The organism is Pseudofrankia coriaricola (assembly GCF_032027725.1).
Classification (GTDB): domain Bacteria; phylum Actinomycetota; class Actinomycetes; order Frankiales; family Frankiaceae; genus Pseudofrankia.
Genome location: NZ_JASNFO010000104.1, coordinates 1 through 50,625, shown reverse-complemented (window position 1 = coordinate 50,625; position 50,625 = coordinate 1). Strand labels below are relative to the sequence as shown.

The window sequence follows — 50,625 nt, the reverse complement described above, 5'->3', positions numbered from 1 at the left end:
GGGGGGTGGCGCAGGTAGTCGGACAGCTTGCGCAGGCTCCAGTGGGTGAACGGCAGCCCCAGCGCCCTTGGCCTGGTGCGGGCGACCTCGAGGATGCGGGCCTCGCCGTCTGCGGTGATCCGCCGCGGACGGCCACCTGCCCACCGCGGGTCCAGGCAGTCCAGCCCGCGGTCGTTGAACGCGTGGATGACGTCCCGGACCGTGTCGGGATCGGCGGCGACCAGGGCGGCGATCGCCTCGTTGGTGTTTCCTGACGCCGACGCCAGGATCATCATCGCCCGGCGGATCCTCACCGCGTCGTGCCGACCCCGCCGCACGATCCGCAGCAGGGCTTGTCCCTCCTCGTCCGTCAACCGACGGACATGCACCGGCTTCGCCATCGCAGACCCCTCCCACGAGCAGGAGCAGATACCTGCGCATCACCGCAAACCGAGATCGCCACACCTCGCCCGGCAGACGTTCACGGACAGCGCACTAGCCGGATCGTGACGCGCTGGCTGATCCGGCGGCCCTCGGCTGATGGGCACTCTCATGGGTGGGTTGCCGCAGTTGCTCACCGTGTGCAAGGTTCGGCCTTGGCGGCTGGCGCGCTCGGGTCGATCCTGTCGACGGTCGCGGCGCCACCCGGCCGCCGAATATCCGCGGGCCTACAGCCGGTGGGCGATCGTCGAGATGATCTCCTCGATGTAGACGTCGTCGAGGCCATGCCCGGCCCGGGATCGAGCGTGCAGGGTGTTGTCCCAGGTCTCGGAGATGCCGGTCCAGGGGGTCTGGTCGGGCGCGAACAGCACCAGATGCTTCGCCGAGGGGTCCATGTGCGCGGAAGTGCTGTTCTCATGGCCCCACTGGTCGAACAGCGTGTCGAAGTCCTTGGCGATGTTCTTGGGGTAGTAGGTGCGAGCCTTGGAGCGGTGCTTGCCGAGCGGGTGCGCCGCCGCGTCGGTGAACATGACGATGACGTGGTGGGCGCGGGGTAGCTCGCGCTCCCAGGGCGCCTGGATCGCCAGTGCCAGCGCCTCCAGCGCCGACTCCGGCGCGTCGCCACCGCCGGTGGCCCGCAGTCCCCGCACGAACTTCTCGAACTGTCTCGCCTCCGCTGGGAGCTGGAAGAACTCCGACTCCTGAATGGCGTCATCTGCCCGGTCCCCGAAGTCCCGAAAGGCTATGACCTTCAGCCGTAGCTGGCCCAAGGACTTGCCTTTTCCCGCGACCTTGTCCGCGAGGCGGTTGTGGAAGGTCAGGGCGTCTTTCTTCACCGTCTCGATGATCGAGGACATGCTGCCGGTCACGTCGATGCACAACACGATGTCGACGGCGTGCGGTGGGTTTTCCTTGGGGTGGCTCATGTTCCGGGCTTCCTCCTCGTCGGACGGTGGTCCGGGGAAAGGGAGATGGATGGCGGACGACGCCGGATGTGAGCGCGTAAGCGGCCAGCCAGTTCTCTGTGGCGGGCGACGCCTCGCCCGGCCGGGGCGGGGGAGGAGAGTTCGCGATGACCAGCCGACTCCGCGCTGGGTGGAACCGTCGAGATCCGCCCGCAGACCATGTTGACCATGCGGGGACATCGCCCCGCGCCGAGTGTCGCGAAGTTGATGCGCCGCGCCGCGCCGCGTTGGGCCGGGGCGGTGCTGGGCGGGGAGAACCGCGACGTGTCCGGGTCGTTCCCACGGCGGCGATGGACGGTGACTGGACGCCAGTTCGCATACTCGGCTGGCGATCACCGGCGCTCGGCTGTGCGGAAGATCGCCAGGACTGTATCCGGATCCGAACGCCGGGCCTTCGCCCATTCGGATCCGGATACAGAACCGGTGATCAAGCTCACGGCGCGGCGATGTTATCGGGGCAACCTTGGCTGAAGCCGCACTGGCGGGCCGTCGTCGGGCAGGATGGCCTGGCCGGTGCGATTCAAGAGGCGGGTGAGTGGTGGACAAGGTGGTGGCGGCCGCGGCTGATGCGGTGGCGGACGTCGGCGACGGCGCGTCGCTGGCGGTCGGCGGCTTCGGGCTGTGCGGCATCCCGAGCGCGCTGATCGAGGCCCTTCTGGACGCCGGTGTGTCCGGGCTGCGGACGGTCAGCAACAACTGCGGCGTGGACGGCTGGGGCCTGGGCATGCTGCTGCGCGCCGGTCGGATAGCGCGGACCACCGGCTCCTATGTCGGGGAGAACAAGGAGTTCGAGCGGCAGTTCCTCGCCGGTGAGCTCGAGGTCGAGCTCGTCCCGCAGGGGACGCTCGCCGAGCGGCTGCGCGCCGGCGGCGCTGGCATCCCTGCCTTCTACACCCCGGCCGGTGTTGGCACCCAGGTCGCCGAAGGCGGCCTTCCGCTGCGTTACGACGGCAAGGGCGGTGTCGCGCTCGCCTCCGAGCCCAAGGAGACCCGCGTCTTCGACGGCGAGGAGTACGTGCTGGAGCGGGCGATCGCCTGCGACTTCGCGCTGGTCCACGCCTGGAAGGGCGACCGGCACGGCAACCTGGTCTACCGGGAGAGCGCGGCGAACTTCAACCCGCTGTGCGCCGCCGCCGGCAGGATCACCATCGCCGAGGTCGAGGAGCTCTACGAGCCGGGCGAGCTCGACCCGGCCGAGGTGCACACCCCCGGCATCTTCGTGCAGCGCGTCCTGCACACGCCCGGCGTCGAGAAGCGCATCGAGAAGAGGACGGTGACGGCATGAGCCGCACGCGCGCGGAGCTTGCCGCCCGGGTCGCCCAGGAGCTGGCCGACGGCCAGTATGTGAACCTCGGGATCGGCCTGCCGACGCTCGTGCCGAACTACCTTCCGCCGGGCGTCACCGTCGTCCTGCACAGCGAGAACGGCGTGCTCGGCGTCGGCCCGTACCCGACGGAGGACGCCGTCGACCCGGATCTCATCAATGCCGGCAAGGAGACGGTCACCGTCCTGCCCGGCGCGGCGTACTTCGACTCGGCGGCCTCGTTCTCGATGATCCGCGGTGGCCACGTCGACGTGGCCGTGCTCGGCGCGATGCAGGTCGCGGCCAGCGGCGACCTGGCCAACTGGATGATCCCCGGCAAGATGGTCAAGGGCATGGGCGGCGCGATGGACCTCGTCCACGGCGCCCGCCGGGTCATCGTCATGATGGAACACACGGCCAAGGACGGCAGTCACAAACTGGTCGAGGCCTGCACACTTCCGCTCACCGGCAAGGCCTGCGTCCACCGCGTCATCACCGACCTCGCCGTCCTCGACGTCGTCCCCGGCACCGGTTTCGTCCTGCGCGAGCTCGCCCCCGACGTGACGGTCGACGAGGTCCGCAAGGCCACTGGCCCGGACCTCACCGTCGCCCTGGACTGACCGACTGACTGACTGACCCGTGCGCCGACCGGCCCGAGTCCAGCGGTGGCCGGCCGACATCTTTCACGGGCAGGCTTTGGCCGCGTATTCGATGTGACCTGGGCTATGTGGACGGGGCCTGGTTCGGGCGATGCCTCGCGATCCAGTCCTCCACCCGGTCGGCGCGCCAGAAGCGGATGTGCTTGGCGGCGCCGACGGGTTCGGGGAACTCGGCGCGGTGGGTGAGCTGGCGGGCCCGCTCGGTGCTGATTCCCAGCCGTGCGGCGATGTCTCCGGTTGTCCACAACTCGACATCAGCCATGGCCGCCATCGTAGTGGGCAACCCCAAATCTGGGTACGATGATCGGTGGGGTTGCCCAACCCCACGAGATGGGCCGAACGGTTCGGGGCGGTGTCCTACCACCGCCCCGAACCTTGGCCACTCGCTGTGACCTAGACAGGAGTGACCCAATGGGCAGTATCCCCGCTCCCCACGACCAACCCGGCTGGCCGCGGCGCCGCGAGCCCGCGCGGCTCGTCGCGCTGGGCGGAGGCCGGCTCGGGCTGGCGCTGCACACCGGCGCGCGGGGCCGTGACCTGACGGAGCTGGCCCGGCTGATCGATGACGCGCTCTACGTCGACCACGCCCGGCCGGAACACGGCGGCACCTCGGTCGTCCTGATCTTCCAGGACCAGGCTCCCGAAGTCTCGCCGCCATCGCCGGTGCACAGCCGGTCGGGCGTGGCTCCGACGGCGAGCGCGGAGGCGGCGACCATTCCCGGTGGCTGGGTACCGGACGTCGGCACGGCAGTCGGTCCCGACCGCGGCATCTCCCCGCACCAGCTCGCGGTCTGGGAACTGCTGACGGCCGCGCCGGACGGCGCCAGCGGCGCGCGGCTGGTCGACGCGGTGACACGCCTCCTCCCGCCGGAGACGGTCGTCGTCCTGGCGGACCTGCTCCGCGACCGGCGCGACGGGCGCGACGGGCGCGACGGGCGCGGCGAGTGCTGCGACCGCCGAGCCTGACCTCGACCTTGGCCTTCACCCTCCGGTCCCGCGGCGGCCGGTGGCCCTTTCGCGGGGCCACCGGCAAGCCCGGGAGCCGGGGTCAGTAGCTGGGGACCTCGACCCTGGGGCCGAGGCCCATCGAGTTGCGGGCCTGGATGGCGGTCACGTGCTCCGGGCAGCGGCCCGCCGGCATGCAGTGGGTGTGGGTCGTACCGGCGCTCGTCGTCGTGTACTGCGGGTACTCCGGGTAGGACGGCGTGATGGTGAGGACGTAGTCGACGCTGCTCGCGCCGCCGAAGTCGGCGGGAGCGGACCAGCGCACTGTCACCAGGCCCGAGCCGTCGTTCGCGAGCTGGTCGACACTGGCCACCACTCCGGTCACCGGGCCGGGCGCCACACAGCCGACGGCGTTGACGACGGCGGAGTCGGCGCTGCCGCCGGGGCCGACGGCGGTGACGGTGAACGCATGGGTGTCGCAGTCGGGCACCGGGACCGTGACCTGGCCGGCGGAGGACGCGTTCCGCGTGGAGATCCCGGAGCCTCTGATCCGGTAGCCGGTGACCTGGCCACCGCCGGAAGGCCGGGAGATCGTGAGCACGACGGCGCCGGAGCGCGGGGCGGCCGTCACCGACGGCCGGCCCGGCGCGGGCACCGGCGCCGCGGTGGCCGTCGCCGTCGGCGTGGTCGTACTTCCGGAGCTGGCACCGGAGCCGATGGATGTCCGCGGCGAGGTGGGCGTCGCGCTCGCGCCCAGCAGGGGCGTCGCCGCCGACGGCGCGGCCAGGCCCCCGGTGCCCGTGGCGCCGGCGGGCGCGGTGGCGGTGAGCTCGGCGGTGTCGCCGGCGAGGTCGGCATGCCGGCTGTGGCGCAGCAGCACCGTCAGGCCGGTGCCGGCGAGCGCGAGGACGAGAACCACAGCGACGGGGATGAGCACTGCCGCGCGGCGCGGGAACCCGCGGCCCGGCCGGCCGGGCGCGTCCGGGTCCGGCCGGTTCGGGCCGCCCGGGGACCCGGCGCCGGGTCGGGGCGCGCTGGTGTGGGTGGCGAAGGCGTCGAACCCGTCGGTCCCCGGGCCGGCGGCCCCTGGCCCGGAGCTCGGCCCGGAGTCTGGTCCGGAGCCCGGCGGGAAGGCGAAGGCGCCGAAGTACGACGGGTCCGGCGCGGCCGGGCCGGTTGGCGCGTACGGATGGCGGGGGCCGCTGGTACGGGTCGCGGTGAGATCCGGCGTGGGATCCTGGCCGGAATCCGGGGACGGGCTGGCCGTCGTCGCCGACGAGGACGACCCTGCGGAGCCAGGCCCGGGCTCCGTGTTCAGCCGGGGCGTTGTGCCTGTCGGCCCGGTGGGCGCGGGCGGCGTCCTGGGGCGGGCGGGCAGCCCGGCCAGCGCGGGCGCGAGGGCGGCGAGTGCCGCGGCCGCGTCGCCGGCGGTCGGGCGAAGGTGCGGCTGCTTGGCGAGCATCGCCGCGAGCGCGGCCCACAGCGGATCGGGCAGCCCGTCCGGCCGGGCGGGCGGCTCATTCAGGTGGCGCAGCAGCACGGTCACGGCGGGGCCGCCGACGAACGGCGGGGCCCCGGTCAGCAGCTCGTAGCACAGGCAGCCGGTGGAGTAGACGTCGACGGCGGGCGTCGCCGGCTCATGGGAGGCCAGCTCGGGGGCGAGGTAGGCGGGGGTGCCGAGGAGCCCGGTGCTGCGGGTGAGCGCCGGGCCCTCCAGCTGGCGGGCGATGCCGAAGTCCGTCAGCACGACGTCACGACCGCGCAGCAGCACGTTCTCGGGCTTGACGTCGCGGTGGACCACGCCGGCCTCGTGCGCGCGGCGCAGCCCAAGCAGGACCTGCGCGGCCAGCCGGGCGGCGTCCGCCGGCGGGAGGGTGCCCTCGCGGCGCAGCAGGGCGCGCAGGTCACCGTCGGGCAGGTAGTCCATGACGATCCCGACCCGGTCGCCCTCGGCGACAAGGCGGCGGATCCGCACGACGTGCGGGTCGGCGATCCGGGCGACCACCTTGCACTCCTGCAGCAGCCGCGCCACCACCTGCGGCTCGTCGGCCAGCTCCGGGCGCAGCAGCTTGACCGCGACCGTCTCGCCGTCCGGCCCGACCGCCCGGCGCACCTCCCCGGTCGAGCCCCGGCCTAGCAGCTCCCCGACCTGAAGGTCTCCCAGCGTGAACCCCACCGGAGCAGCCGCCGGCCTCGGCACGGGTACCGCCGGCGCCGGGGTCCCGTCGACCGGCGCCGGGGCCGGTGGCTTGGTCTCGTCCGCATCCGTCCTACCCGGATCGATGCTCACCGTGGCCCCCCTGTCCCACGGCGTGATTCTTCCACATGTCGCATCCGCGGGGATCTGTGTCGCGACGCCTGTGCCCGAGCGTCGGGGGTGGCGGGGCCGTAGTGTCGCCTCGGGAGCTGGGATCTTTCAGGAGGGCGCATGCGGACGCGACCACTGGGCACGACGGGCCCCGCCGTGTCCGTCGTCGGGCTGGGCTGCAACAACTTCGGGATGCGCATCGACGCCGAGGCGAGCGCGGTCGTCGTGCGCGCCGCGCTCGACGCCGGGATCACCCACTTCGACACCGCCGAGATGTACGGCGGGGGCCATTCCGAGGAGTTCCTGGGTGCCGCGCTCGGCGCGCGCCGCGACGAGGTCGTCATCGCGACCAAGGCGATGCGGCGCCCGAAGGACGAGCCCTACACGCCGGGCATCCTGCGCACGCGGATCCTGGAAGGCTGCGAGATCAGCCTGCGCCGGCTCGGCACCGACCGGATCGACGTCTACTACCAGCACTTCGTCGACGCCGAGGGCTCGAACGCCGAGGCGATGGAGGCCCTCGACGACCTGGTCCGCGCCGGCAAGGTGCTCCACGTGGCGTGCTCGAACGTGACCGCCGCCGAGATCGAGGAGCGGGCGGCGTTCGCCGAGGAGCGCAAGGTCGCGGCGTTCACCGCGGCGCAGGTCGAGTGGAGCCTGCTGAACCGCGCTGTCGAGGCGGAGATCGTGCCGGCGGCGGTCAAGGCGGGCATGGGGATCATCCCCTACTTCCCGCTCGCCTCCGGCCTGCTGTCCGGCAAGTACGCGGCCGGCCAGCCGTTCCCGGTCGGTAGCCGCCTGGCGGCGGCGCCGTACTTCGCCCAGGCGGCAACCCCCGAGAACTTCGCCTACATCGACGAGCTGACCACGTTCGCCCGCGAGCGCGGCCACACGATCCTGGAGCTCGCGATCGCCTGGCTCGCGGCCCAGACCGGCGTCGCGTCCGTCATCGCCGGCGCGACCAGGCCGGAGCAGGTCGCCGCCAACGCCGAGGCCGTCGGCTGGGAGCTCACCTCCGACGACCTGGCAACCCTGCCTCGCCCGGCGGCAGCGGCGTAGCCGGCGCGGGCAGGCAGGTCGCGTCGTCCACCCGGCGTGGTCTCGGGCGTTCAGCCCGGAGGTACAGGAAGGGCGGCGAGCAGCGCGGGCACGAGACCGTCCCGGTGGGCGACCTCGGTGAACCCGGCCGGCCGCGTCGGGTGCGGTGCCTGGACCGCCCAGGTGCGCAGGCCGAGGACGGGCTTGCCGGCGCGCAGCGCGAGGGCGATCTCGGAGAGCGTGCCCCAGCCGCCGCCGATGGCGACCAGGGCGTCGCTCGCGCGGACCACCAGGCCGTTGCGCAGCTCGCCCAGGCCGGTCGGGATGCTCACCGTCAGGTTGGCGTTGCCCTCGGCCCGGTCCAGGCCGGGCAGCAGCCCGATGGTCACGCCGCCGGCACCCGCGGCGCCCCGGCAGACCGAGGCCATTACGCCGCCGAGGCCGCCGCACACCACGTACCAGCCCTGTTCCGCGAGCCGCGCGCCGACGTGCTCGGCGTCCGCCAGCTCCTGGCCCGACGCGTCACCTGGGCCGACGACACCGATGTAGATCGGCACCCGGCGTCCCTTCCTCGGCTTCTGTCCGTTCTTTCCACACGTGTGTGGCGGAACGCCGGGCGAGCCTAGGATCTCAACGAGAGCGCATCGCACCCCACTTGTGGGTAGTTGCGCCCGGCCGCGGCGGTCCACTGCCCACCATCGGGCGGCGCCCGGTGGCCCTTCCGCCGGGAGAAGAGAATAGGTCGTTCGGACACGTGTCTGCGTCAGGTCGGCGAGAAGCTCTTCCTAGGCCACCGCACGATCAGCGCCCACCTGTACCGGATCTTCCCAAGCTCGGGATCACCTCCCGGGCCGCCCTGCGCGACGCCCTCGACGCCTACGCCGCCGACCTCGCGGACTCCGCGGAGTAGGTGGGCGAGCCGCGGGGCAGCCGCGGGCGCGGTGCGGAACCGAGCCCTCCGCCGGAGTGGCGCGGTTCCGCACGCGTGGCCACACGCTTTGCGCGTCTAGTCCTGGTGGGTCTGGGCTCCTTCCGTCGCGCAGACGAAGCCCTTGTCGCCGGTGCCAGTGCCGGTGCCACCGCCCACGCGCGTCAGGAGCGGCCCCTTGGCGTCACCCGGCTTCGGCAGCGCCTCGGCGTCCGCACCGGTGTAGACCTTGCCGTCCTTCACCACCATCGGGACGCCGGGCTTGGCCTCGCCGACCAGCTTCCCGTTGAGGTAGACCTTGCCGTCCTTCATCTGGAGGTCCTGGGCGCCCGGCGGCTTCGGCAGCGCCTCGGCGTCCGCGCCGACGTAGACCTTGCCGTCCTTCACCGCCACCGGCTCGCCGGGCTTGGCCGTGCCGACCAGCTTCCCGTTGTGGTAGATCTTGCCGTCCTTCACCTGGACGTTGTCGACGCCCGCGCCGCCCGGGGGAGCGGGGCAGGTCGACGGCTGGCCCGAGGGGCCCTCGGAGCCGGGCAGGGCCCCGGCGGCGTTGGCGGCCGCGGCGCCCGTGCCGGCGAGCCCCAGGGTGATCGCGCTGACGAGGACGATCCGACGGATGCGCATGGTGCACCTCCTCTTTCTCGATGGCCCCCTCGTTGGGGCCGGGGCCAGACTCCCGTGCGCAGGCTGAGGCGCTCCTGAAGCCGGCTGAAGCGATCTTCAGGTCGCCTATAGGTCGGATCCGTCAGGCTGTAGTCATGCGAGTGCTGCTGGTGGAGGATGAGGAGCGGCTGGCCGGACTGCTGCGTGGTGGGCTGGCGGAGGAGGGTTTCGCGGTCGACGTCGCGCACAACGGCCGCGAGGGCCTGTGGATGGCGACCGAGCACCGGTACGACGCGATCGTGCTCGACGTGATGCTGCCCCTGCTCAACGGATATGCCGTGTGCCGCCGCCTGCGGGAGGCCGGCAACTGGACGCCGATCATGATGCTGACGGCGAAGGACGGCGAGTACGACGAGGCCGAGGCGCTGGACACCGGCGCGGACGACTTCCTGTCCAAGCCGTTCTCGTACGTGGTGCTGCTGGCCCGGCTGCGCGCGCTGGTCCGGCGCGGTGGGCGGGAGCGGCCGGTCGTCCTGACCGCGGGCGACCTGTCGGTGGATCCGGCAGGCCTGCGCTGCCGGCGCGGCGAGACGGAGATCGCGCTCACCGCGAAGGAGTTCGCCGTGCTGCACGCGCTCGCCCGGCGCCCGGGCGAGGTGGTCTCCAAGGCGGAGCTGCTCGAGCAGGCCTGGGACTTCGCCTACGACGGCGATCCGAGCATCGTCGAGGTCTACATCAGCGCACTGCGCCGCAAGATCGACGCACCGTTCGGCCGGGCGAGCCTGGTGACGGTGCGGGGCGCGGGATACCGGCTGGACGGGGGCTCCTGATGCGCTGGTCCGTGCGGCTGCGCGCGACCGTGGTGGCGACGGTGACGGTCGCGCTGGCTCTCGGAGCGGCGGGCCTCGTCCTGGTCCTGACGCTGAAGGGGAGCCTCGAGTCGGGCGCCGACCAGGAGGCGGGGCGGCGAGCGGACGAGGCCGCCGCCAGTCTCACGCAGGTCAGCGCGGGCGGGAACCCCGGCGAGCCCGGACAGGTCGTCACCAACTTCGTCGCGCCCGACCCTGACGTACGGGTCGAGGGCCGCGCCGGCGGTCCGGCCCTGTCGGGGAGCTTCGGAAGTGGCGAAGGGGCCGGGGTGTCCTGGGGGTCCGGCTACGCCACCGCCCAGCGCCTGGTCACCACCTCGGCCGGGCCGGTGACCGTGTCCGCGCGCGTCTCGCTCGGCCCGGCCCGCGCGGCCCTGACGATGCTGCGCAACCTGCTTCTCGTGGGCCTGCCCGTCCTGCTGCTGCTCGTCGCCGGGCTGACCTGGCTGCTGACCGGGCGGGCGCTCGCCCCGGTGTCGGCGATCCGCGCGACGTTCGCCGACATCACGGCCACCGACCTGCACCGGCGCGTGCCGGTGCCCCGGTCGGGCGACGAGATCGCCCGGCTGGCGCGGGCGATGAACACGACCCTCGACCGGCTGGAACGGGCGGTCGAGCGGCACAAGCGGTTCGTCGCGGACGCGGCGCACGAGTTGCGCAGCCCGCTGGCGATCCTGCGCACGCGCCTGGAGCTGGGCCGGCATGAGGCGCCCGGCCTGGTGGGGGAGTCGCTCACGGACGTGGGCCGGCTCCAGGCGCTGGCCGCGGACCTGCTCCTGCTCGCCAGGCTGGACGCCGGCGAGCCGCTGCGGGCGGACGAGGTGGACCTGGGCGAGGTGGCCGCCGAGGAGGCGTCGCGGCCCCGGCGGGAGGACGTCCGGATAGCGCTGGACATCTCCCCCGACGTGGTCGTGGCCGGGTCAGCGTCGCACCTGCGCCGGATGGTCGGGAACCTCGTCGACAACGCCGTGCGGCACGCCGAGTCGACGGTGACCGTGCGCGTGGCGGCGCCAGCGACCGTGCAGGTGTCCGACGACGGCGCGGGCATTCCCGCGGAGCACCGCGAGTCGGTGTTCGGCCGGTTCACCCGGCTCGACGAGACGCGGGGGCGCGACGGCGGTGGCAGCGGGCTCGGCCTGGCCATCGCCCGGGACATCGCGCGTGCCCATGGCGGCACGCTGACGGCGGTCGAGCCGGACGGCCAGCCGGGCGGGGGCGCGACGGGAGCGTGCCTGCGGGCCGAGCTCCCGAGCGCGGCGGGCGTTGCGGGTGTCGCGGGCGGCGGGGCGCGTGCGCTGGCCGCGGCGGGCGCCGCCATGCCCGGCGGGGTTCCGCCGCCGACCGCCGGAAGGTCCGTGTTTCCCGGGCGACGGCGCCGGTCGGGGACGTGACGACGGGAAGCCCGCGGGCAGGAGTCAGGCCGCGAGGGCCCGGCGGAGGAAGAAGGCCGAGGAGCGTGCCGCCCGACGGGGGAGCGGCCCGGCGAGGGACACACAAGTCCGACGGGACTCCGGCGTGCATGGGACAGTCGACTGACTGAAGGCAGGCCGTTGCCCCAGGGCCCATCGTTGTGCGCACAATCCTGTTCCGGCCTGGACACCCAGCCTTGGCGACAAGGCACAGGGAGTGGCCGCGGCGGCCGAAGCTAAGGGGCACAGCAATGACCGATCCCACCCACATCCCCGTCGTGTTCGTGCACGGGCTGTGGATGCACTCGTCGAGCTGGGACAGCTGGATCGACCTGGTCGACGAGCTTGGCTACAGCGGTGTCGCGCCGGGCTGGCCGGGCGACGCGGCGACCACCGAGGCGAGCCGCGAGAACCCGGGACCGCTCGCGAACCGCGGCATCGCCGAGATCACCGACCACTACGCCGCCGCGATCCGCGAGCTGCCGCAGGTCCCGATCGTCATCGGGCACTCGTTCGGCGGGCTGATCGCCCAGCGCCTGCTGGGGATGAACCTCGCCCGCGGCGGCGTCGTCATCTCGCCGGCGCAGTTCAGGGGCAACCGCAAACTGCCGCTCGCGCAGCTCCAGTCCGGCTTCCCGGTGCTCGGCAACCCGGCGAACAAGAAGAAGACGGTCCTGCTGACCCAGGCGCAGTTCCACAAGGGGTTCGCGAACGCGGTCTCCCGCGAGGAGTCCGACGACCTGTGGAACCGCTACGCCATCCCGGGGCCCGGGCTGCCGCTGTTCCAGGCCGCCACCGCCAACTTCTCGAGCAAGACCGAGGCGACCGTCGACGTGGCCAGTGAGCGCGGCCCGTTGCTGATCATCGCCGGTGGCAAGGACCGGACCGTGCCGGCGGTGACGTCGAAGGCCGCCTACGGCCAGTACGCGAAGAACCCGTCCGTCACCGAGTACCACCTGTTCGAGGACCGGGCCCACTCGATGGCGATCGACCAGGGCTGGCGCGAGGTCGCCGACGTCGCGATGGACTTCCTGACCCGCCACGGGCTGGCCGCCGCGCCCCAGCAGGTTGGCTGACCGGTCGGCCCCGCGCGCGAGGTGCCTTCCAGGCGGACCTGCCAGGAGGCACCTCGCCGCGCGCCCGGCGGCCGCCCCGCGGTCCGGGCCTTGCTCGCCGCTTTCCTCGCCTCCCCCGGGGATCGCGGCCCGCTGGCTGGTCCTGCCCGGGTCAGCCGCGCCGGGACACGCTGGCTGGCGCTGGCTGGTGCTGCCGTGGCACGTCCGCGCCGCCGGCGCCGCCGGCATCGTCGGTGCCCAGGTGGGGCAGCCGGCGCTCGAGCCACCGGGGCAGCCACCAGTTCGCGCTGCCCAGCAGCGCCATGGCCGCGGGGACCAGCACCATGCGGACGATCGTCGCGTCGAGCACGATCGCCGACGCCAGCCCGAGGCCCATCATCTTGACCAGCGGTGAGGGGTTGGCGACGAAGCTGAGGAACACCACCATCATGATCAGCGCCGCGGAGGTGATCACGCGGCCGGTGCCGGCCATCCCGCGTGCCACCGAGTCGGCGTTGTCACCGGTCGCGTCGTACTCCTCTCGGATTCGGGAGAGGAGGAACACCTCGTAGTCGATGGACAGGCCGAAGAGGACCGCGAAGAAGATCGTGGGCAGCGGGGACGCGATCGGGTAGGTCCCTTCGAGGTTGAACAGGCCTCCAAGCCACCCCCACTGGAACACGGCGACGACGATGCCGTACGCGCCGCTGATCGACAGCAGGTTCAGCACAACGGCCTTCAGCGGCACCGCGATGGAGCGGAACACCACGACCAGCAGCAGGAACGACGCGGCCAGGATCGCGGCGATGAAGATCGGCAGGGTGTCGGCGAGCTGCCTGGTGAGATCGTCGGTCAGGGCGGTGAGGCCCGACACCGCGACGTTGCCGGGGACGGCGTCGCGGATGCGTTCGAGGGTTTCGGACGTCGCCGCGTCCGCGGGTGCCGTGGTGGGGACTGCGCGCAGCACGGCGGTGTCCCCGGCCGGCGAGATCCACGGCTGGCCGACCGTGGCGATACCGGGGTCGGCGGCGACGCGCTCGGACAGCGCGGGAAGCTCGCCGAGGTCGACGCCGGGGCCGCGCAGGTCGGCGACGAGCAGCAGGGGACCGTTGATGCCCGAGCCGAAACCCTCCGCCAGCAGGTCGTAGGCGCGGCGGTGGGTGGTGTTCGTCGAGTCGTCGCCGGCGTCGGGGAAGCCCGTCTTCATCTGCAGCGCGGGCGCGGCCAGCGTGAGCAGCACCGTCGCGGCCAGGACCAGGTACAGTCGCGGACGGCCGCAGACGTGGTGGGCGAAGCGCCACCAGATGGAGTCCTGAGCGCGCCTGGGGGAGCGCCGGCGGCCCAGGACCCGGCCCGCGTCGACGCGGTCGCCGAGCAGCGAGAGCAGCGCGGGCAGCAGGGTGAGCGCGCTCGCGACGGCGAACAGCACCACGAGCGACGTGCCGAGACCGATCGAGGCCAGGAAGCCCAGGCCGGTCAGCACGAGGGCGGCCATCGCGACGACGACGGTGCCGCCGGCGACCAGGACGGCGGAGCCCGACGACGCCATCGCGTTCGAGAGCGCGGTGGGGTTGTCCTCACCGGCGGCGCGGCGCTCGCGGTAGCGGGCCATGACGAACAGGGCGTAGTCGATCCCGACTCCCAGGCCGATCATCGCGCCGATCGTCGGCGCCGCCGAGGAGACATCCATGACGGCCGCGAGCAGCACGATGCCGCCTATGCCGGCGGCGACGGTCAGCAGGGCGAGCGCGATGGGGACGAGAGCGGCCACGATCGTGCCGAACGCGACGACCAGCACGACCAGCGCGGCCAACAGGCCGGCCGCCTCCGCCCCCGACGTCGCCGTCTCGGCATTGATGAAGGCGGCGTCACCGCCGAGCTCCGCGGTGAGGCCGGCGTCCCTGACCGGCCGCATCGCGTCCGTGATGGCGGCGAGCGCACCCGGGCCGAGGTCGGTCGCGGGCACGTCGAAGGCGATCTCGGCGAAGCCGATGTGCCCGTCGGGCGACACCGTGCCGGCGGTGAACGGATCGGTGACGCCGGCGACGTGCTCCACCCCCGCGATCCGGGCGGCCGCGGCGACGACGGCGGGCCGCTGGAGCTCGAGCCGCTGTCCCTCCGGCGCGGCGAACACCGCCATGGCGCTGCCGCCCGCCGCTTCGGGGAAACGCTCCTCGAGCAGCTCCATCGCCTTCTCGCTCTGGCTGCCGGGATCGACGAGGTCGTCGACGAACGAGCCGCCGACCGTGCCGGCCAGGGCCAGCACGAGGGCGGCGACGAGCACCCAGGCGGCAATCGTGATCCTCGGCCTGCGGGCGCACGCGTCTCCAATATGGCGAGTGAGCTGTTTCATGGCGGGGTTCTCCTGAGAAAGGTGCGCGCGATCCGGCCGGCGGGCTCGATGACGGGACAGGGCGCGACCGCCCCGGCAATGCGGTGCGCACGGCGCGGCTGCGCACAGAGGTGGAATCGGGCCGTGCCCTGGGCGGCGGGCCGTGGTCTGACTGTGCTTGCCGGCGGCCGTTGCCGTCTCCCGCCGCCAGAGGGGTATCGCGCCCCGCCGCGGGAAGGTTGCGCGGCGCGGACAGGGCGCGGCCCTCCCCCTGACGGGGGAGACCGGAATACGGCTGGAGACGGGCGACCGCTCCTTCTCTCTCGCATACCGTGAGCCGGTGCCCGCTGACGAAGCCGCGGCCGACCGCCGCATGTCTCGCTGAGAAGCGATGGCGAACCGCACGACGCCGCCCCCGTGGACGCCGCCAGGAAACGCGCCGAAAAGATTTCGAGGCCCGTTCGCCCGCTGGCCCCGCGCCGCGGACGCCGTTCTCACCCTCGCGGCCTTCTTCATGACGGTGTTCGTGGTCGACGGCCCCGGCGACTCGATGTCGGTCCGCCCCATCGGCGACGTTCCGTTTCCTGTCCTGCTGGTCGTCGCCGTGGCCGGCCCGGTGCTGTACTGGCGCAGGCGCGCGCCGCTGATCGTGCTGGGAGTGGCGCTGACCGCCTGGGCCGTGTTGCTCGCCAGCCACGACGCCGCGCCCGGCTGGCACACGATCCTCGCCCTGTATGCCACCGGGCGCTACGCCGCGGCGGACTGGCGCGGCCCCGCGGGAATCGCGGCGGGCACCGCCCTGGCCAGCGTCGACGGCCTCGACGATCCAGGCCCGTGGTGGCAGGTGCCCGTGATCGGCAGCGTCGTCATGTTCGGGGCGTGGTACATCGGGCGTCGGGTTCGGCTGCGCCAGGACCGCGTCGTCCAGCTCCAGCGGGACCGGGCCGCGGAGACCCGCCGGATCGTCGCCGAGGAGCGCACCCGTATCGCCCGGGAACTGCACGACGTCGTCGCCCATCGGGTGAGCCTCATGACGATCCAGGCGAGCGGAGCGCGGGCGGTCGCCGTCGAGGACCCGCAGGCCGCCCTGCGGGCGATGGGCGCGGTGGAGGAGGCGGGGCGCCAGGCCCTGGACGAGCTGCGCCACCTGCTCGGCGTCCTGCGGCCGGAGTCCGACCTCGGCGAGCTGAGGCCCCAGCCCAGCCTCGCCGATCTTCCCCGGCTGATCGAGCAGGTCCGCCGAGCGGGCGCGGACGTCACGCTCGCGACGGGCGGGCTGCCGGCCGGGCTTCCGGCCCGCACGGACCTTTTCGCGTACCGCATCATTCAGGAGGCGCTCACCAACGTGCTCAAGCACGCCGGTCCCGGCGCTCCGACGAAGGTGTGGCTGCGCACCGACCGGAACAGAGTCGTCATCGAGGTTCACGACGACGGCCACGGCACCGCCGCCATGCCCGGGCAGGACGTCGTCCAGGACGGCTCGGGAGGTCACGGCATCATCGGGATGCGGGAGAGGGCGCTGCTGCTGGGCGGGAGCCTCGAAGCGGGGCCGTACGCGGGCGGAGGGTTCCGGGTGGTTGCCCACCTGCCGATCGGAGGGGAACCCGCGTGAGCATCCGCGTCCTGATCGTCGACGACCAGGCACTGGTCCGCGGGGGCCTGGCGATGGTGCTGCGGGTACACGGCGACATCGACGTCGTCGCCGAGGCCGGGACCGGGCTTGAGGCGATCGAGGCGACCCGGCGGCACCGTCCAGATGTGATCCTCATGGATATCCGGATGCCGGAGATGGACGGCCTTGAGGCGACGTCGAGAATTCTCGCCGAGGCGGACTGGGACGTGCGGGTACTGATCCTGACCACGTTCGATCCGGACGAATATGTCTACGAGGCGTTGCGGGCCGGCGCCAGCGCCTTCGTGCTCAAGGACATTCCCGCCGACCAGCTCGCCGGGGCCGTCCGGACCGTGGCCGACGGCGGCGCGCTGCTGGCGCCGTCGATCACCCGGCGCCTCATCGGGCGGTTTGCCGAGCGCCAGACTCTCGGCTCCGGGGCCTCGCGTCGCGTGGAGCGCCTGACCGAGCGGGAACGGGACGTGGTGGTCGCCGTCGCGCGGGGGTCCAGCAACTCGGAGATCGCCAAGGAACTCTTCATCGGGCCCGCGACCGTCAAGTCGCACGTGTCGAGCGTTCTCACCAAGCTGGGCCTGCGTGACCGCGCCCAGGTGGTGGTCTTCGCATACGAGAGCGGACTCGTCGAGGCCGGCGACCATGACATCGGCAGCTGAGCCCGAGCTCACCGTCGACAGCCGGCATCGACTCGCGACGGGGTCGTCGCGATCCTGGAACCGCCGACCGCCGACCGCCGACCGCCGACCGCCGACCGCCGACCGCCGACCGCCGACCGCGTCGCGTCGGCTGGTCGGCTGGTCATCGCGCATACCGCGGGCGGCGCTCGACGGGCGTTGACGGGTATTCGGGCGGATGTGATGCTTGAGCTGGTTCGGTCGTCGAGACGGCGGTGGAGCGCTGGGATGTGAGTCACCGGTTCCGAAGTTCAGAGGTTCAGGGCCGGTGGTTGACACCACATCGTTGCGCCGCTTGACCGCGCAGAGCCATGTCCTTATGGCTCTTTCGAAAGGTCGAGAGGCGATGAAGATCGCTTTCGTGGGCGATGTCCACGGTTGTGTGCTGCATGCCCTGGGCGCGGCGGTGCTGCTCCAGGACCGCCGCGGGGTCCGGCTCGACGCCGTGATCCAGGTCGGGGACCTGGGCGCGTTCCCGACGGTCGAGCGGTACGACGAGTCCAGCCGCCGGTTCGGGCGGGACCATCCCGCCCAGGGTGACTTCGTCCGGCTGCTGGACCCGTCGCCGTCGTTCGCCGAGGGCGTGCGGCTCGCCCTCGGCCTGGTACCGCCGGTGCTGTTCGTCAGCGGCAACCACGAGGACCATGAATGGCTGGCCGCCCTGCACGAGGCGGCCGGCACCGAGATCGTGCCGGTGGACCCGCTCGGTGCCTACCGTCATGTGGCGTGCGGAAGCGTGGTGGAGATCGCCGGACAGCGGGTGGCGTTCCTCGGGCTGATCGAGGTCGAGGGCAAGATGGACCTGGACGAGCACGCCTACGCGCTGCTGATGGGCGCCGAGCCGGGCAGCGCCGATATCCTCGTCACCCACGACGGTCCGTACGGGATGTCCCGCGACTTCAGCGGGAGCGTGCAGGGCTCGGCGAAGCTGTCCCGGCTCCTTGAGCACCTGCAGCCGCCCCTGCACGTCAGCGGCCACTACCACCACCCCAACGGCCCGCGGGTCTACGGCCGCACCACCTCCTACGCGCTCGCCCAGCTGGTGCGCCCCAGGGCCATCCGCTGGGAGTCGGCGTCGGCCAACCCCGAACAGCGGGTGACGGCCGGGAGCGTCGGCCTGCTCGACACCGAGACCGGCGACTTCACATACCTCGACGACGCATGGCTGGCCGAGGTGCGTGGGGACGCGCTCGACCTCGCCGAACTGGTCGCCACCACCGGCTGACGGCGTTCGGATCGTCCATTCGGTACATCCGTCATGACCTCGTCGCCCCGTGGATCGGGTGGCGGCGAAGCGATGGCCAGGGCAACCTCCGGGTATCCCGCTGGCGAGGGGGTGGCCACGACGAATGACGCGACATTCGGGCCGGCCGGAGAGGTGCTCGAACCAGATCAGAAGGTGACAGAACTCCTTGACGTTCTGCGGCACCACCTCGCCATGGATGTCGCGGTGCTCAGCATGTGGGACGGTGACCTTCTGGTAACTCAGGTCGTCAGCGGCGACGGTGACAGCTTCGGCCTCGCCCCCGGTGTGACCATCAGGCGAGGCAAAGATCTAGGCCGAAAAATGGAGGCCGGGGAGGTTCCGACCGTGGTCGGCGACACCCATGAGGACGCCCGCATGGCCGACTCCCCACTGCTCCGGCGTCTACGCGCCCGTGCCTATGTGACCACATGTCTGACAGACACCACTGGCGCACCCTATGGGCTGCTGATGGCGCTTGCGCACCACCCGCGACCAGCGCTCCAGGACCGCGAGAGCCGCTTCCTCTCGGAAGTAGCGGACTTCATCCGCGACTCACTCATCGACCTTCGTCGCATCTGGGAAGAGCGAAGCCGGGTGTGGCACGCCATCTGCGATCTCGTCGACAACGAGGGACCTGGAATCGTCTACCAGCCGATCAGGCGCATGACCACCAACGCGGTCGTCGGAATCGAGGCCCTATCCCGGTTCCCGGCCCGCTGCTGCGACCGGATTCGTGATCCGCAGGGATGGTTCGCGGATGCCGCACTGGTCGGCCTCGGAGCCGAGCTGGAACTTGCCTCGATCCAGCGCGCCATCACGGTTCTGCCGCACCTACCGGCCGGAGTGAAACTAGCCGTCAATGCCTCGCCAAAGACAGTTACCGCCGGTCTTGTCGCGATCGCCTGTGACCTGCCCGAACGCGATCGACTCGTCGTCGAGGTGACCGAGCACGAGAACTACACTGGCTGCGCCGAGGTGATGCGCGCCGTCGACTGTCTGCGGGACCACGGCATCCACATCGCGGTCGACGACGCGGGCGCGGGCTACTCCGACCTCGAACAGCTCCTGCGGCTGCGGCCCGACGTCGTCAAGCTCGACTGCGTCATCACACGCGGCATCGACCAGGACCCCGCTCGTCGCGCGGTAGCCGCTGGCATCGTCCGCCTCGCGGAAGAGATCGACGGAAAGGTGATCGCGGAAGGCATCGAGACCACCGCTGAGCGAGACTCCGCGATCGGCGTTGGTGTCCACTACGGCCAGGGCTATCTCCTCGGAAAGCCAACACCGGAGCTGGCCGTCGCTTGCTCGGTCTCACCCGGGGTCGGCGAGGGAGGTCGCGCCTAGCCGTTCCCTGGCTGCCGCCAGGGTGAGCCGGACCGTGCGGGGTGTGAGGAACAGCGCCTCGGCGATCTCGCGTTCGCCGGCCCCGGCGACATGCCTGGTCACGATCTGGCGCTCCAGGGTGTAGAGGCCCGGTCCACACACCCAGCCGGCGATCTTCGGTTGGCGGCCTCAGCGGCCGTGCGTCGCGAACGCGCGTACCGCCAGCGGGATGAACACCGCGAGCAGCAGGGCGGACCAGGCCAGTGCCGCCGCGACCGGATGCGCCAGCGGCCAGGCGACGGCGGCGGTCCCGGGCACCTCGTTGCCGAAGAGGTGGCGGGCCGCCGCGGCGACGGCACTGATCGGGTTCCATTCGGCGATCACCCGGAGCCAGGCGGGCATCCCGTCGGTGGGTACGAACACGTTCGTGACCATGGCGAGCGGAAAGACCAGCACGGACAGCTGCGCGGCGGTGTCCTCCCGGCCGATGGCCAGCCCGAGGCCGACGCCGATCCAGTTCGTCACGAACCGGAAGAGCAGGAGCAGCGCGACCCCGGCCGCCGCGCGGGACAGGCCGTCGTGCGCGCGCCACCCGAGAGCGAGCCCCAGTCCCAACAGCATCGCCAGGACGGCGGCGCTGACCACCAGGTCGGCCACGGTCTGCCCGAACAGCGCGGCGGAGCGGGAGATCGGCATCGTCCGCAGCCGGTCGGTGACGCCGCGCCCCGCGTCGCGGGCGGCACCGGTCATGCTCGGCATGATGCCGTTCGCGGCGATCAGCGTGAACAGGCCGGGCATCAGGTACTCGCGGTAGCCCGCGTCTCCGGGCACCCGGATCGCGCTGCCGAAGATGTAGCCGAAAATGAGGAGCATCGTCAGGGGCGCCAGCAGCGAGGCCACGATCAGCCCCGGCGAGTGCCGGTAATAGAGCAGCACACGCAGCGCGAGAGCCCATGCGTCGGAGATCGCGAACCTCGCCCGTCCGGCGCGAGATACCGGCGGGAGGCTGCCCAGGGGCGCGCCGGTGGCTCCGGGCGCCGTCCCGCTCGGGCCACCGTCCCCGCTCGGGCCAGCCGCGTCGCTCGGGCCACCAGCGTCGCCGGGACGGCTGCGGCCGCTCGGGACGAGGGTGCTCATGGCGCCACCGCCGCCGCGGCGAGGCCGAGACCGGCCGCCGGCCCGTCGGACGCCGCGCGTCCGGTCAGGGCGAGGAAGACGTCGTCCAGCGACGGATGTCCCAGCGCGACGTCCAGAGCCTGCACGCCGGCGGCGTCGAGATCCCGGACCAGCCCGGGCAGCGCGACCGGGCGACCGGGATCGCTGACCGCGACGATCCGGCGCTCGGGCTCGTCGCGGACAGGCTCGCCGCCGGTGAGCGCGGCGAGCACCGCGGCGGCCGCGCCGAGCTGGTCGGCGTCCGCCAGGGTCACCTCGACCCTGGTGCCGATGGCGGCCTTCAGCTCGGCCGGCGACCCGGCGGCGATGAGGCGGCCATGGTCGAGCACGGCGATGTCGTCGGCGAGGCGGTCGGCTTCGTCGAGGTACTGCGTGGTGAGCAGCACCGTGGTGCCCTCCGAGACGAGCTCCCGCACGATCGTCCAGATGTCGTTCCGGCTGCGCGGGTCCAGCCCGGTGGTGGGCTCGTCCAGGAACAGCACGGCGGGGCGGACGACGAGGCTCGCGATCACGTCGAGACGCCGCCGCATGCCGCCGGAGTAGGCCCGGACCAGCCTGTCGGCGGCGTCGAGGAGCCCGAAGCGTTCCAGCAGTTCGTCCGCCCGCCGGCGGGCTCCGCGGGCGCCGAGGTGGTGCAGCCGCCCGATCAGACGCAGGTTCTCCCGGCCGGTGATGCCCTCCTCCACGGCCGCGTGCTGGCCGGCGAACCCGATCCGGCGGCGCACCTCGTCGGGATGGCGGACGACATCGAAGCCGGCGACATGGGCGCGACCGGCGTCCGGGCGGGTCAGGGTTGCCAGGATCCGCACCGCGGTGGTCTTGCCCGCGCCGTTGGGCCCGAGCAGCCCGCACACGGTGCCGGTGGGAACCACCAGATCCAGGTCGCTGAGGGCGAGCGTGTCACCGAACCGCTTGTGGATGCCCCGGACCTCGATGGCCGGGTGGTGAGGCGGACTGGCGGGTGGGCTCATGGGCTTTCCTTTCTAGGTACGTCGTACGTAGAAGAGGCGCCCACCGTACCACGGGCAACGGCGTACGCTGTACGGCGCCAGCAGTCCGAACCGAGGTGATCGCAGATGCCGTCCGGCCACTCCGGGCCCGGTCGTCGCAGGTCAGGCGGCGCCGACGCCGCCCGATCCGTCCCCGAGGACTCGGCTGCCGGCTCTGCCGCCGCCGGCGCGGGTGCCGGCACTGACGCCGACTCGCGCCTCGCCGGTTCCAGGCCCGCCCGGACCGCTTCGGCGAAGGCCGCGCCGGGGATGATCTGGCTTCGCCCGGAACGCAGCGGCCGTGGCCCGGAGCCGGCGCACAGCCGGGCCGAGATCGCCGCCGCCGCGATCGGTCTGGCGGACGCCGCCGGCCTGGAGGCGGTGTCGATGCGCAAGGTCGCCGCGGTCCTCGGCGCGGGCACGATGTCGCTCTACAACTACGTGCCGAAGAAGGAGCATCTGTTCGATCTGATGCTCGACGCGGCCGCGGGCGAGATCATGCTGCCCGACGGGCCGTCAGGCGACCCGCGCGCCGACCTGACCCGGCTGGCCCGCGAGACGCTGGCCGCGATGCGCCGGCACCCCTGGGTGGCCGGCCTGACGGCCACCCGCCCGTCGATGGGGCCGAACGCCCTGCGCTGCACCGAGTTCTTCCTCGGAGCCCTGGCCGGCTCACCGCTGGACGGCGCGACCAAGATGGAGATGTTCGCGCTGCTCAACGGGTTCATCATCCAGTTCGCGGAATGGGAACGCACCGCGGCGGGCAGCGCCGTCGAGCAGTGGCAGGCCGATCTGGTCGCCTACCTGGGCACGGTGATCGCCACCGGCCGGTACCCACATCTCGCCGCGGCTCTGACCAGCGGCGCGGGCACGCCGCCGGCGGACGCGGAAACAATCTTCACGCGGTCGCTGGCCCGCCTGCTGTCGGTGATCCTCGACCCGCCGGTGGATCAACCGCCGTCATGACCGGCGCTCCCGCCCTGGGCGCCGACTCCAGCGCGGCGTTCGCAAGATGGGCCGGTGGCAGGATGGGGCCATGGCAATCCTGCCGTATATGCACCCGTTCGTCCTTACCGTGGAACCTGTGGGACGGCACCGCCAGTCAGAGTTGGCCCGGCCGCGTCCTCGCGTCGCGAGCTTGATCGGCGGATCTGTATCCGGATCCGAACTGGCGAGGGCCCACGAGTTCGGATCCGAATACCGTCGTGGCGATCTTTCGTTGCGAGAGCCGGGCGATGCCTCGGCGTTCTCCATCATCCGGACGAGCCGCCCTGCGCCGGCAGCTCGCGAATCCCGGCCCAGACGCTGTCACGCGCTCTCGTGATGGCGACGTACAGCTGCCGGCGTTCCAGCTGGCTCCGCTCGCGGAACGCGTCGGCGGACTCGGACGGCTGCCGCGGCCTCGGGAAGAGGTTGCGGTCGGGAATGCAGACGTGGGCGAAGTCAAGGCTCTTGACCCGGTGGTACGTGCCGACCTTCACCGCCTCGCGGCTGGTCCCGTCGTATTCCCTGAGGGAGACGGCCGGAATCCGCCGCTCGGTGAGGACGCGCAGCCAGCGCGCGGCCGCGGCGTTCGTCGGCACGAGCACAGCCATGTCGCCGTAACGAAGGTTCCGGTCGCCGTGGAACTCCACGAGGTGCTCGCAGAGTGCCGCGTCCTGCGAGACGGTGCTGGGCACCGTGACCTCGTGGACCTCACCTCCTGGCCGGTCGATGTCGACCTCGCGCCGTCCCTGTTCCGGTATGCCGTCGAGGTCGTCGAAGCTGTCGTCCGCGATCACCGCCTGGGCGTAGCGCAGGATCTTCTCGCGATTGCGGTAGTTCGTGGTGAGCACGGTGGAACGTCCGACGACGGAGACGCCGGCCTCGGCGAGGGTGAAACCGCCCGGATAGATGGACTGCTGGCCGTCGCCGACGACGAACAGCCCGTCCGGCCTGTCGCCGACGAAGGCGTGCAGGAGCTGTAGGCCGACGCACGTCAGGTCCTGCACCTCGTCAACGATCACCGCGTCGTACCGGGTGCCGGAGCTTTCGCGCACAAGGTCCCGGGCCAGCAGCAGCGCGTCGTCCCGATCGAGGACGCCGCGCTCCGTCCGGAGCTGCTCGTACCGCTCGTACAGCTCCCACACCGCGCGTCGGTGATTCTGCTGCAGGGGAGTGCTGCGCCCGACGCGCGCCAGCCTGGCGTACTGCTCGAAGGCCGTCAGGCCTCTGCCCTTGATGACCGTCGAGATCTCGTCCTGCCAGTACCGGGGGGCCAGTCCGACCCCGGGAAGAGTCGAGAACTGCCCGACCTGCGCCCAGGCGCGCCAGAAGCAGGTCTCGGCGACCTCCTGCTGGTGGCGGTCCGCCAGGCCATGATCACGAAGACAACGGGCGGCGACGGCATGGACCGTGGCGAACTCGATCCGGTCGACCTGGTCGGGCGCCATCCGGGTCAGCAGGGCACGGTAGACCGGCCCCAACGTGCGCACTAGTGAGGTGAACAGCACCCGTTCCCCTCGTGCCGCCAGGTATTTGGCGCGGTGCAGCGCGACGACCGTCTTGCCGGTGCCGGCCGCGCCGCGCACGCGGGCCGGACCCGACCAGCGCCGACCGGACAGGCGGGCCTGCGTCGGATGCAGCCAGGTCATCCACGTCTCGATCGGCTCCCGCGCGGCGGCGTCGAGGAGCTCCCGCCACAGCTCCTCGCGGCTCAGCAGGGCTTCCTGATCTGGGCCGCCGCGCGCAGGGGCCTCAGACCCGCCCGACCTGGTTGACCCTCCCGACCCGGTTGCCCCGGACGACCCCGCCGACCCGGTTGCCCCGGCGGGTCTGGCCGGTGGCCGCGGGGCGGCGGCCGCCCTGGCGCCGTGCGCGACCGAGCGGCCTGGCGGAACCGGCGGTGGATCGGTCAGGCCGGCCCGGTGCGTGACCGGATGGCGGGCGGACCGCGCGGGCGGCACCGCGGCGACCGTGGCGCGGGGCATCGGCGGGCAACCGTCCGCCAGGCAGCTCAGCAGGCGTTCGACCAGGCCCGGTGCCAGCCGGGGGCTCCGGCGTCCGAGGTTGAGGGCCAGGTCCTGCTCGCCGATGACGGTCACTCGGTCGAGCTGCGCCAGGACGTTCCTGCGCCCGCCCAGCACGAGCAGCGGAACCACCTCGGCCGGCGGCAGGCCCGCGTCCGTCAGCACCTGCTCCACCGCGACGGTCTGGTCCACGAGCTTGCGGAGGTCGTCCTCGGCGTCGGCGTCTCCCCGGAACAGCCGGCCGCCTTCGATGGTGACGTCCCGCCAGTTCTTCACATCGAGCACGAAGACGCCGCCGGGGCCGACGACGAGGGCGTCGATGTTGGCCCGGCGGGTTCCGGGCCACTGCCGGTCCGACAGGAAGTGCCATCCGGCGTCGTCCATGCCGATCAGTACCCGGACGACGCTCTGCTCGGCCCGGCCGCCGGCCTCCCAGCGCTCGCGGTGCCGGCGTAGCTGGCGCAGCACGTCGTTCAGGTGCTGGACCTGCCGCTGGACACCGTCGATCTCCAGGCCAAGCTGGACGGCCTGGCCAAAGGCCGACGGTTCCGCGGGCGGGTCGACGTCTCGGGCCGGCGGCGCGTCGGAGGCAGCCAGGCCCGCGGTCGGCGCGGTGGTGGCGGTCGCGGCGGTGGTGGGGAGGCCCGCTGGCCGCTCACGCGAAAGCACGTCACTGCCCCCTCACCTTGTGTCACAGGTGAGAGTACGGCAATGAGTTGTCGTTTGCCTATGTTTGCGAATGGCTGTGGTCTATCGACCCCAAGGGGAGTGGTTGTCGCTGGGGGCGCGAGTCCGCTTTCGAATACTTGTTCGAACTTGCTGGTCCCTTTGGGTGGGCGGGATCGGATGCCGCTACTGGGCACCATGATCGGGCACCGCGATCGGGCGACCGTGGTACCGCGACTGGGCGCGAGGACGGGCGCGTCGCCGTTGGCGCGCCCCGCCTCTCTCTGCGTGCCCCTTGCGGTGCTTTGGGCCATCCGCTAGAAAAATTCGGTTCGACATCGCCTTCGGGCCCGGCCTGACGACGGAGGCCGCGCTCGTGCGCTTCTGACAGGCTGACGACGGAGGCCGCGCTGCTGCGTTCCGATCCGGCTTGCGACAGGAACCGCGCTGTCGCGGTTCTGACCCGGCAACCGGCCAAGGCGTTTCACCGACCGGTGGTCCTCGTCGGCGAGGACGCTGTCTCGGACCTCCCCCCGCTGAGGTCCGAGACAGCGCCCTCGACGACTTTCCTCCGGGGTGCCCCCGCCCCCAGGACGCCGGGGAAGGCCCCCACTCCCAGCGCCGAAGCCCAAGCGTGGCCTAGTCCGATTGACGTAGCCAGCCTCGGAGATCTGTCCTCCACCGTCCGGCCTCGTGAGTCCGACCTCGCACGTTCGAGGATGTTTGGCCATGCGTGGACGGATCTCTTGCTACGCTGTCGATCTCCGTGGTAAAGCGAAGCGTCTCGCGCAAGGGGAACGACCTTGACGGATGTGCCGGCCGAGGATCTGTCCAAGCTGCTGTCCGGCCTGATGCGCGCTGCTAGGCGCAAGACCGACACCGGGCGGCAGGCGCTCGCCAACGACGAGCTGACCCGCGAGTACCTGGAGGCCGGGCTGCGGCTGATCGACGCGCAGCTGAGCCCCGGCGACGATGTCGATCCCGAGGACCGGCCGCTGTTTCGCTGGCTGTCGCAGCGCGCCGTCATCGACGAGGTCTGCGAGGGCGGCCGGCTGCGCGGCTCGGAGGGCAGCTTCCGTGATCGCTGGCCCTACCAGGCTGACTTCATCCGCGATGTGCTCGCGTACAGCCTGCGCGGCGCGCACTGGCAGGGCTTCCTGGACAGCACCGCGAACGCCCGCAACCGGCTCGCCGACGCCGAGGACGTGGTCCGCGCCGTCCACGACGCCGGCTACGACGACCTGACCGCCACGCGGCGCACCCCCGCGCTGCGCGCGCAGCTGATCGGCGCCGCGATGGCGGAGCGCGACGAGATCGCCCGCTCGACGCTGCAGGAGATGTACCGGATCAGCACGCAGGCGTGGCTGGAGGCCTACGAGAAGACGGTCGCGGTCCGCGGCCTGCGCATCCGCCCCGGGCTGACGCTCGAGGACATCAACTTCATCATGACCGCGACCGCCGAGGGGATGCAGCTGCGCCTCATGGTCGAGCCGGACGACGGCGTCATCGACCACGAGAAGCGCACCTCGCTGCTCGGCACCGCGGCCCTCGCCCTGATCGTCGCCTGTTTCGACCACCTGGGCGACGGCCTGAGCCTGGAGGAGGTCGTCGCCCTCGCCACCAGCCCCGCTCCGACGGCCGAGGCCGAACCGGGCGACAGGACCCAGAACGCCGCCGACACCGGCTGACCGGGTTCCCGGAGCGGGACTCCCACGCGAATCCAGCCGGTGCTGCCGGAGGGTTAGCCGGTCGCGCCGGGCAGGGGGTCGTGCTGGTCGAGCTGGCGGGTGGCCGCCTGGCAGGCGGACTCGACCTGCGTGGGGTCGAGGACGACGAGGTGCTCGACGACCCGGCTGGCCATCGCCGTGAAGGCCGCCCGCTCGCTGGCGGACAGCGGGGCGAGCACATGGTCCTCGACGAGGCGCAGCCGAGTCTGCGCGTCCTCGTAGGCGACGCGGCCACGCTCGGTGCCGACGATCCTGCGGGCGCGCCGGTCGGCGGGGTCCGGCCGGCGCTCGACGAGGCCCGCCTTCTCCATGTCATCGATGAGGCGGACCATGACCGTCCGGTCGATGCCGAACCGGCGGGCGACCTCGATCTGGTTCGGCGCGTTGCCGCGGATCGCGTCCCCGAGGACGCGCAGCCCGCGCAGCCCGCCGGGCACCGAGTCGATCGCGGCCGAAGCGGTGATCAGGTAGCCGTGCTGGATCTGGCCGACCAGCCAGCCGACGTCCTTCGTGACGTCGTCATCGCCTGCCGCGTCGCAGGCCGAGCTGTCCGCGGGGACGCAGGAGTCCAGGGCGCCGGGAGCGTCCGGGCGCGGCGCGTCCGGCTGGGCTCCCGTTAGCTGCGTCACCGGGTCACCATACCCCGGAACACGATCCGATCGTCTGTGTTTAAGATGAGCGCCACAGCAGCTAATCTACTCGAGAGACGATCTGGAGACAGATGATCTGCTGGTAGATGATCTGTCCGATAGCTGACCGGACCTCCGGTCCCAAGACGCCCTCCAAGGAGAGCCCGATGGCCCACCTGCTGCACCTCGACTCGAGCATCGCCGGCGACAACTCGGTGTCACGCGCGGTGGCGCGCGAGTACGTCGCGGCCTGGCAGGAGAACAACCCCGCCGGCGCGGTGACCCACCGCGACCTGGCCGCCGCGCCGCCGGCGCACCTGGACTGGACCATCGTCTCCGCGGGCATGACCCCGGACGACCAGCGGACGCCGGAGCAGACGGAGGCGCTCAAGGCCCGCCAGGGCTACATCGGCGAGGTCACCGTCGCCGACGAGGTCGTGATCACCGCTCCGATGTACAACTGGTCGCTCCCGACAACCCTGAAGGCGTGGATCGACCAGCTGATCATCCCCGGGGTCACCGTGGCGGACGCGGACAACCCCGGCCTGTTCCACGGCAAGAAGGTCACCGTCGTGACCACACAGGGCGGTTCGTACTCGCCGGGCGCGCCGAAGGAGGGCTGGGACCACGTCTCCCCGTACCTCGAGCACGTGCTGGAGGCCCTCGGCGCCGACAACGTCGAGTTCGTCAACGTCGAGATGACACTGTCCGTCGTCAACCCGGCGCTGGCCCAGTTCACCGACGTGTTCCACGCCTCCCGCGCCGCAGCCACCGAGAGCATCAAGGCCCGCGTCCTGGTCTGAGCCCCCTCGGCCCAGCCGCACGGCCAGCGCCGGCCGGCGCCCGCCATCCGTTCACGAGACCGATGGCGGGCGCTGGCCGGCGTCGTCGTCCGTGTCCCGCGTTCCGTGTTTCCGTGTCCCGTGTTTCCGCCGTACCGCGTGGCCGGCTGGGCGCGGCCCGAGCGCCACCCGAGCGCCGCGGGAGCTGTCCTCTTCCCGTGCCTCTTCCCCTCGTGCCGCCGCGTCACCGGATCCGGTGAACGGGGCGTGGGACGGGGAGATCATTGCTACTGTGCCCGGTGTGGCACAGGAGAAATCCGGCTGGGAGCTGGCGCAGGTCAACATCGCGCGGCTGCGGGCACCGCTGGACAGTCCGCGGCTGGCCGACTTCGTCGCCGCGCTCGAGCCGGTCAACGCGCTGGCGGACGCCGCCCCCGGGTTCCGCTGGCGGCTGCAGACCGAGGACGGCGACGCCACCGCGGTCACCGCGTTCGAGTGGGACGCCGGGAGCAGCGCCGGGGTGATCGTCAACCTCACCGTCTGGGAGTCGGTGGAGGCGCTGGGCGCCTTCGCCTACTCGGGGCTGCACCGCGAGGTGCTGGGCCGCCGTCGGGAGTGGTTCGAGGCCATGGCGGAGGCCTACTCGGCCCTGTGGTGGGTCCCCGCCGGGGAGTGGCCGTCCACCGCCGACGCCGAGGACCGCGTCCGCCACCTGCGCAGCCACGGCTCCACCCCCTGGGCCTTCGGCCTGCGCGACCACTTCCCCCCGCCGGACCAGCCAGCGGCAGGCCCGAGCGCCGGCCGGTCCGACTGGATGTGCCCAGCCTGACGGACCGGCCGCAACCCGGCCCGTGCGTTCCCCTGGGCCTGTTCGATCCCTGAGGCCCTGAGCGTGCCTTTGCCGCCGCCAGAACCCGCTGGCCGGTCTGGCTGGGCGCCCGCCGCCGCCGTGGTCACCGGCGAGCGTGAGGAACATCAGCCGGCCTCGACCGCCGCCGCGGGGGCTGGGCGCGGCGTGCGCAGGCCACGGGCGATGAGCAAAGCGCCGGCGAGCACCACCGTGGCGTCGACGCCGATGGCCAGGCGCAGGGCGGCGAGCGAGTCGAGCCCGCCGGCGGCGATGGCGACGGCGCTCATGACCGGCACACCCAGCGCGATGGCGACCTGCTGGGTCATCGTCGCGACACCCGTGGCCAGGCCCTGCTCGTGGTCGGGCAGCCCGGACGTCGCCGCCACCATGAAACCGACGATCGCGCAGACGTGCCCGATCGCGCCGACGAAGGTCGTGGCGGCGACCAGCCACAGAGAGACGGTGGTGCCTCCCGAGAACACGAGCAGGCCCGTCAGCACCGACTGGACGGCGAGCCCGCCGACGAGGGCACGGCGCACCCCGAACGCGACGACCACCCGCGGCCCGACCATCCCGCCGATGATCGCCCCGGCTCCCATCGCGACCAGCATCAGGCCCGTCTGGAGCGGGTTGAGACCGAGCAGATGCTGCATGTACATCGTCAGGAGGAACACCAGCGCCGGCTCCATCGAGAACGTCACGAACCCGGCCACGTTGCCCCAGCCCACCGTGCGCCGGGTCAGGATCGTGACCGGCACGAGCGGGTGGGAGTGGCGTCGCTCGGCGGCCCAGAACCCGGCGAGCAGGGTCACGGCGGCCAGGACGCAGCCGATGGCCCACGGGTCGTCGGCGCCGCGCTCGCCCAGCCGGGTCGCGCCGTACACGAGCGCGAGCAGGCCGGACGTCACGAGCGCCGCCCCTGGAAGGTCCAGCCGGGTCCGCACCCTGGCCGCCGGGTCGGCCAGCACGAACGGCGCGACCGCGACGACGACCGCGGCGATCGGCACGTTGATGAGGAACGCCCAGCGCCAGCTCGCCACGTCGGTCAGGACGCCGCCGAGAATGGCGCCGCAGGTGAACCCGGTGGACATCATCACGCTGTTCAGCCCGAGGGCGCGCTGGCGCGCCGGGCCCTCCGGGAAGGTCGTGGTCAGCAGCGACAACGCCGCCGGGGTGACCGCCGCCGTCGCCAGGCCCTGCGCGGCCCGAGCCGTGAGCAGGACCGCGGGGCTGGTGGCGAGGCCGCCGAGCAGCGAGGCCAGGCCGAGCGCCGTCATGCCGATGAGGAAGACGCGCAGCTTGCCGACGTAGTCGCCGATGCGGCCGAACAGGAGCGTGAACCCGGCGGCGCACAGCGCGAACGCCGTCGCGATCCACTGCGCGTTCGCGTCGGAGAACCCCAGGCTCGTCCCGACCGTCGGCAGCGCCACGTTCAGGACCGAGAAGTCGACGGCGAGCGTGAACTGGGAGGCCAGCAGCAGCACCAGCACGAGGCCCTGGCCGCGGGTCATGCGGGCCGCCACCGCGGCGGCCGGGTCCGCCTGGTCGGTGGTCGCGGTGGATGTCAGAGTGGTCACACCGCCCACGGTGCGTCCGCCGGCCGGCGACAGCGACAGCCCTGCGCCACCACCCCTCGGCGTGCCTACCACCGGCAGGGATACCCAGCGTCCTGCGCCGTCGGGCACGATGGAGGTCATGGCGACGGAGCTCGGTGACTTCCTGCGCACCCGACGGGCCGCGGTCAGCCCCGCGGCCGTCGGTCTCGTCTCCTATGGCGCGCGCCGCGTCCCTGGCCTGCGTCGCGAGGAGCTCGCGCACCTGGCCGGGGTGAGCCCGACCTACTACACGCGCCTGGAGCAGGCCGACCACCACAACGTCTCCGACAGCGTCCTCGACGCGCTCGCCCGCGTGCTGACGCTGACCGACGCCGAGCATGAGCACCTGCGCCGGCTGGCCCGTCCCGAGCCTCGGCCGGTCCGGCGCCGCCGCGTCGAACGGCCACGGCCCGCAGCGCTCGGGCTCGTCCGCGCGGCGCCGGGGCCGGCGCTCCTCGTCGACCACCGCCAGGACGTGCTCGCCTGGAACGCCCTCGGCCACCGGCTCGTCGGTCTCGGCTACCCGTTCGAGGCGCCGGACGACGTCCGCGACCGGCCGAACTTCGCCCGGATGTTCTTCCTGGCCCTGGGTGGGCGCGACCTGTACGCCGAGCCGGACCAGATGGCCCGGCAGATGGTCGGCTTCCTGCGCTACTCCTCCGGCCTGCACCCCGACGACCACGAGCTGAGCTGCCTGGTCGGCGAGCTCGTCCAGCGCAGCGACCAGTTCGCCGCCCTGTGGGCCAAGCACCAGGTCCTGGACTGCGGCCATGGCGTGAAGAAGTTCCAGCACCCGCTGGTCGGGCGCCTCGACCTCACCTACGAGGCGATGCCCCTCCCCGAGAGCAGCCACCGCATGGTCCTTTACCACGCCGAGCCCGGCACCCCCGCCGCCGACGCCCTGGCCCTGCTCGCCCGGCACTGACAGCGCCCCGCCCGCGCGCCGCTGGTTCGTCCGCGCGGCCGACCCAGATGGCCCAGTCCGGGGCTCGGCCCGGCCGAGCCACCGACAAGGGGCCCGTCTGTCTTCGCGTCGTCCGTGGTCCCACTAGGGTGTAGCTCCGTTGGGATCACTACTCGGGAACAGAGACGATGGCCCAGTCTGGTTTTCCCGCGCCCCATGGCGACCCGCCACTGCCCGTCCAGGCGCGGCGGTCGCCGTGGCGCCGTCCGCTGTGGATTTCCTTGATCATCCTGTCCGGCGGCTGGGTCTCCTTCGTTGTCACCATCTGCGTGCTCGTCGTCAGCGTCATGCGCGACTCGTACGAGCAATACGAAGCGGGCAGGGACCATCGCAGAGACGTCCACGTCGACGATTGCTTCGTCGACGAGGCTGGCAGCATGAGCACGACAGTGACGGTGACGAACAGCACGGATCGATCCGCGTCCTATGCGGTGCAGATCGCGTTCACCGGGCCTTACCACCCCGAGGTGGTCTACGTCAGCTCGACCTTCGTGCCCCGCCTCCGCCCGGACTCGACCGCGCGGGAGCAGGTGGTCAGCTTCTCGTCAGACATGGCCAGTGCTGGGTGGGTGGGCTGCCGGATACTGTCCGCGGAGCGGACCACGCTGCCATGACCGGTGCCATTGACGGGGACTATCCGGCGACTCGCGCGCTGGAAGAGGATGCCCTGGGGCGACAGCGGATCCTCGGCGAGGACCACCCTCGCGCGGTCCGTTCCAAAGACGATCCTGGTGCCGATTGATGGGTCACCCGGCCGCGCCCGCCACAACCAGCGGGTGATGCCTCCGCCGCACCCGCGAACGGCCTGCGGCAAGGTGCAAGCTCAGTGCCGGGCAGCCGCGATTCAGGTGCTGATAGCCCGTCACGCTCTGAGACACACATCTCGACAGACAGGCTGATCCGACCCAGTTCGCCTCCGGCCCGTCGGAGGCGAACCGTGTCGGACTGGCAAGCCGATAGGCAGGCCTATCCGACACAGTTCGCCCCGACCCTGTCGATGTGTGTCAGATGGGCAAGCCCAGAGACTGGCTGATCCGACACGATTCGCGTTTGCGCCCGTGCCTCGGTGGACGACGACCCAGTCCCGGTGCGCGTGGAGTTGGGCAGACCTACCCACCCAGGCCGCGGGCGGCCTTCCACGGCCATTTCAGCCGTGTGCATTTGAACACCCTCTGCGATCACGCCGGGTGTCGGCCCTGACCTGGACCGACTCGGCGGGCGACGCCGCGAGCACCTCGTCGTTGCCGCGGTCCGCGACCGCACGGGTCGCCTCGAGGACCGCTTCGTAACGGCCAGGAGATCGCATTGGTGACGACCACGTAGGGGGTGGGCCGTCTAGGCAGTAGGGCCGCTTCCGCGATGTCCGGCCGGCTGCGCCCTGAACAACGTGTGTGAGGGTCGGTGGCAGGATGGCTGGATGGTTGGCCCGGATCGGCGTGACCTCGGCGGTGTGTTCAACGAGGTGGCGGAACTTTACGACCGCGTGCGGCCCGGTTATCCCGATGAGATGTTCGCGGACCTCGTCGCACTCACCGCCATGGACGAAGAATCGTCGGTGCTTGAGGTGGGGTGCGGTACGGGGCAGGCGACGCGCTCGCTGGCGGCGTTGGGTCACCCGGTGACGGCCATCGAGCCTGGCGCGGAACTGGCCGCGCTGGCTCGTCACCGGCTCTCGGCCTTTCGCGCCGTCAACGTCGAGACGTCGAGGTTCGAGGAGTGGGACGACCGCGGGCGGCGCTTCGACGTCCTCGTGGCCGCCTCGGCGTGGCACTGGGTCGCCCCCTCGACCGGCTGGCGGCGGGCCCACGACGTGCTCCGTCCCGGAGGATGGATGGCGCTTCTCGGCCACGTCGTCGTTCGCCGCCCCGGCGAACCGGAGGTGTATGCCGAGACCGCCGACCTCCACGAACGTTTTTCCCCGGGCAATCCCGACTGGGGTCATCCGCCTATCGAGGATGACGTACGCAAAACCGACGAGGGCTGGGGCCAGGTGCGTGACCCCGGCGGTTTGTTCGGGCCGACGGTCGTGCGCTGGTACCCGACGGTTCAGTGGTTCGACGGGGACGGCTTTGCCGATCTCCTCCGCTCGATGTCGCCGTACCGACGGCTTGCCCCCGGCGTCCGGGAGCCGCTGCTCGACGCGGTCGCTGAGCGCATCCGCACCCGTATGGGTAACCGGGCCTCACGCCACTATCTGAGCGTTCTGCGCCTTGGACAGCGCACCGACTGAAGTTCCGCCCGGACTCCTGGTTGTGGGCGGTGTCCGGGGGCTGGTGCGGTTAGTTGTCGGCGAGGGCTGCCGTGAGGCGGGGCAGGATGTCGCGCCAGCCTCCGCTCATGCGCTCATAGGCGTCGCGGTCGCGCTTGTCGTCGAGGTTGAAGCCGCTGTGCTCGAGGAGCAGGCGGGTACCGGTGCCTTCGGCGACAAGGCGCCAGGTGAGCGTCCAGGTCGCGTTGAACGTGTAGACGAGCTTGCGCGCGGGTTCGACTTCAAGGACTTCGCAGGCCACAGGTCCCCAGCCGGGCATCTGGAGGTGGAAACGGTGGCCCACGATCGGGGCGATGTCGCCGGGAACCCACCAGCGGGCATGTAGATCGGGGTCGGTCAGGGAGCGCCAGACCTTGCTGGGTGGGGCCGCGATGAACTGGTCGACGGTGATGGTCGCGGTGGTCGACTCGGTCATGGGTCCTCTTCGGTTTCGGTGATGTCGGCGATGGCGCGGAGGCGATCGCGCCAGAAGCGTTCGAAGGGGTGCAGCCAGCCGCTGACCTGGGCCAGCGGCTCAGCGGTCAGGTGGTAGAGCCGCTGGCGGCCGACGGCCTCGTCGCGGACCAGTGCGGCGCGGCGGAGGATCTGCAGGTGCTCGGCGACCGCGGGCCGGCTCAGGTCGAACTGGTCAGCGAGGTCGCCCGCGGTGCGAGGGCCCTGGTCGAGAAGCTGTAGCAGGCGGCGCCGTACGGGGTTGGCCAACGCGAGGAACACGTCGTCGTCGGACACAGACAAAAAGTTACGTCGGAGAACTCCGACATGTCAAGGATTCCCGACGCTTCCGCTCGGGAGTTGTGTAGTCGTCCTTGGCATCGCCCCGGGGGATGTGAGCGGGAGGCAGTTGACCATGGTCAACTGCGGCGGCAGCGTGCTGTAGGCCGAGCCGAGCCGAGCCGGTTCGACGGCGGTACCCCGCGCGCTTGACCTCATGTGTGGTTGAGGTTGCAGCCTGGCCACATGACGACGACGGGCATCATCGACGACGGGACCCATGCGGCTGAGATCAGGGTGATCAGGCAGGTGGTCGCCACGCTCGAGCACTCCCAGCAGAACGAGCTCCCCGACGAGTTCATCGGCTTGTTCCGGCCCGACGCGATCTGGACTACGGGCCACGGCCGGCGCCTGTTCGGCCTCGACGAGATCTCGGCGTTCACCCACAAGGTGCTTCCCGGCGGAATGAAGGGCCTGACGGCCACCTACGAGGTGGTGCACGTGCTGTTCATCCGGCCCGACGTCGCCGCGGTGAAGGTGCGTCAGCGTTATCTGACCTCTGACGGCCGGCCGATCGAAGGCCAGAACGAGGGCAGCCCGCTGTACGTCATGGCCAAGGAGGATGGGAGGTGGTGTCTGGTCGCCTGCCAGAACACCGAGGTGCTCGACGGCTGACAGCTGCCGTCAGGACAGGACCCGTTTCCAGCGAGGTCGGAAGCCGGGCCGTCAGCTGGCGGGTGCGTAGCGGCGGGCGGCGCCGGTCAGCAGGCCGAGGCCGGCCTGACCGGGCAGCCGGTCGATCTGCGCGTCGATCCGCTCCGCCTCGCGCCGCCCGGGCTCGCCGGCGAGCAGGTATCCGAGCACGAAGGCGGTCTCCTCGGCGGGCATGACCCCGGTCCCGACCGGGGACCACAGCCGGCGTAGGGCCCATCGCGTGACCAGGCGTGCCCGCCGGCTCGCGGCCAGCCGGGCTCGAGCCTCGCTCGCGTAGAAGGCGATATGCCGGCTCTCCTGGGCCATGATCCGAGTCAGCAGCGTGGTCAGCGCGGGATGCCGCTCGCGCTCGATCAGCCGCGCGTAACCCGACCGGGTGGTCCATTCGTTCACCGCGCCCCAACTCATGTGCACGGCGACGAAGTCGTTGCCGACCAGTGAGGACGCCGCCGCGGACAGCACGGGCTTCACGCTGTCGAGGCGGCCTTGGCGGTCGCGGACCGCGGCGTTGCGCTCGTCGCCGTGCGGCTCGCCGTGCGCGGCGAGCACCGAGCCGAGCGCGACGCCGTGGGAGTGCTCCTCGTAGTTCCAGACGGTGAGGAACGTGGTGATCCGCGGGTCGCGATGCGACGACGTCATGAGCAGGTCACGCAGGTAGCAGACCGTATGGCTCTCCACGTCGTGCATGTAGCGCAGGCAGCGCAGGCCGTCGTCGGACAGCCGCCGGCGGGCGAACTCCGACGCCAGGTCACCCAGGTCGTCGGTGCGTACCGGGCCCGCGGTCCGCGCGAAGCTGTCAACATCGAATGCCATCGTCGGCCGCCTTGTCAGTCATGTGAGCGCACGCGTTCCTGGCTGTCGGGTCCGTGCCGTCGCTTCGGCGCGGCACGCATCCGCCAGGCCCGCTGTCGCCGGTTGTTCGGGGCCGCGACGCACGCGGATGGGGTCGGGCAGCCGACATGAGTTCGGGCGGCCCGGCTGGTGCGGGTCGACAGACGCATCGGCGGGGTAGCGGAGCGGAGGCAAGGGCCGCGCCGTGCTCACCCCGAACTCACACCCATCCGCCTGGCCGACGGCTCCGAACACCTCTTGCCAGCGGCCGGTGCGGACCTCGTCACCACCAGCCAGCCACCCGACCAGCCCGCCACACGGCCAGCGGCACACGCTCACGGTGGCCCGCGCCTCCCTGGCACGCACCCCCGGCAGCGTCGGCGACACGCGTCGCCGACGACGAGCATGACCGGCAACCAGGAGGACGCGGTGTCTGACACCGTCGATGACCGGCGCCTGCGGGAACTGAGCGACGCGTCCGAGGATCTGCACAGCGATGCCATGCGGGGCAGCCGCGTGGCCGTCGCGGACCTTGTCGAGGCGGCCGCGCCCGGCAGACGGATGTCGAGGGGCGGCGCGGCGCTCGCTGTCGGCCTCGCCGGGGCGGGAGTGCTCGCGACGGCGACGCGCGGCTCGGCGGCGACGATGGATGTGGCGATCCTGCAGACCGCCGCGTCGATCGAGAATCTCGCGGTCAGTACCTACACGACGGCCCTCACGCTGCCGTTCATCGGTGGCGCCGAGGCGAACGCCGTCGTCAAGGCGTTCGCGATGAAGACGATGGCGCAGCACGTGGATCACGCGACGGCGTTCAACGCCGCGGCGGTCGGGCTCGGTGGTCAGGCCCAGACCGCTCTGGACCCGAAGTACGCCAAGGTCGTCGACGCGGCGATACCAACGATCAAAGGCCCCGGCGACGTGGTGTCACTCGCGATCACCCTCGAGGACGTGGCCGCGCAGACCTACACCAAGAACGTCAGCCAGGTGGGCAGTTCGATGTTGCGCAAGTTGTTCGGCAGCGTCGCCGCCGTGGAGGCGCAGCACCGGGCCATCCTGCTCGCCGTCGCCGCGCTGCTCGGCGGTGGCGCCGCCGATCTGATCGCGCTGCCGCCCGATGCGGCGAAGCTCCCGAAGGCCGCCGGTGGCGTCGGTTTCCCCGACGCCTTCTATTCGACCTCGATGGCCTCTCCGTCGACTGAAGGAGCGGTTTGATGACCCGGTACGACCAGACCCAGCCGGACGGGAAACCGCGCGGCGAGATGGGCGTCGGAGACGCGGAGCTCCGCGCGTTGACGAAGGACCTCGACGCGCTGCACCGGGACACCTTCCCGACCGCGTTGGAGCAGCTGCGCGACACGACCAGCGCGACGCGGGCCACGATCAGGGGGTTGGCCCGCGGGCCGGCCAGTCGGCGTGGAGTGTTGCTCCGCGGCCTGGCCGCGGCCGGAGCGGGCCTGCTCGCGGCGTGCGGCGGCTCGGACGGCGGCGGGAAGCGGACGGCCATGGGCGGGACACCGACCCGGGTGGCCAGCCCGTACACCGGCGACCTGAGAGTGGTCGCGCTTGCGGCGGCCCTGGAGAATCTCGCCGTCGCGGCCTACACGATGGCGCTGGCGAAGGCGGCCGCCGGCGACTACGGCGCGGTGCCCGGAGCCGTCGGAGAATTCGCGACGGTCGCCCGCTCGCAGCACGCCGAGCATGCGAAGGCGTGGAACGGGGTGCTGTCCGGAGCCAAGCTGCCGACGATTACCGGCACGCCGCTGACAATCGCCGCTTCGGAGGTCGCGAAGGTAAAGGCCACGAAGTCCGTCCCCGAGCTCGCCGCCTACGCGCTCGGTCTGGAGAACGCGGCCGCGCACACCTATCTGTACGCGATGGCGAACGTGTCCGACAGCGGCGGGATCGCGACCGCGGCGACGATCGCGCCGGTCGAGGCGATGCACGCGGCCGTGCTGGCCTTCATCGCCGGGGACTACCCGGTACCGGACGCGTTCATCGACACCAGTTCCGCCGTCGGCCCAGCGGCACTGACAGCCTGACTCGTCGGCCGGCGTCGCTGATCGTCTGACGCCCTCCTCGAGGTGCCAGCCGCCACCGCGAGGAGGGTCGCCAACCTGGCCAGCACCGCCACCGCCGCGAGTCCGGCCGTCGCCCGCGAGACGTTGTCGACGACGTGTCTCCCGTCAGGCCTCACCCCGGCCCAGGTCAGGTCCACGGCATCATCGACGCGTTCGCGCGGATCCTCACCGAGCGGAGCCGAGCAGCGCGACCTGCACCTTCCTGCGCCCTCAGGTCTGTCGGTGGGCGGTCGTAGGATGACCTCTGGTCGCGGAGGAGTGCCGATGTCTGAGTTCGCTGGGTTTCCCGTCGAGGCGCTGATCTTCTTCGAGGGGCTCGAGGCGGACAACAGCAAGGCGTACTGGACGGATCACCGGGAGACCTACGAGAGGGCCGTGCGGGCTCCGATGCTCGCCCTGCTCGCGGCGCTTGAGCCGGAGTTCGGCGAGCCGCACGTGTTCCGGCCGTACCGCGATGTCCGGTTCTCCAAGGACAAGTCCCCGTACAAGACAGCGATCGGCGCGCACTGCGGGCGGGGCGGCTACGTCCAGGTGTCGGCGAACGGGCTGATGGCCGCCTCCGGGTACTGGCAGACCGCGTCGGACCAGGTCGAACGGTTGCGGGCGGCGGTCGCCGACGACGTACGCGGGCCGGCGCTGGAGGCGATCGTCGAAAGACTCCGCGCGGCGGGATATGAGATATCGGGTACCCAGCTCAGCACCCGGCCGCGTGGCTACGCCGCCGACCATCCACGCATCGAGTTGCTCCGCTACAAGACGCTCACCGCGCACCGGGACTTCGGCGAGCCACCGTGGCTCGCCGAGCCGGCCTGTGTGGAGCAGGTCGCCTCTGCCTGGCGCGACATGCGCCAGCTGACCGACTGGCTCGACCGGCAGGTCGGCCCCACCCGCCTGCCACAGTCCCGCCGCCGCTGACCTAGGCGGCCCGGCCTTCCGCCGAGGCGCCGGCACAGCGCGGATCGTGTCGGATCAGCCTGTCTATCGAGATGCGCGTCCTGAGACACACAAGAGATATAGGCGGCGGCGCCGTTGGTCGGCCTCGGGCGGTCGACGAAGCCTCAGCACACGAAGTCCTGATCACTCAAGAACCGGGGACGCGCAAGGTCCGACCGCGAGGGAGCTAGGCTCCGTCCAGGTCTGCCAGGGTGGCTTTCGTGCGCATGATGTCCGGGTGGGTGATCCTCCCCGAGGATCCGCCGCCGCCGGGGCCAGCACGTCGTCGAACATCGGCCGCGCGGTCGGATAGTCCCCCTGCACCTGCACCACGGCCGCGAGTTCATGCGCGGCGGTGAGCGTGTCCGGGTGATCCTCGCTAAGTAGCTCCCGGTATCGGACGTGGGCCTCCGCCGCGAGACCGCGGCTGTTCGGGTAGTCGCCGCGCTCCCGTAGATACCGGATCAGCCAGAGGATCATGTGACGGCTGTCAGGGTCGTCGTCCTCGACGAGCCCGGTCGCGAGGGCGTGTGTGTAGATCTGGGCGTAGCGGGGCCAGGCGTCCGGCCGGTCCCGCACCGGCGGATGGCCTCGGGCGAGCCGTCGACGCGCCGCGGTCCGCAGCGCCGGCCGTAGCTCGGTGGGTGTGTCGTCGCGCAGCACCTCCGCTACCAGGCGGTGCATCACTACCGCACCACCGGCGGCACGGACCAGTGCCAGGGAGACCAGCCGGCCGACCGTCTCCGCCAACCGATCCGATCCGCCGCGACCTCGCCGAGCGGCGCGGGCAGCACCCCGGCTACCTCCGGACGGACCAAGTCCAGCGGGATCGGCTCCGGCCCGAAACCCGCCCACAACCGAGCAAGCAGCACCGCCGCCGGATCGTCAAGTTGTTCCAGGGTTACCGTCCACGTCGCCGCGACCGGACGCACCCCGACCGGCGTGCCCCGGCTCATCAACCGCCGCAGCTCCACGCCCAGCAGATCGGCGTACTCGCCGGGACCCATCCCGGTGTCCGCGAGAAACGCCCCCGCCTGCTCCACCGCCAACGGCAGATCCCCCAACAGCCCCGCGAGCCGATCCCCATCCGGCCCACCCAGGTCCGCCACATGGCGTTGTAGCAGCGCGACCGCGTCCGCCCGCGGCAGCACATCGACCGCGACGCCGTCTGCCAGCCGTGACCAGCGATGATCCCGGCTCGTCACCAGCACATGCCCACCCGAGGCACCCGCCGCCGACAACAACCCGAACAGATCCCCCGGCGCGCCCACGTTGTCGACCACGACCAGCCAGCGGCCGAACCGACGCCCCGAGGCCAGCAACGCCACCACAGCCCGCACCGACTCCTCGGCAGCCCCCGCCACCGCCACGCCGACCCGCTCCGCCAGCCGCACCAACGCCGCCAACGCCAACGCCGCATCCTGCGCCGGCACCCACCACACCAGCTCATACGTCGCGGCGAACCGGTAGCAGTACTCCACCGCCACCTGCGTCTTCCCGACCCCGCCCAACCCGTGCAGCGCCACCGGCACGACCGCCGCCGACCCCGACGCCACCAGCCGATCCCGCAACTCCGTCAACTCATCGGCGCGGCCGGTGAACAGCGGATTGCGTGGCCAGGCCAGCTCCCAGACCACACCACCCGCCGGACTACTGAGCTGTCGGAAGGTGGTGCTGTACTTCTGTGACTTGGTCAGCCAGTGGCCGCAGCGAAACGGCGAACTACATAGCAAATGGTGACGCGGATCACCTCGCTATCGCGGGGCTGTGTGGTGATCGCCGACCTGTCTCTCTCACAGACAGCGTCCGCCGTCGTCTTCTCGTTCGGGTTGTCGACGTGTCCTCGTTGGCCGAGGTTCGCACGGTCCTCGCCGTCCGCCGGCTTGCCTGTCAGATTGGCCGTACCGCCGACGAGCCCGCGCTGTTCGCGGACCAGTGCGACCGGCCCTGGCCGGGGGATCGACGCCAGCCCGACCAGAACCGGCAGTCGCCACTATCGGCTACCAAACGACTTCTGAAAGTGGCCGCGATAGTGCCAACGTGGGGACACCCCGGCGTCGAAAAGGGCCACCGTGGGGCCAGCGTGCCCATGACTGCTGACACAGCGCCCCGCAAGCGCGACCATCCGTAGCACCAGCGCTGGAAGGCGACGTAGCCATGCCCCCGAGTCCGACCGCGAACCCTGCTTGCCCTGCTCCTCGTCCGCCGCAACTGGACCTGTTGAGCAGTTCTGCCAGGTGTTCGCGGACACCGCAGCAGGCATGGACGTGCCCATCAATTCGGTCGGCTACCGGACCGCCAAACGCTGGCTTGAAGAGGCGGGGACCAGCCCTGACCACTCCCCGTCGGTAGGAGGGCAACTCATGGCCCGCGCTGCCCCAGTAACACTCAAAATCTTTCTTGTGCCCGTCTGGCGAGTCGAACGGGGCCGGTCCGGCTCAGCTGGCCGGTGACGGCTCGGGCGGGCGACTGAACCCTCGGGCGCCCATTACGGTGATCGGCCGTGCTGTCCAGAGCCGCGAGAGCCTGTGACATCCTGGGACAGTGCTTTTGAGCGATCATGCGAGCAGTGTCGAACTCTGCCTGCTGCGGTATCAGTTCTCCGAAGTTCGCGGTGACCCATACGACGACAACTGGCTAGTCGTCGGTGGAACGGTGACGACTCCCGACGGCACCTGGTCCTTTGCCGATCCGTGTCTGCTGACCCATGAAGCCCATGAGGTGTCCGCCTGGTTGCGCGCAGTGACCGAGAGAGCAGTGGCCGTAACCGGACCTGATTCCGAAGGTCGGTTGTCTCCGGATACGTGGTTCGTCGAGCCGGTCCTGGCCGTAAGTCTCGCAGGTCGAAGCGAGGGTTGGGCGGTGATTCGCTTTCACCTGTCCTTGGAGGCAGCGCCCCCATGGCAGCAGAACGATGACGGGGCGGACATTTACCAGCACGTCGTGGAGGTGCGGGTGGATGCAGTTACGCTGCTTCACGCAGCTGACCAATGGGACCTTGCTCTGGCTTCCTTCCCGACTCGCTGATCAGCGGTGACCCATCTCCGGGATGTCGGCCGGATCGTTGAGTGGCTGGCCGAAGTCGGTCAGCAGCTCCTCCGTGCGGCGGGCAACGCAATGGTGGAGGTCGATCCCGCGGGCCCAGCCGTGGTTGGCGGCATCGACCTCAAGATCGCTGTCGCGGACAATCTGTACGTGTTTTTTTTTAAATCTGTACGGGTTTCAAGGCCGGCCTTCGGCCGCCACGCCGCGCGCGCCGCACGCGACGCGCGCGGGCAGGACCCGTCAGCCCCTCCACGCCACGGGGCCCCGCCCTCGCTTCGCTCGGGCACCCCGGGCGTGTCGGGTCTGCCACCCGCCCGCACGCGTCGGAGCGTAGGCGCGTCGCCGACAAACAACGTCCTCGCCATCGGTCACCGAGCCAGACGACGGCCGAAGGCACCCAACCCGAACAGTCCAGCCAGCACGGCCAGCAAGAGGAACACGGGCCACCATGGGCCGTCGTCAGCCACGAGCCGTGGCACGCCGATGGACGTTGCTACAAACAGGATCATCGCAGCGAGCTGAATGCACCGTCCCACGCGCCGCCGTCTCGCGAGGCTTGCCTGTTCCATAACATCCGCGACGACCTCACGGTGCTCATACAGCCAACCGACGGGATCGTCGAGGGAACTGCCCCCTGCGGTGAGAACGGACTGACGCAGCGCCGCAGGGTTATCGGCACGCAACAGAACTCCGTCGACACGCGCTCCCTTCTCCGACCGCGTCGAGCGGTAACCGAACGGCAGGTCCGTGTTCGGCGCGAGCGCTGCGTCAAGTCGCAGCGGCGGCACGCGCTGCGGCTCAGTGAACATCAACAGAAGGTTCGGCCTGGTCATCGGCCCCGTGGTGAACAGGTAGGGGACGGCCAACTCACGGGCAAGCACCGGCTCCGGCTCCTGAGCACCTTCCGCCGGCGGCGTAGCCGACAGATCCTGTACAGCAACGTGGCGCGCAGGTATCGCCCACGCTCCACCACCGAAGTAACCGGGCAACATCATCCGCACGGCGCCGCCGTCGCACACCACCCGGGGTTTGCGGATCACGAACCAGTACGCCTTCAACCCCGTAGACTCATCCGGTCCCGGCGCACCGTCTCGCATCGCCCGCCTCCTACCAAGCCATTGGCCTGCCGTGCACGGATCGCATTTCCAATGACCGACTACGCAGTCTCGATACCGTAGCGCCGATGGTCTTACGGGATGGCGACGGCATCAAGGCGCCCCTTCGGGGCGCGCGCCGTGCCGCCGCACGCGCCATGCACGGGCGGGGCCCCGTCAGTCCGCCACGCCCCGGGGCCCCGCCTCGCTTCGCTCGGCACCCCGGGCGTGTCGGACTGCCACCCCGCCCGCGCCTGTCGGAGCGTCGCCCCGTCGCCACGAACGACCGAGGCTACGCGCGCACACCGCCCGAGCCGATACTCTCAGCCACCATGAGCGTTAAGGTCGAGGTCGTCCGGACCGTCACCGCCGAACTCGTCGAGGCGTTCGACCGGCTGCTTCCCCAGCTCTCCCACAACGCCGCACCCCTCGACGCCGAGGCTCCCGCCCGCCTCGTCGGGTGGCAAGGCAACCAGTTGCTCGCCGCTCGGGTCGACGACCGCATCCATGGCGTGCTGACGCTGGTGATGTTCCCGATCCCGACCGGTCTGCGCGCCTGGATCGAAGACGTGATTGTCGACGAAGCCGGCCGAGGGCAAGGTATCGGAGCCGCCCTCACCAAGGAAGCCATCCGTCTGGCCCAGGAGGCCGGAGCGCGTACCGTCGACCTCACGTCCCGCCCGTCACGCCAAGCGGCCAACAGGCTGTATGAACGCCTCGGTTTCCAGCTCCGCGACTCCAAGGTGTACCGATACGCCCCGTAGCCAACGGCGCTTTCGGCCGCCGCACGAGCAAGGGGGCGACCGCGGATTCCATCCGCAAACCCCGCGACAACCCCGCGACCGAACCGCGCCCGCCGACGCGAGACTGTCCTGTAGCAGGGAACGCCAGGCGCGACCAGACAGCCGACGTCGCACGGCGAGGATGCGCGCCACCGCGTCGCACGGCGGGTAGCAGTGGGATGCCCAATTCCCCGTTGTGTCGAATGGTCTAACGGCCTGGCGACGGCATCTAGAACCATGATCCTATGGGCGTGTGCTGTGGGCTGCGCCTCGGTCAGTGGCTCGCGATGACCTTCATCTACGCCGCTGGGTGCCGATCGGGTGCAAGGGCGTCGGCCAGACCGGTATGCCTGCACATGGCTACCTTGACCTCAAGTCCGGTTGAGGTTCTAGCGTGATCGTCTGACGTCGGAACGTCGCTATGCGGCGGCCAGGACGCATTGCCACGCGCCGAAGGGAAGGACTGTCATGGTCTCGGGCATCAAGGGGTATCCCGACGAGGTGCTGGCGGCGCAGCCGATCGGGTACTGGAGCGGCGAGACCTACCGCAGAGTTGTCGGCCGGATCCGCGCGGATCTGGCGGTCGAGGGGCTCACTCAGCCGCACTGGTGGATCCTCAACCATGTCGCAGGTGCTCCAGCCGAGTGGAATCGCACCCGTCTGATCCAACGGCTGTCACCGTTCGACGATCTCGACAGTGATTTTGACGGGGTCGTCGACGATCTGCTCAAGCGCGGCTGGATGACTCAGACACAGGCAGGCACCTTCAGTCTCACTGAGGACGGAGAGGCGGGGCGGACCCGTGCCGCCGACCGTAGCCACCGGGCGCTGGCGCAGGTCCACGATGGCATCGCCCCGTCGGAGTACGTGGCCGCGCTCAACGTCCTACGACGGATGATCGCAAATCTCGGTGGCGATGCGGACCTGCCTTGACGAGCGACGGCTGCGGCTGCGGACCGCCGTAACCAATTGCCATGACTTGACCAGGGCCGGCCGTCGGCCGGGCCGACGGCCAACCGTTCTCCGCGCCGTTCACCGGGCCACCGCCGCACGGTCCGTGTCGAGCAGGGAGGCGACCAGCCCGGCACCGATCGCGTCGCCGGTGTCGATCCCGTCGTGTGCCGCCAGCAGCCGCACCCCTGCCCGGCGCAGCGTGTCCAGGACCGCCGAGCGGCCTGTGTCCGTCGAGGCGATCCGGTCGAGCGGGTCGACTATCACGACGCCGTAGCCAGCGGTCCGGACCAGCCGGATCACCGTGCCCCAGGCATCAAGCCCCGGACCGACCTGGCAGACCGACCCGCCCTCCGTCCAGCCCCGCGCCGCACACGCCGCCTGAAACACCACCTGCTGAGCCGGCAGGTCCGGCGCCCCGACGGCGCGGCGGGTGAAGGACAACGCCGGCACCGCCGACACCGAGTCCCCGCCGGCGCGCTCGGCCGACGAGGGGAGGCGCGCAGGTTCGTCGCGGTTGTGGGCGCGTTCATCGACCGGATGACGCCTCTGTGACTGGTGCTGATCGCCCTCGGGGCGTGCAGGGGTTAGATACTCGCCGCCGCGGTGGGAGGTGAACGCCAGCGCCGTCAGCGTCTGAGGCCGTCGATGACGAGGTCCAGAGCGTTGATCATCTCGGTGCGGGCTGTCTCGGTGTCGGCGGCGCGGGCGATGTAGAGGGCCGCCTCGTCGCTGGCGCCCATGATGATGTGGGCGAGCGGGCCGACCGGCTGTTGGCGGATGCGGCCGATCTCCATTCCCCAGGAGAGCACGTCTTTGACGAGGCCGAAGACGTGGCGTTGGCACAGTTCCCGCCACTCGGCCCAGCCCAGTACCGAAGGGCCGTCGAGCAGGACTATCCGGTGGACCTCCGGCTCGACGCAGATCCGCAGCCAGACACTCGCGGCCAGCCGCATCGCCTCGATCGGGTCGGTCAGGCCCGCGTCGGCGACCTCGCCCGCGATGCGGGTCGAGACGTCCGCCTCGACGGCCTCGACGACCGCGGCGAACAGGGCGGTCTTGTCGACGAACTGGTGGTAGAGCGCCCCGCGGCTCACCCCGGCCGCCGCCACGATCGCCTCCGTCGCGACCGCGGCGAAGCCCTCCTCGGCGAACAGCCGCCGGCCGGCGGCGACCAGCGCCGCCCGCGTCGCCGCGGAGCGGTCCACCTGACGGCGCCGTGAGGGCTTCGGTTCTGGGCTTGGCAACGCGGTCACAGACCGATTCTGCTCCGCATGGGCGGTTGTCTTACATACAGGCTGTCGGTATGTTGCTTCGTATGGAAGCCTCACCTCCCGCCGACGTCATCGACCTGCCCCAGGGCCAGGTCTGGTACCGCGCGGCAGGTCCGCAACCGTCGGACCTGCCGCCCGTGGTGTTCGTGCACGGCCTCCTCGTGGACGGCCAGCTGTGGACCGCCGCGGCCGATCTCCTCGCCCGACAGGGCGTGCGCAGCTACGCGCCGACGCTGCCCCTCGGTGCCCATCCGGTGCCGATGAGCCCCGACGCCGACCTCAGCCCGCGGGGCGTCGCCCGCCTGGTGCTCGACCTGATCGCGGCCCTCGACCTGCGGGACGTCACCCTCGTCGGCAACGACACCGGCGGCGCGATAGTCCAGTTCGTCCTCGACACCGATCCGACCCGCATCGGCCGGGTCGTGCTCACCAACTGCGACGCGTTCGACGCCTTTCCCCCGCCGCCCTTCACGACGCTCGTGCGCGCGCTGCGCCACCCGGCGCTGGTCGCGGCGATGGTCCCCGGCCTCCGGTCGGCACGGCTTCGGCACGGGCGGCTCGGCTTCGGCCCCCTGTCGGGCCGGCCGTTCGACCCGGAGTTGACCAAGGCCTGGGTCAGGCCGCTCGCCGACGGTCGGGTCCGCCGCGACGTGGCCAAGCTGGCCCGTGGCATCGACCCGAAGGAGCTGCTCGACGTCTCAACGCGGCTGGACAAGATAGACAGGCCGGTACACCTCCTCTGGGGCGACGGCGACCGTTTCTTCACCGTCGACTTCGGCCGGCGCCTCGCCGATGCCTTCCGCGACGCGACCTTTGAGACCGTCGCGGGCGGCCGGACGTTCGTCCCCCTCGATCACCCCGACCGCCTGGCCGCCGCCGTTCTCGCCACGACCTGAGAACGCGGGCGGCAGCGTGACGCCTGAAGGTTGAACGGCGGGCCAGAGGTCTGTTCGCCGAGATTGTTCCTCCGGGCCACCGGAGGAGGTTCCTCAAAGGCAGCGGACCGCGCTGGACGCGGGTGGCCGGGCGTCAGTCGTCAGCCGTCACACGCTCCGATGCCGGACTGGACGGGGCCTGGGATTGCGGGATCTCCGCCGATGGCTGGCGTCGGTGACCGCGCCAGGTCAGCAGCACGGTCAGAAAGACGGCGGCGACGAACCCCGTCGCCACGGTGAAGGCGCCGGCCATACCGCTCGCCAGCAGGTGGTGGCGCAGTCCCAGCGGGTCGAGACCGGCTGGCGGGTTCCTGGCGGCGTCGCGGCTCGCCGCGCCGTATACCGTGACCAGCAACGCGAGGCCGAGCGTGGCCCCGACCTGCTGCGTCACGACCATCATGCTCGAGGCCGCTCCGGCGTCTTTCGGGCTGACGCCGGCGACCACGCTGATGTTGAGCGGCACGACGAGCATGCCGACGCCGAGCCCGAACAGCAGCATCGGGCCGAAAATCCCGGCCGGGTAGCTGGTGTTCTCCGAGAGCTGGGTGAGCCAGGCCATCCCGCCGCCGCAGAGCACGGCACCGGCGAGCATGAGCGGCTTCGGGCCGAGCCTCGGCAGCAGCGCGGACGTCCGCTGGGCCGAGACGAGGAGGCCGACCGACAGTGGGAGGAACGCGAGGCCCGCCCGTAGCGCGCTGAAGCCAAGAACCTCCTGGAGGAACTGGGTGGTGAAGAAGAACATGCTGAACATGCTTCCGATCACCAGCAGGAGCACGAGGTAGGAGCGGGCCCTGGCGGGTTCGGCCACCAGTCGCAGGGGGACCAGCGGTTGGTCGACCCGGGCCTCATGGACGACGAACAGCGGCAGCACGGCGACCGCGAGCCCGAGCGCGGCCAGCGTCCAGGCGTCGCCCCAGCCGTCGGACGACGCCCGGATGAAGCCGTACGTCAGGGCCGCCAGGCCGACGGTCGCGGCCAGGGCGCCGGCGACGTCGAACCGCCCGGGGTTGCGCAGCGGGCCGCGGATGAATGTCGGCGCCAGCGCCGCGACCCCGATCGCGATCGGCACGTTGATGAACATGACCCAGCGCCAGGACACCCAGGTCGTGAGCATCCCGCCGAGGATGAGGCCGATCGACCCGCCGACCCCGTTGGCCGCGGCCCAGGCCGCGAGTGCCTTTGTCCGCCGGGGGCCTTCGGGGAAGTTCGCCGTGAGCAGCGCGAGGGCGTTCGGCGACGCACAGGCGGCGCCGACGCCCTGGCCGACGCGGCAGGCGACGAGCATCCAGGACTCGGTTCCCAGGCCGCCGGCCAGCGAGGCGACGCCGAACAGCAGGACGCCGGCCTGGAAGACCCGCAGCCGGCCGAGGATGTCGCCGGCCCGGCCGCCAAGCAGAAGGAGCCCGCCGAACGCGAGCGTGTAGGCGTTGAGCACCCAGGCCAGGTCGGTGGGCGAGAAGCGCAGCGCGCGCTGGATGTCAGGGAGCGCGACGTTCACGATCGTGGTGTCCAGGACGAGCATGAGCTGGCTGCTCACGATCACGACGAGCGCGACGCGGCTCCGCGTCCGGTCGGGTGGAGCGGTCCGGTCGGGTGGAGCGCCAGAGGGACGCTCGTCGCGCGGAGCCGCCGCCGCGGCAGTCGACATCGATACCTCCTCGACGGAGCCCGGATAAGGTCCGATCTCGTACCTTGTGGGCATGCTAGCAACACCGTCGGGCTCTTGGGTACCAAGACGTACCTTAAAGTTGGCGGTACGATCGGGCCTGTGTCGCGAGGGTCGAGCGCGTCGGCCGGGTGGGACCGGGTGGGAGCAGACAGCCGATGACGGTCGCCCCCACCTCCGGCCCGCGTACCGGCGCGGCCACGCGCCGTCGCGGCGACAACCTGCGAAAAGCGATCTTCGACGCGGTGTTCGAGCAGATGCAGGCCGTCGGCTACGCCAATCTGACGATGGACAAGGTCGCGGCGGCCGCCCGGACCAGCAAGACCGTCCTCTACCGCCGGTGGGCGACGAAGGACGACATGATCGACGAGGCGTTGCGGGACGCCCTGCCCACCCCCGCCGCCGTGGCGCTGTCCGGCGACGTGCGCACGGACGTGCACGCGCTGTTGCGGTGCGTGCAGGATTCCTTCACCTCGACCAGGGGGACAGCGTTCCAGCTGGTCTCCGCGCAGGCCGGCTGCGAGCGAGGGTTCGTGCGCCAGGCGGTCATCCAGTACGTCGTCGAGCCCTGCATCGAGCTGATCTTCGAGGTGCTGCGGCGCGGCGCCGAGCGCGGCGAGGTCCGCCCCGAGGCGGCCTCCAGGCTGGTGGCCAGCAGCGGTCCGGCGATGCTGGTCCAGTACTCCCTGCTTCACGGCACGGTGCTGCCCGACGAGTTCGTCGCGTCCGTCGTCGATCAGATCGTGCTGCCCCTGGTGGCGCAGGCTCCCGCCGGCGGCGACCGTCCCACCTCGACGCCACCGGCACCCGTCACCGCCGCTTAGTGGTGAGGGCCGGCGTCGCCGGCCACGTGGGGCGTCGGAAAATGCCTGTGGTCACCTGGACGACGTCGGGCGAGCTTGGTGCCGAAGGTTGAGCCCGTCGCTTAGTGTGACGTGGGGATCTGCAGGCACGTGGGACTGCTGCTTCGAGCGCGACCTCTAGACTCTTTGATCATCGGATCCCCCCGGGTGGCCGCCCTGTCCTGTCGGGACGACCGTCTGGGGGTCTGATGGAAGCGCAGGTGGCGCGGTGCGCCGGTCTGGACGTGCACAAGGACGAGATCGTGGCCTGTGTGCGGGTCACCGAGCGGCCGGGTGGGTCTGCCCAGGTCCAGTTGCACACGTTCGGGGCCACGACCCGGGAGCTGCTGGCGTTGCGGGACTGGCTGACCTCCCTGGGGGTGACCCGGGTCGGGATGGAGTCGACC

The 50,625-nt window shown here is 71.4% G+C and carries 49 protein-coding genes and 1 pseudogene; 28 read left to right on the top strand and 22 right to left on the bottom strand.

Annotation, left to right across the window (positions count from 1 at the left end; all coding sequences use genetic code 11):
- A partial coding sequence (locus QOZ89_RS39980; protein ID WP_312629296.1) for a helix-turn-helix domain-containing protein occupies window positions 1-380 on the bottom strand: 380 nt, incomplete at its 3' end.
- A gap of 267 nt (window positions 381-647) precedes the next feature.
- On the bottom strand, window positions 648-1,346 hold the full coding sequence (locus tag QOZ89_RS39975; RefSeq protein WP_312629294.1) for a vWA domain-containing protein: 699 nt from the start codon (window positions 1,344-1,346) through the stop codon (window positions 648-650).
- A gap of 577 nt (window positions 1,347-1,923) precedes the next feature.
- Here QOZ89_RS39975 and QOZ89_RS39970 point away from each other — a divergent pair.
- Window positions 1,924-2,670, top strand: a complete 747-nt coding sequence (locus QOZ89_RS39970; protein WP_071055146.1) for a CoA transferase subunit A — start codon at window positions 1,924-1,926, stop codon at window positions 2,668-2,670.
- Window positions 2,667-3,308: a CoA transferase subunit B gene (locus QOZ89_RS39965; RefSeq protein ID WP_071055030.1), complete on the top strand. Its 642-nt coding sequence runs from the start codon at window positions 2,667-2,669 to the stop codon at window positions 3,306-3,308. Before QOZ89_RS39970 ends, QOZ89_RS39965 begins: the two co-directional genes overlap by 4 nt.
- 103 nt (window positions 3,309-3,411) lie before the next feature.
- Here QOZ89_RS39965 and QOZ89_RS39960 read toward each other — a convergent pair whose 3' ends face one another.
- Complete coding sequence (locus tag QOZ89_RS39960; RefSeq protein WP_071055148.1) at window positions 3,412-3,609, bottom strand: helix-turn-helix transcriptional regulator; 198 nt, start codon at window positions 3,607-3,609, stop codon at window positions 3,412-3,414.
- 149 nt (window positions 3,610-3,758) lie between these two features.
- Between QOZ89_RS39960 and QOZ89_RS39955 the strand changes: the two genes are divergently transcribed.
- Window positions 3,759-4,313: a hypothetical protein gene (locus QOZ89_RS39955; RefSeq protein ID WP_071055032.1), complete on the top strand. Its 555-nt coding sequence runs from the start codon at window positions 3,759-3,761 to the stop codon at window positions 4,311-4,313.
- 82 nt (window positions 4,314-4,395) lie between these two features.
- On the opposite strand, the gene QOZ89_RS39950 is transcribed toward QOZ89_RS39955, so the two are convergent.
- On the bottom strand, window positions 4,396-6,582 hold the full coding sequence (locus tag QOZ89_RS39950) for a protein kinase domain-containing protein (protein ID WP_071055034.1): 2,187 nt from the start codon (window positions 6,580-6,582) through the stop codon (window positions 4,396-4,398).
- 138 nt (window positions 6,583-6,720) lie between these two features.
- Here QOZ89_RS39950 and QOZ89_RS39945 point away from each other — a divergent pair, with 138 nt between their 5' ends.
- Window positions 6,721-7,659 carry an aldo/keto reductase gene (locus QOZ89_RS39945; protein WP_071055037.1) on the top strand — a complete coding sequence of 313 codons (939 nt, stop codon included), beginning with the start codon at window positions 6,721-6,723 and terminating at the stop codon, window positions 7,657-7,659.
- Between the two features lie 50 nt (window positions 7,660-7,709).
- Here QOZ89_RS39945 and QOZ89_RS39940 read toward each other — a convergent pair whose 3' ends face one another.
- Window positions 7,710-8,195 carry a TIGR00725 family protein gene (locus QOZ89_RS39940; protein ID WP_071055039.1) on the bottom strand — a complete coding sequence of 162 codons (486 nt, stop codon included), beginning with the start codon at window positions 8,193-8,195 and terminating at the stop codon, window positions 7,710-7,712.
- Between the two features lie 449 nt (window positions 8,196-8,644).
- The gene (locus QOZ89_RS39935; RefSeq protein ID WP_071055042.1) at window positions 8,645-9,190 is read right to left on the bottom strand and encodes a hypothetical protein; all 546 of its coding nucleotides are present in this window, start codon (window positions 9,188-9,190) and stop codon (window positions 8,645-8,647) included.
- A 134-nt stretch (window positions 9,191-9,324) separates the two neighbouring features.
- On the opposite strand from QOZ89_RS39935, the gene QOZ89_RS39930 reads away from it, so the two are divergent.
- The 3 genes from QOZ89_RS39930 (at window position 9,325) to QOZ89_RS39920 (ending at window position 12,523) form a co-directional block, all read left to right on the top strand.
- Complete coding sequence (locus tag QOZ89_RS39930; RefSeq protein ID WP_071055045.1) at window positions 9,325-9,999, top strand: response regulator transcription factor; 675 nt, start codon at window positions 9,325-9,327, stop codon at window positions 9,997-9,999.
- The gene (locus QOZ89_RS39925; protein ID WP_312629283.1) at window positions 9,999-11,429 is read left to right on the top strand and encodes a sensor histidine kinase; all 1,431 of its coding nucleotides are present in this window, start codon (window positions 9,999-10,001) and stop codon (window positions 11,427-11,429) included. Before QOZ89_RS39930 ends, QOZ89_RS39925 begins: the two co-directional genes overlap by 1 nt.
- Window positions 11,430-11,698: 269 nt before the next feature.
- Complete coding sequence (locus QOZ89_RS39920) at window positions 11,699-12,523, top strand: alpha/beta hydrolase (RefSeq protein ID WP_312629281.1); 825 nt, start codon at window positions 11,699-11,701, stop codon at window positions 12,521-12,523.
- A gap of 151 nt (window positions 12,524-12,674) precedes the next feature.
- Here QOZ89_RS39920 and QOZ89_RS39915 read toward each other — a convergent pair whose 3' ends face one another.
- The gene (locus QOZ89_RS39915) at window positions 12,675-14,855 is read right to left on the bottom strand and encodes an MMPL family transporter (protein ID WP_071055048.1); all 2,181 of its coding nucleotides are present in this window, start codon (window positions 14,853-14,855) and stop codon (window positions 12,675-12,677) included.
- 370 nt (window positions 14,856-15,225) lie between these two features.
- On the opposite strand from QOZ89_RS39915, the gene QOZ89_RS39910 reads away from it, so the two are divergent.
- From QOZ89_RS39910 to QOZ89_RS39895, 4 genes are all read left to right on the top strand, one after another.
- Entirely contained in the window at window positions 15,226-16,446 is a 1,221-nt protein-coding gene (locus QOZ89_RS39910) for a sensor histidine kinase (RefSeq protein ID WP_071055050.1), read from the top strand.
- A complete protein-coding gene (locus tag QOZ89_RS39905; RefSeq protein ID WP_071055052.1) occupies window positions 16,443-17,120 on the top strand; it encodes a response regulator transcription factor in 678 nt (225 codons plus the stop codon). Before QOZ89_RS39910 ends, QOZ89_RS39905 begins: the two co-directional genes overlap by 4 nt.
- 364 nt (window positions 17,121-17,484) lie before the next feature.
- On the top strand, window positions 17,485-18,363 hold the full coding sequence (locus QOZ89_RS39900; protein ID WP_071055054.1) for a metallophosphoesterase family protein: 879 nt from the start codon (window positions 17,485-17,487) through the stop codon (window positions 18,361-18,363).
- Window positions 18,364-18,474: 111 nt separating this feature from the next.
- On the top strand, window positions 18,475-19,728 hold the full coding sequence (locus tag QOZ89_RS39895; RefSeq protein WP_071055057.1) for a sensor domain-containing phosphodiesterase: 1,254 nt from the start codon (window positions 18,475-18,477) through the stop codon (window positions 19,726-19,728).
- On the opposite strand, the gene QOZ89_RS39890 is transcribed toward QOZ89_RS39895, so the two are convergent.
- Genes QOZ89_RS39890 through QOZ89_RS39880 form a run of 3 tightly spaced genes read right to left on the bottom strand, consistent with a single transcriptional unit; the run spans window position 19,696 to window position 21,854 of the window.
- Window positions 19,696-19,869 carry a LuxR C-terminal-related transcriptional regulator gene (locus QOZ89_RS39890; RefSeq protein WP_157910649.1) on the bottom strand — a complete coding sequence of 58 codons (174 nt, stop codon included), beginning with the start codon at window positions 19,867-19,869 and terminating at the stop codon, window positions 19,696-19,698. The genes QOZ89_RS39895 and QOZ89_RS39890 overlap by 33 nt on opposite strands.
- Window positions 19,870-19,896: 27 nt before the next feature.
- Window positions 19,897-20,844, bottom strand: a complete 948-nt coding sequence (locus QOZ89_RS39885; RefSeq protein ID WP_083420192.1) for an ABC transporter permease — start codon at window positions 20,842-20,844, stop codon at window positions 19,897-19,899.
- Window positions 20,841-21,854, bottom strand: coding sequence for an ATP-binding cassette domain-containing protein (locus QOZ89_RS39880; protein WP_071055058.1), 1,014 nt, complete (start codon window positions 21,852-21,854; stop codon window positions 20,841-20,843). Before QOZ89_RS39880 ends, QOZ89_RS39885 begins: the two co-directional genes overlap by 4 nt.
- A 105-nt stretch (window positions 21,855-21,959) precedes the next feature.
- On the opposite strand from QOZ89_RS39880, the gene QOZ89_RS39875 reads away from it, so the two are divergent.
- Window positions 21,960-22,838 carry a TetR/AcrR family transcriptional regulator gene (locus QOZ89_RS39875; RefSeq protein WP_241842484.1) on the top strand — a complete coding sequence of 293 codons (879 nt, stop codon included), beginning with the start codon at window positions 21,960-21,962 and terminating at the stop codon, window positions 22,836-22,838.
- A gap of 287 nt (window positions 22,839-23,125) precedes the next feature.
- Here the strand turns inward: QOZ89_RS39875 and QOZ89_RS39870 are convergent, their stop codons facing one another.
- Window positions 23,126-25,549, bottom strand: coding sequence for a UvrD-helicase domain-containing protein (locus QOZ89_RS39870; protein WP_083420193.1), 2,424 nt, complete (start codon window positions 25,547-25,549; stop codon window positions 23,126-23,128).
- 809 nt (window positions 25,550-26,358) lie between these two features.
- Here QOZ89_RS39870 and QOZ89_RS39865 point away from each other — a divergent pair.
- Window positions 26,359-27,234 (top strand): hypothetical protein, encoded by an 876-nt coding sequence (locus QOZ89_RS39865; RefSeq protein WP_083420194.1) that lies wholly within the window; start codon window positions 26,359-26,361, stop codon window positions 27,232-27,234.
- A gap of 53 nt (window positions 27,235-27,287) precedes the next feature.
- Here the strand turns inward: QOZ89_RS39865 and QOZ89_RS39860 are convergent, their stop codons facing one another.
- Window positions 27,288-27,902 carry a MarR family winged helix-turn-helix transcriptional regulator gene (locus QOZ89_RS39860; RefSeq protein ID WP_083420195.1) on the bottom strand — a complete coding sequence of 205 codons (615 nt, stop codon included), beginning with the start codon at window positions 27,900-27,902 and terminating at the stop codon, window positions 27,288-27,290.
- 167 nt (window positions 27,903-28,069) lie between these two features.
- Between QOZ89_RS39860 and QOZ89_RS39855 the strand changes: the two genes are divergently transcribed.
- Together QOZ89_RS39855 and QOZ89_RS39850 are read left to right on the top strand one after the other, a co-directional pair.
- Window positions 28,070-28,705 (top strand): FMN-dependent NADH-azoreductase, encoded by a 636-nt coding sequence (locus tag QOZ89_RS39855; RefSeq protein ID WP_071055064.1) that lies wholly within the window; start codon window positions 28,070-28,072, stop codon window positions 28,703-28,705.
- Window positions 28,706-28,985: 280 nt separating this feature from the next.
- Window positions 28,986-29,513, top strand: coding sequence for a DUF3291 domain-containing protein (locus tag QOZ89_RS39850; RefSeq protein WP_071055066.1), 528 nt, complete (start codon window positions 28,986-28,988; stop codon window positions 29,511-29,513).
- A 146-nt stretch (window positions 29,514-29,659) separates the two neighbouring features.
- On the opposite strand, the gene QOZ89_RS39845 is transcribed toward QOZ89_RS39850, so the two are convergent.
- On the bottom strand, window positions 29,660-31,111 hold the full coding sequence (locus QOZ89_RS39845) for an MFS transporter (RefSeq protein WP_241842485.1): 1,452 nt from the start codon (window positions 31,109-31,111) through the stop codon (window positions 29,660-29,662).
- 118 nt (window positions 31,112-31,229) lie between these two features.
- Between QOZ89_RS39845 and QOZ89_RS39840 the strand changes: the two genes are divergently transcribed.
- The 3 genes from QOZ89_RS39840 to QOZ89_RS39830 all read left to right on the top strand — a co-directional run bounded on the left by QOZ89_RS39840 (window position 31,230) and on the right by QOZ89_RS39830 (window position 34,323).
- Window positions 31,230-32,054, top strand: coding sequence for an MmyB family transcriptional regulator (locus QOZ89_RS39840; protein ID WP_312629264.1), 825 nt, complete (start codon window positions 31,230-31,232; stop codon window positions 32,052-32,054).
- A gap of 260 nt (window positions 32,055-32,314) precedes the next feature.
- Entirely contained in the window at window positions 32,315-32,707 is a 393-nt protein-coding gene (locus tag QOZ89_RS39835; protein ID WP_071055072.1) for a hypothetical protein, read from the top strand.
- Between the two features lie 836 nt (window positions 32,708-33,543).
- Window positions 33,544-34,323 carry a class I SAM-dependent methyltransferase gene (locus QOZ89_RS39830; protein WP_241842486.1) on the top strand — a complete coding sequence of 260 codons (780 nt, stop codon included), beginning with the start codon at window positions 33,544-33,546 and terminating at the stop codon, window positions 34,321-34,323.
- Between the two features lie 49 nt (window positions 34,324-34,372).
- On the opposite strand, the gene QOZ89_RS39825 is transcribed toward QOZ89_RS39830, so the two are convergent.
- Together QOZ89_RS39825 and QOZ89_RS39820 are read right to left on the bottom strand one after the other, a co-directional pair.
- Window positions 34,373-34,777 (bottom strand): SRPBCC family protein, encoded by a 405-nt coding sequence (locus tag QOZ89_RS39825; protein ID WP_071055079.1) that lies wholly within the window; start codon window positions 34,775-34,777, stop codon window positions 34,373-34,375.
- Window positions 34,774-35,091 (bottom strand): metalloregulator ArsR/SmtB family transcription factor, encoded by a 318-nt coding sequence (locus tag QOZ89_RS39820; RefSeq protein WP_071055082.1) that lies wholly within the window; start codon window positions 35,089-35,091, stop codon window positions 34,774-34,776. The genes QOZ89_RS39825 and QOZ89_RS39820 overlap by 4 nt, the downstream gene beginning before the upstream one ends.
- A gap of 228 nt (window positions 35,092-35,319) precedes the next feature.
- Between QOZ89_RS39820 and QOZ89_RS39815 the strand changes: the two genes are divergently transcribed.
- Window positions 35,320-35,748 carry an SgcJ/EcaC family oxidoreductase gene (locus QOZ89_RS39815; RefSeq protein ID WP_071055084.1) on the top strand — a complete coding sequence of 143 codons (429 nt, stop codon included), beginning with the start codon at window positions 35,320-35,322 and terminating at the stop codon, window positions 35,746-35,748.
- A 51-nt stretch (window positions 35,749-35,799) separates the two neighbouring features.
- Here QOZ89_RS39815 and QOZ89_RS39810 read toward each other — a convergent pair whose 3' ends face one another.
- Entirely contained in the window at window positions 35,800-36,600 is an 801-nt protein-coding gene (locus tag QOZ89_RS39810; RefSeq protein WP_071055086.1) for a hypothetical protein, read from the bottom strand.
- A gap of 447 nt (window positions 36,601-37,047) precedes the next feature.
- Between QOZ89_RS39810 and QOZ89_RS39805 the strand changes: the two genes are divergently transcribed.
- From QOZ89_RS39805 to QOZ89_RS39795, 3 genes are all read left to right on the top strand, one after another.
- Window positions 37,048-37,830, top strand: a complete 783-nt coding sequence (locus QOZ89_RS39805) for a ferritin-like domain-containing protein (RefSeq protein ID WP_083420205.1) — start codon at window positions 37,048-37,050, stop codon at window positions 37,828-37,830.
- Complete coding sequence (locus QOZ89_RS39800) at window positions 37,830-38,657, top strand: ferritin-like domain-containing protein (RefSeq protein ID WP_312629257.1); 828 nt, start codon at window positions 37,830-37,832, stop codon at window positions 38,655-38,657. The genes QOZ89_RS39805 and QOZ89_RS39800 overlap by 1 nt, the downstream gene beginning before the upstream one ends.
- A 303-nt stretch (window positions 38,658-38,960) precedes the next feature.
- On the top strand, window positions 38,961-39,611 hold the full coding sequence (locus tag QOZ89_RS39795) for a DUF2461 domain-containing protein (RefSeq protein ID WP_312629255.1): 651 nt from the start codon (window positions 38,961-38,963) through the stop codon (window positions 39,609-39,611).
- A gap of 162 nt (window positions 39,612-39,773) precedes the next feature.
- Here QOZ89_RS39795 and QOZ89_RS39790 read toward each other — a convergent pair whose 3' ends face one another.
- Together QOZ89_RS39790 and fxsT are read right to left on the bottom strand one after the other, a co-directional pair.
- A complete protein-coding gene (locus tag QOZ89_RS39790) occupies window positions 39,774-40,313 on the bottom strand; it encodes a tetratricopeptide repeat protein (RefSeq protein ID WP_312629253.1) in 540 nt (179 codons plus the stop codon).
- Window positions 40,314-40,315: 2 nt separating this feature from the next.
- On the bottom strand, window positions 40,316-41,266 hold the full coding sequence (fxsT, locus tag QOZ89_RS39785; RefSeq protein WP_312629251.1) for an FxSxx-COOH system tetratricopeptide repeat protein: 951 nt from the start codon (window positions 41,264-41,266) through the stop codon (window positions 40,316-40,318).
- Between the two features lie 913 nt (window positions 41,267-42,179).
- On the opposite strand from fxsT, the gene QOZ89_RS39780 reads away from it, so the two are divergent.
- Complete coding sequence (locus tag QOZ89_RS39780; protein ID WP_198543669.1) at window positions 42,180-42,656, top strand: WapI family immunity protein; 477 nt, start codon at window positions 42,180-42,182, stop codon at window positions 42,654-42,656.
- A gap of 386 nt (window positions 42,657-43,042) precedes the next feature.
- Here the strand turns inward: QOZ89_RS39780 and QOZ89_RS39775 are convergent, their stop codons facing one another.
- Complete coding sequence (locus QOZ89_RS39775) at window positions 43,043-43,732, bottom strand: hypothetical protein (protein ID WP_312629250.1); 690 nt, start codon at window positions 43,730-43,732, stop codon at window positions 43,043-43,045.
- Between the two features lie 368 nt (window positions 43,733-44,100).
- On the opposite strand from QOZ89_RS39775, the gene QOZ89_RS39770 reads away from it, so the two are divergent.
- Together QOZ89_RS39770 and QOZ89_RS39765 are read left to right on the top strand one after the other, a co-directional pair.
- Complete coding sequence (locus QOZ89_RS39770) at window positions 44,101-44,532, top strand: GNAT family N-acetyltransferase (RefSeq protein WP_312629248.1); 432 nt, start codon at window positions 44,101-44,103, stop codon at window positions 44,530-44,532.
- Window positions 44,533-45,018: 486 nt separating this feature from the next.
- The gene (locus QOZ89_RS39765; RefSeq protein WP_071055104.1) at window positions 45,019-45,483 is read left to right on the top strand and encodes a MarR family transcriptional regulator; all 465 of its coding nucleotides are present in this window, start codon (window positions 45,019-45,021) and stop codon (window positions 45,481-45,483) included.
- 99 nt (window positions 45,484-45,582) lie between these two features.
- Here the strand turns inward: QOZ89_RS39765 and QOZ89_RS39760 are convergent, their stop codons facing one another.
- Window positions 45,583-45,954 (bottom strand): serine integrase family protein, encoded by a 372-nt coding sequence (locus tag QOZ89_RS39760; protein ID WP_312629244.1) that lies wholly within the window; start codon window positions 45,952-45,954, stop codon window positions 45,583-45,585.
- A 176-nt stretch (window positions 45,955-46,130) separates the two neighbouring features.
- A complete protein-coding gene (locus tag QOZ89_RS39755) occupies window positions 46,131-46,709 on the bottom strand; it encodes a TetR/AcrR family transcriptional regulator (RefSeq protein ID WP_241842489.1) in 579 nt (192 codons plus the stop codon).
- Between the two features lie 110 nt (window positions 46,710-46,819).
- Here QOZ89_RS39755 and QOZ89_RS39750 point away from each other — a divergent pair, with 110 nt between their 5' ends.
- A complete protein-coding gene (locus QOZ89_RS39750) occupies window positions 46,820-47,671 on the top strand; it encodes an alpha/beta fold hydrolase (protein WP_071055113.1) in 852 nt (283 codons plus the stop codon).
- Window positions 47,672-47,804: 133 nt separating this feature from the next.
- Here the strand turns inward: QOZ89_RS39750 and QOZ89_RS39745 are convergent, their stop codons facing one another.
- Complete coding sequence (locus QOZ89_RS39745) at window positions 47,805-49,358, bottom strand: MFS transporter (protein ID WP_312629239.1); 1,554 nt, start codon at window positions 49,356-49,358, stop codon at window positions 47,805-47,807.
- Between the two features lie 176 nt (window positions 49,359-49,534).
- On the opposite strand from QOZ89_RS39745, the gene QOZ89_RS39740 reads away from it, so the two are divergent.
- Together QOZ89_RS39740 and QOZ89_RS39735 are read left to right on the top strand one after the other, a co-directional pair.
- A complete protein-coding gene (locus tag QOZ89_RS39740) occupies window positions 49,535-50,200 on the top strand; it encodes a TetR/AcrR family transcriptional regulator (RefSeq protein WP_071055116.1) in 666 nt (221 codons plus the stop codon).
- Window positions 50,201-50,427: 227 nt separating this feature from the next.
- Window positions 50,428-50,625, top strand: a pseudogene (locus QOZ89_RS39735) (IS110 family transposase); the annotation flags it as partial.

Coding starts and splice junctions, on each gene's coding strand:
- QOZ89_RS39975 (WP_312629294.1), bottom strand. CDS start 1,346: ATGAGCCACCCCAAGGAAAACCCACCGCACGCCGTCGACATCGTGTTG.
- QOZ89_RS39965 (WP_071055030.1), top strand. CDS start 2,667: ATGAGCCGCACGCGCGCGGAGCTTGCCGCCCGGGTCGCCCAGGAGCTG.
- QOZ89_RS39960 (WP_071055148.1), bottom strand. CDS start 3,609: ATGGCTGATGTCGAGTTGTGGACAACCGGAGACATCGCCGCACGGCTG.
- QOZ89_RS39955 (WP_071055032.1), top strand. CDS start 3,759: ATGGGCAGTATCCCCGCTCCCCACGACCAACCCGGCTGGCCGCGGCGC.
- QOZ89_RS39945 (WP_071055037.1), top strand. CDS start 6,721: ATGCGGACGCGACCACTGGGCACGACGGGCCCCGCCGTGTCCGTCGTC.
- QOZ89_RS39935 (WP_071055042.1), bottom strand. CDS start 9,190: ATGCGCATCCGTCGGATCGTCCTCGTCAGCGCGATCACCCTGGGGCTC.
- QOZ89_RS39930 (WP_071055045.1), top strand. CDS start 9,325: ATGCGAGTGCTGCTGGTGGAGGATGAGGAGCGGCTGGCCGGACTGCTG.
- QOZ89_RS39925 (WP_312629283.1), top strand. CDS start 9,999: ATGCGCTGGTCCGTGCGGCTGCGCGCGACCGTGGTGGCGACGGTGACG.
- QOZ89_RS39920 (WP_312629281.1), top strand. CDS start 11,699: ATGACCGATCCCACCCACATCCCCGTCGTGTTCGTGCACGGGCTGTGG.
- QOZ89_RS39915 (WP_071055048.1), bottom strand. CDS start 14,855: ATGAAACAGCTCACTCGCCATATTGGAGACGCGTGCGCCCGCAGGCCG.
- QOZ89_RS39910 (WP_071055050.1), top strand. CDS start 15,226: ATGGCGAACCGCACGACGCCGCCCCCGTGGACGCCGCCAGGAAACGCG.
- QOZ89_RS39900 (WP_071055054.1), top strand. CDS start 17,485: ATGAAGATCGCTTTCGTGGGCGATGTCCACGGTTGTGTGCTGCATGCC.
- QOZ89_RS39885 (WP_083420192.1), bottom strand. CDS start 20,844: ATGAGCACCCTCGTCCCGAGCGGCCGCAGCCGTCCCGGCGACGCTGGT.
- QOZ89_RS39880 (WP_071055058.1), bottom strand. CDS start 21,854: ATGAGCCCACCCGCCAGTCCGCCTCACCACCCGGCCATCGAGGTCCGG.
- QOZ89_RS39875 (WP_241842484.1), top strand. CDS start 21,960: ATGCCGTCCGGCCACTCCGGGCCCGGTCGTCGCAGGTCAGGCGGCGCC.
- QOZ89_RS39855 (WP_071055064.1), top strand. CDS start 28,070: ATGGCCCACCTGCTGCACCTCGACTCGAGCATCGCCGGCGACAACTCG.
- QOZ89_RS39840 (WP_312629264.1), top strand. CDS start 31,230: ATGGCGACGGAGCTCGGTGACTTCCTGCGCACCCGACGGGCCGCGGTC.
- QOZ89_RS39825 (WP_071055079.1), bottom strand. CDS start 34,777: ATGACCGAGTCGACCACCGCGACCATCACCGTCGACCAGTTCATCGCG.
- QOZ89_RS39815 (WP_071055084.1), top strand. CDS start 35,320: ATGACGACGACGGGCATCATCGACGACGGGACCCATGCGGCTGAGATC.
- QOZ89_RS39810 (WP_071055086.1), bottom strand. CDS start 36,600: ATGGCATTCGATGTTGACAGCTTCGCGCGGACCGCGGGCCCGGTACGC.
- QOZ89_RS39800 (WP_312629257.1), top strand. CDS start 37,830: ATGACCCGGTACGACCAGACCCAGCCGGACGGGAAACCGCGCGGCGAG.
- QOZ89_RS39795 (WP_312629255.1), top strand. CDS start 38,961: ATGTCTGAGTTCGCTGGGTTTCCCGTCGAGGCGCTGATCTTCTTCGAG.
- QOZ89_RS39790 (WP_312629253.1), bottom strand. CDS start 40,313: ATGCACCGCCTGGTAGCGGAGGTGCTGCGCGACGACACACCCACCGAG.
- QOZ89_RS39770 (WP_312629248.1), top strand. CDS start 44,101: ATGAGCGTTAAGGTCGAGGTCGTCCGGACCGTCACCGCCGAACTCGTC.
- QOZ89_RS39765 (WP_071055104.1), top strand. CDS start 45,019: ATGGTCTCGGGCATCAAGGGGTATCCCGACGAGGTGCTGGCGGCGCAG.
- QOZ89_RS39750 (WP_071055113.1), top strand. CDS start 46,820: ATGGAAGCCTCACCTCCCGCCGACGTCATCGACCTGCCCCAGGGCCAG.
- QOZ89_RS39745 (WP_312629239.1), bottom strand. CDS start 49,358: ATGTCGACTGCCGCGGCGGCGGCTCCGCGCGACGAGCGTCCCTCTGGC.
- QOZ89_RS39740 (WP_071055116.1), top strand. CDS start 49,535: ATGACGGTCGCCCCCACCTCCGGCCCGCGTACCGGCGCGGCCACGCGC.